40 protein-coding genes and 2 riboswitches (1 of these 42 cut by a window edge) are annotated in these 48,204 nt (G+C 52.9%); of the genes, 16 read left to right on the forward strand and 24 right to left on the reverse strand.

Translation table 11 applies throughout. The features are described 5' to 3' along the window. Window positions 1-308, reverse strand: the 5' portion of a protein-coding gene (locus KDM89_RS14665) for a haloacid dehalogenase type II (RefSeq protein ID WP_212688661.1). The gene continues 370 nt to the left of window position 1, outside the view; the window shows 308 of its 678 coding nt (coding positions 1-308); it begins with the start codon at window positions 306-308; the stop codon falls past the left edge of the window. A gap of 165 nt (window positions 309-473) precedes the next feature. Between KDM89_RS14665 and KDM89_RS14670 the strand changes: the two genes are divergently transcribed. After that, the gene (locus KDM89_RS14670) at window positions 474-1,376 is read left to right on the forward strand and encodes a LysR family transcriptional regulator (protein WP_212688662.1); all 903 of its coding nucleotides are present in this window, start codon (window positions 474-476) and stop codon (window positions 1,374-1,376) included. A 412-nt stretch (window positions 1,377-1,788) separates the two neighbouring features. Here KDM89_RS14670 and KDM89_RS22735 read toward each other — a convergent pair whose 3' ends face one another. From KDM89_RS22735 to KDM89_RS14690, 4 genes are all read right to left on the reverse strand, one after another. Beyond that, window positions 1,789-3,492, reverse strand: a complete 1,704-nt coding sequence (locus KDM89_RS22735; protein WP_268977874.1) for a methyl-accepting chemotaxis protein — start codon at window positions 3,490-3,492, stop codon at window positions 1,789-1,791. Window positions 3,493-3,732: 240 nt separating this feature from the next. Next, window positions 3,733-3,936, reverse strand: coding sequence for a cold-shock protein (locus KDM89_RS14680; RefSeq protein ID WP_189358254.1), 204 nt, complete (start codon window positions 3,934-3,936; stop codon window positions 3,733-3,735). Between the two features lie 227 nt (window positions 3,937-4,163). Beyond that, the gene (locus tag KDM89_RS14685; RefSeq protein WP_212688663.1) at window positions 4,164-4,952 is read right to left on the reverse strand and encodes an enoyl-CoA hydratase/isomerase family protein; all 789 of its coding nucleotides are present in this window, start codon (window positions 4,950-4,952) and stop codon (window positions 4,164-4,166) included. 106 nt (window positions 4,953-5,058) lie between these two features. Next, on the reverse strand, window positions 5,059-5,526 hold the full coding sequence (locus tag KDM89_RS14690; RefSeq protein ID WP_212688664.1) for a thioesterase family protein: 468 nt from the start codon (window positions 5,524-5,526) through the stop codon (window positions 5,059-5,061). A gap of 118 nt (window positions 5,527-5,644) precedes the next feature. Here KDM89_RS14690 and KDM89_RS14695 point away from each other — a divergent pair, with 118 nt between their 5' ends. Beyond that, a complete protein-coding gene (locus tag KDM89_RS14695) occupies window positions 5,645-6,109 on the forward strand; it encodes a hypothetical protein (RefSeq protein WP_230427883.1) in 465 nt (154 codons plus the stop codon). A gap of 109 nt (window positions 6,110-6,218) precedes the next feature. Next, window positions 6,219-7,310: a CapA family protein gene (locus KDM89_RS14700; RefSeq protein ID WP_212688665.1), complete on the forward strand. Its 1,092-nt coding sequence runs from the start codon at window positions 6,219-6,221 to the stop codon at window positions 7,308-7,310. Here KDM89_RS14700 and KDM89_RS14705 read toward each other — a convergent pair. Then, window positions 7,249-7,557: a 2Fe-2S iron-sulfur cluster-binding protein gene (locus KDM89_RS14705; RefSeq protein ID WP_212688666.1), complete on the reverse strand. Its 309-nt coding sequence runs from the start codon at window positions 7,555-7,557 to the stop codon at window positions 7,249-7,251. The two genes, KDM89_RS14700 and KDM89_RS14705, sit on opposite strands and share 62 nt — an antisense overlap. A 73-nt stretch (window positions 7,558-7,630) precedes the next feature. Between KDM89_RS14705 and KDM89_RS14710 the strand changes: the two genes are divergently transcribed. Further along, window positions 7,631-7,963, forward strand: a complete 333-nt coding sequence (locus KDM89_RS14710) for a hypothetical protein (protein ID WP_212688667.1) — start codon at window positions 7,631-7,633, stop codon at window positions 7,961-7,963. 376 nt (window positions 7,964-8,339) lie between these two features. Here the strand turns inward: KDM89_RS14710 and KDM89_RS14715 are convergent, their stop codons facing one another. Then, window positions 8,340-8,636: an SCP2 sterol-binding domain-containing protein gene (locus KDM89_RS14715; protein WP_212688668.1), complete on the reverse strand. Its 297-nt coding sequence runs from the start codon at window positions 8,634-8,636 to the stop codon at window positions 8,340-8,342. Window positions 8,637-8,765: 129 nt separating this feature from the next. Next, window positions 8,766-9,707, reverse strand: coding sequence for a CysB family HTH-type transcriptional regulator (locus KDM89_RS14720; protein WP_212688701.1), 942 nt, complete (start codon window positions 9,705-9,707; stop codon window positions 8,766-8,768). Window positions 9,708-9,859: 152 nt separating this feature from the next. Here KDM89_RS14720 and KDM89_RS14725 point away from each other — a divergent pair, with 152 nt between their 5' ends. Further along, on the forward strand, window positions 9,860-12,172 hold the full coding sequence (locus tag KDM89_RS14725; RefSeq protein WP_212688669.1) for a patatin-like phospholipase family protein: 2,313 nt from the start codon (window positions 9,860-9,862) through the stop codon (window positions 12,170-12,172). A gap of 108 nt (window positions 12,173-12,280) precedes the next feature. Here the strand turns inward: KDM89_RS14725 and KDM89_RS14730 are convergent, their stop codons facing one another. After that, window positions 12,281-13,243: a fumarylacetoacetate hydrolase family protein gene (locus tag KDM89_RS14730; protein WP_212688670.1), complete on the reverse strand. Its 963-nt coding sequence runs from the start codon at window positions 13,241-13,243 to the stop codon at window positions 12,281-12,283. A 267-nt stretch (window positions 13,244-13,510) separates the two neighbouring features. On the opposite strand from KDM89_RS14730, the gene KDM89_RS14735 reads away from it, so the two are divergent. Both KDM89_RS14735 and KDM89_RS14740 read left to right on the forward strand, forming a co-directional pair. Continuing rightward, window positions 13,511-15,331 (forward strand): DUF885 domain-containing protein, encoded by a 1,821-nt coding sequence (locus KDM89_RS14735; protein ID WP_230427884.1) that lies wholly within the window; start codon window positions 13,511-13,513, stop codon window positions 15,329-15,331. A 168-nt stretch (window positions 15,332-15,499) separates the two neighbouring features. Further along, window positions 15,500-16,402 (forward strand): HDOD domain-containing protein, encoded by a 903-nt coding sequence (locus tag KDM89_RS14740; RefSeq protein WP_212688671.1) that lies wholly within the window; start codon window positions 15,500-15,502, stop codon window positions 16,400-16,402. 291 nt (window positions 16,403-16,693) lie between these two features. Here KDM89_RS14740 and KDM89_RS14745 read toward each other — a convergent pair whose 3' ends face one another. From KDM89_RS14745 to prpB, 6 genes are all read right to left on the reverse strand, one after another. Further along, the gene (locus KDM89_RS14745) at window positions 16,694-17,686 is read right to left on the reverse strand and encodes a branched-chain amino acid aminotransferase (protein WP_212688672.1); all 993 of its coding nucleotides are present in this window, start codon (window positions 17,684-17,686) and stop codon (window positions 16,694-16,696) included. Window positions 17,687-18,177: 491 nt separating this feature from the next. Next, window positions 18,178-19,374, reverse strand: a complete 1,197-nt coding sequence (prpF, locus tag KDM89_RS14750) for a 2-methylaconitate cis-trans isomerase PrpF (RefSeq protein WP_212688673.1) — start codon at window positions 19,372-19,374, stop codon at window positions 18,178-18,180. 66 nt (window positions 19,375-19,440) lie between these two features. Then, the gene (gene acnD / locus KDM89_RS14755; RefSeq protein ID WP_212688674.1) at window positions 19,441-22,035 is read right to left on the reverse strand and encodes a Fe/S-dependent 2-methylisocitrate dehydratase AcnD; all 2,595 of its coding nucleotides are present in this window, start codon (window positions 22,033-22,035) and stop codon (window positions 19,441-19,443) included. A 50-nt stretch (window positions 22,036-22,085) separates the two neighbouring features. After that, window positions 22,086-22,568 (reverse strand): GNAT family N-acetyltransferase, encoded by a 483-nt coding sequence (locus KDM89_RS14760; protein ID WP_212688675.1) that lies wholly within the window; start codon window positions 22,566-22,568, stop codon window positions 22,086-22,088. A gap of 13 nt (window positions 22,569-22,581) precedes the next feature. Further along, a complete protein-coding gene (gene prpC / locus KDM89_RS14765; protein ID WP_212688676.1) occupies window positions 22,582-23,736 on the reverse strand; it encodes a bifunctional 2-methylcitrate synthase/citrate synthase in 1,155 nt (384 codons plus the stop codon). Between the two features lie 61 nt (window positions 23,737-23,797). Continuing rightward, complete coding sequence (gene prpB / locus KDM89_RS14770; RefSeq protein ID WP_212688677.1) at window positions 23,798-24,688, reverse strand: methylisocitrate lyase; 891 nt, start codon at window positions 24,686-24,688, stop codon at window positions 23,798-23,800. Between the two features lie 251 nt (window positions 24,689-24,939). On the opposite strand from prpB, the gene prpR reads away from it, so the two are divergent. The 4 genes from prpR (at window position 24,940) to KDM89_RS14790 (ending at window position 28,656) form a co-directional block, all read left to right on the forward strand. Beyond that, window positions 24,940-26,562, forward strand: a complete 1,623-nt coding sequence (gene prpR / locus KDM89_RS14775) for a propionate catabolism operon regulatory protein PrpR (protein ID WP_212688678.1) — start codon at window positions 24,940-24,942, stop codon at window positions 26,560-26,562. A gap of 121 nt (window positions 26,563-26,683) precedes the next feature. Further along, window positions 26,684-27,043, forward strand: a complete 360-nt coding sequence (locus KDM89_RS14780) for a response regulator (protein WP_212688679.1) — start codon at window positions 26,684-26,686, stop codon at window positions 27,041-27,043. Window positions 27,044-27,046: 3 nt separating this feature from the next. After that, entirely contained in the window at window positions 27,047-27,658 is a 612-nt protein-coding gene (locus KDM89_RS14785) for a chemotaxis protein CheC (RefSeq protein WP_212688680.1), read from the forward strand. Continuing rightward, complete coding sequence (locus tag KDM89_RS14790; RefSeq protein WP_212688681.1) at window positions 27,658-28,656, forward strand: GGDEF domain-containing protein; 999 nt, start codon at window positions 27,658-27,660, stop codon at window positions 28,654-28,656. Before KDM89_RS14785 ends, KDM89_RS14790 begins: the two co-directional genes overlap by 1 nt. 254 nt (window positions 28,657-28,910) lie before the next feature. On the opposite strand, the gene KDM89_RS14795 is transcribed toward KDM89_RS14790, so the two are convergent. Both KDM89_RS14795 and KDM89_RS14800 read right to left on the reverse strand, forming a co-directional pair. Beyond that, complete coding sequence (locus tag KDM89_RS14795) at window positions 28,911-30,161, reverse strand: hypothetical protein (protein ID WP_212688682.1); 1,251 nt, start codon at window positions 30,159-30,161, stop codon at window positions 28,911-28,913. A 31-nt stretch (window positions 30,162-30,192) separates the two neighbouring features. Continuing rightward, entirely contained in the window at window positions 30,193-31,077 is an 885-nt protein-coding gene (locus tag KDM89_RS14800) for a hypothetical protein (RefSeq protein ID WP_230427885.1), read from the reverse strand. A 370-nt stretch (window positions 31,078-31,447) separates the two neighbouring features. Here KDM89_RS14800 and KDM89_RS14805 point away from each other — a divergent pair, with 370 nt between their 5' ends. The 3 genes from KDM89_RS14805 to KDM89_RS14815 all read left to right on the forward strand — a co-directional run bounded on the left by KDM89_RS14805 (window position 31,448) and on the right by KDM89_RS14815 (window position 34,183). Beyond that, window positions 31,448-32,584 (forward strand): cyanophycinase, encoded by a 1,137-nt coding sequence (locus tag KDM89_RS14805; RefSeq protein ID WP_212688683.1) that lies wholly within the window; start codon window positions 31,448-31,450, stop codon window positions 32,582-32,584. Beyond that, on the forward strand, window positions 32,581-33,126 hold the full coding sequence (locus KDM89_RS14810; RefSeq protein ID WP_212688684.1) for a lipocalin family protein: 546 nt from the start codon (window positions 32,581-32,583) through the stop codon (window positions 33,124-33,126). Before KDM89_RS14805 ends, KDM89_RS14810 begins: the two co-directional genes overlap by 4 nt. 118 nt (window positions 33,127-33,244) lie before the next feature. Beyond that, entirely contained in the window at window positions 33,245-34,183 is a 939-nt protein-coding gene (locus KDM89_RS14815) for a DHH family phosphoesterase (protein ID WP_212688685.1), read from the forward strand. Window positions 34,184-34,301: 118 nt separating this feature from the next. Here KDM89_RS14815 and gcvP read toward each other — a convergent pair whose 3' ends face one another. The 4 genes from gcvP to KDM89_RS14835 form a co-directional block, all read right to left on the reverse strand. Next, window positions 34,302-37,181, reverse strand: coding sequence for an aminomethyl-transferring glycine dehydrogenase (gene gcvP / locus KDM89_RS14820; protein WP_212688686.1), 2,880 nt, complete (start codon window positions 37,179-37,181; stop codon window positions 34,302-34,304). Between the two features lie 135 nt (window positions 37,182-37,316). Beyond that, window positions 37,317-37,694: a glycine cleavage system protein GcvH gene (gcvH, locus tag KDM89_RS14825; protein WP_212688687.1), complete on the reverse strand. Its 378-nt coding sequence runs from the start codon at window positions 37,692-37,694 to the stop codon at window positions 37,317-37,319. Window positions 37,695-37,767: 73 nt separating this feature from the next. Beyond that, window positions 37,768-38,898, reverse strand: a complete 1,131-nt coding sequence (gene gcvT, locus KDM89_RS14830; RefSeq protein WP_212688688.1) for a glycine cleavage system aminomethyltransferase GcvT — start codon at window positions 38,896-38,898, stop codon at window positions 37,768-37,770. Window positions 38,899-38,957: 59 nt separating this feature from the next. Beyond that, window positions 38,958-39,070: riboswitch (glycine riboswitch) on the reverse strand. 12 nt (window positions 39,071-39,082) lie between these two features. Then, a riboswitch (glycine riboswitch) is annotated at window positions 39,083-39,170 on the reverse strand. A 136-nt stretch (window positions 39,171-39,306) separates the two neighbouring features. After that, window positions 39,307-40,722: a DUF2799 domain-containing protein gene (locus KDM89_RS14835; protein ID WP_212688689.1), complete on the reverse strand. Its 1,416-nt coding sequence runs from the start codon at window positions 40,720-40,722 to the stop codon at window positions 39,307-39,309. Between the two features lie 166 nt (window positions 40,723-40,888). Between KDM89_RS14835 and KDM89_RS14840 the strand changes: the two genes are divergently transcribed. Further along, window positions 40,889-42,733 (forward strand): ABC transporter transmembrane domain-containing protein, encoded by a 1,845-nt coding sequence (locus tag KDM89_RS14840; RefSeq protein ID WP_212688690.1) that lies wholly within the window; start codon window positions 40,889-40,891, stop codon window positions 42,731-42,733. Window positions 42,734-42,944: 211 nt separating this feature from the next. On the opposite strand, the gene KDM89_RS14845 is transcribed toward KDM89_RS14840, so the two are convergent. Beyond that, window positions 42,945-44,600, reverse strand: a complete 1,656-nt coding sequence (locus KDM89_RS14845) for an amidohydrolase (protein ID WP_230427886.1) — start codon at window positions 44,598-44,600, stop codon at window positions 42,945-42,947. Between the two features lie 327 nt (window positions 44,601-44,927). On the opposite strand from KDM89_RS14845, the gene KDM89_RS14850 reads away from it, so the two are divergent. Beyond that, the gene (locus KDM89_RS14850; RefSeq protein WP_212688691.1) at window positions 44,928-46,385 is read left to right on the forward strand and encodes a transglycosylase SLT domain-containing protein; all 1,458 of its coding nucleotides are present in this window, start codon (window positions 44,928-44,930) and stop codon (window positions 46,383-46,385) included. Window positions 46,386-46,630: 245 nt separating this feature from the next. Here KDM89_RS14850 and KDM89_RS14855 read toward each other — a convergent pair whose 3' ends face one another. Both KDM89_RS14855 and KDM89_RS14860 read right to left on the reverse strand, forming a co-directional pair. Further along, a complete protein-coding gene (locus KDM89_RS14855; protein ID WP_212688692.1) occupies window positions 46,631-47,878 on the reverse strand; it encodes a tetratricopeptide repeat protein in 1,248 nt (415 codons plus the stop codon). A gap of 153 nt (window positions 47,879-48,031) precedes the next feature. Further along, a partial coding sequence (locus KDM89_RS14860) for an ExbD/TolR family protein (RefSeq protein ID WP_212688705.1) occupies window positions 48,032-48,204 on the reverse strand: 173 nt, incomplete at its 5' end.

Genomic DNA, 48,204 nt, shown 5'->3' on the forward strand with positions numbered 1-48,204 from the left:
AATACCTGTTCGCATTCAGGAAACACCGGCAAACGGGCGTATTCCCCCATCAGCGCGTTCTGCGCTTCGATATTCAGCGCCAGCCCGAGTTTGCGGCAGCTGAATACCAGTGCATCCTGCGTGACTTCCCAAAATGGCTTATACATACAACACATCGTGCGCAACTGTGTGTACTCAATCTGCTTACTACGCCACAATTGTGCGAGTGCCGAACCGACACCGGGATAAAACCGCTCCGCCGTGGATGCCAGCGCATACACATCAAATAAGGTGCCATAAGCATCAAAAACCACTGCGCGAACCGGCATGAACGCCACCTTTATCCTGACTGTTGTTCTGTTCCACTACAGTATATTCAATCAAAACCAACATAAAGAGGGAGATTTATCACTTTATCTTTTACTTTTACGCAAAAATAATAAAAATACGTCGTTCATAACAAAAACAAAGAACACTTTGGGGGAATCCACGAGATGGATCAGTTCAAACAAATCAGCACGTTTGCTGAGGTTGCGTCACGAGGCAGCCTGTCAGCAGCGGCGCGGGCGGAAGGCGTGGCACCAGCCATGATCAGCCGCCGGCTGGATGCATTAGAAGAAAGACTCGGTGTCAAACTCTTACAACGCACCACCCGCAAAATTGCCCTGACGCATGAGGGCAGTTCATTTCTTGAAGATTGTCAGCGCATTCTGGCCGAACTGGAGGAGGCAGAAGCGCAGGTATCCGAACGCAGTGCCACCGCCAGCGGCGCACTGACAATTTCCGCACCGGCCGGATTCGGGCGTCAGCATGTGGCTCCGCTGATTCCGGCATTTCTGGATTTGCATCCGGGCTTAGAGCTGACCCTGAGCCTGAATGACCGCGTCGTCGATCTGATCGGCGAAGGCATCGATGTGGCGATTCGTATCGCCGCACTCAGTGACTCCAATCTGATTGGTGTAAAACTGGCTGATAACAAACGGGTGGTCGTCGCTTCACCGGATTATCTGAGCAAACACGGCAGGCCGCGTACGCTGGATGATCTGATGGCGCACAATTGTCTGGCCTTCAGTGCGGATGGTAGCCAGCGCGGCTGGACCTTCCGCCAGAATGGAAAAAATGTGACGATCAAAGTCGATGGCAACATGGTATGCAACGATGGCGAAGTGTTGCATGACTGGGCGCTGGCCGGACGTGGTCTCGCATGGCGCTCAATGTGGGAAGTCGGCACGGAAATCGAATCCGGCAAATTGGTGACGGTGCTCGATGAATTCACCGCACCGGGCAATGATATTTACGCGATTTTTGCGCAACGTCGCCACCTGCCATTCCGTATCCGCGCCTTCATTGACTTTCTGCGTCAGGCTTACGCCTTACCGGATTACTGGCGTAAGTAAGATTGCGAATACAGCGATCAGGTGACGGCTCTTTTAACCTGATAGACGTCCGGGCACGACCTCTTGTTATGCAAACTTCGTCATTTCGGAATAACGGAGGCCCGGACTTTCTGCTGACGATCGCCGGATCGCTGTGCCAAAGTCCGCATTTCGGGTTATTTCGGGTTATTCGGAACCGTTTCAGATCGTCACGGGCAGTAAGGTGTTCCGGTCAGCCGCGCCGTCCGAGGAAGCCTTACAACGAGATCCGGCAAGCATCTGATCTGCAAACATCACGCTTCCCGACAATTTCCATACGGGATCGCAAAAAAACGCCGTTTTCATGACAGAAAACGGCGCTTTTTGTGCTGCTTTGCTGCGCTGCCTCAGATATCAGTTCAGCGACGCTGACTGGCACTGACGAGCGGAAAAATCAGAACTCTTCCCAGTCACCATCGTCTTTCGGCTTCGATGCCGGAATCGATTTCACCGCCGCACGCGCCGCAGGCTTCGGTACAGGACGCGCTGCCGGTTTTGCAGCCGGAGTTGCTGCAATAACAGGTTCAGCAGCAGAGCGGTCGAAGTCATAACTCTGACCCTGATCCACTTTGAAAATACCGACAGCCTGATTCAGCATATTTGCCTGTTCACGCATACTGCCAGCCGCGGCCGCTGCTTCTTCCACCAGCGCCGCATTTTGCTGTGTCGATTCATCCATCTTGGTCACAGCCTGATTCACTTGCTGGATACCATCACGCTGTTCTGCGCTAGCGGCGGTGATTTCCGCCATGATGTCTGCCACACTTCTGATTGACGTGACAATTTCATCCATAGTTTTACCGGCGTTATCAACGAGACTGGCGCCCTCTTCAACTTTCTCTACCGAATTGCCGATCAGCTCTTTAATTTCTTTCGCGGCTCCCGCAGAGCGCTGCGCCAGACTGCGGACTTCACTCGCGACCACCGCGAAGCCACGGCCTTGCTCACCGGCACGTGCTGCTTCCACCGCAGCGTTCAGCGCCAGAATATTGGTCTGGAATGCAATGCCGTCAATCACGCCAATAATATCGACAATTTTCTGTGAGCTTTCCTTGATGGACGCCATCGTGTGCACCACATTACCCACCACCTGACCACCACGGGTAGCGACTTCCGAAGCGCGCACTGCCAGTGTATTTGCCTGACGTGCGTTATCCGCATTTTGCTGCACAGTAGAAGTCAGTTCTTCCATCGACGATGCAGTTTCTTCCAGGCTGGCAGCCTGTTGTTCCGTACGGGAAGACAAGTCCATATTGCCTTCGGCGATTTCTTGCGCCGACACCGCGATCGAACCACTGCTCTGACGTACCATCGTCACTGTCTGCACCAGCGACTGACGCATATTTTCCAGGCCAGAAATCAGTTCGCCCATTTCATCTTTGGATTCCGGACGGAGTTGCTGCGTCAGATCGCCGTCACCAATCGATTTAAACTGACGGATTGCCTGATGCAAAGGATGGGCAATTGCACGCAACAGGAAATGCGCGGAAATAAACACGGCAATCAGACCACCAAGTACGCCAAGCACATCCACCCAGACAAAGACATTAAAGAACTTACGTGAGTCGTCATACATGTCATGAACGACTTTCAATTGGTACTCATTCAACGCGGTTACTTTGTCCGCATAAGTTGAATAAGATTTAGCAGCAATTTCCATGTTGATGCTATCGGCTTCATCACGGTTACCTGCTTTCAGTGCGGTTACCATTTTGTCAAAATCTTTCAGATAGGCATCGCGCGCTGTGACGGCCTCGTCCGAGAGTTTCTTTTCTTCCGGAGTTTGCGGCAACTTCAGATAGCCGGTCATTGCCTCATCGGACTTTTCTTTAAACTTTACCGAGCGTTCCAGATTTTCTTTGAAATTAGGGTGTTCAGGATGAGCAATTGCACGATCAATCGCTGTACGCGAACGCAACAATGAAACACGCGAATTCGCCAGCATTTCCATTGATGGCATTTGATTCGTTAAGATTTCCTCAATAACGCCGTTGCTTTTACGCACGCCAGCCATCCCCATCAGTCCGCCGATGACCAGCATCACGGCCATGAAAGACATCGTGGCAATCAGCCGCATGCGAATTGTCAGATTAAACATATGCAGTTTCCCTGTAATGATTTTCTATAGAGCAACACGGAGGATACAAACTTCTTACCAAAAAGTCTTGATAATGAACAATAGCACTGAAATCAAATTATGCTCAATACGACATATTTTTTATTGTGTGTTTTGTCAGACGAAAGTCAGACAAAATCCTGAGCAACTATAAAGCAACAGGCGAAAAAAAATCCCCGCAAATGCGAGGATTTTTTTGAATCAGCGTATCGACTGTAAGAATTACAGTGGAACGATGTTAGAAGCTTGCTTGCCTTTAGGGCCAGTAGTTACTTCGAAAGAAACGCGTTGGTTTTCTTTCAGAGATTTGAAGCCGTTAGACTGGATCGCGGAGAAGTGCGCGAACAGGTCTTCGCCACCTTCATCAGGTGTAATGAAACCGAAACCTTTTGCATCGTTAAACCATTTAACAGTACCTTGTGCCATGATATTTCCAAAAAAATTGAGTTGAGGCAAATTGCCCAAAATCGTTTCAACCTCAGTAAGAAATGACAGACCGATACTGCAAAACCACTTTGAATTTCAACGACGAATCCGATTATACGCACATTTATTCCGGCTAAGTCAAATAAAACAGTTAAAGTTGATCCAAATGTCGCATTTCATAGCCAAAAGTTTAAATGCCAGATGCGGAAATGTTAATTTGATGACATTCAGCGCCCCTGCCCCTGATCAAATCTCGGCGCCCGTTTTTCAGCAAATGCGCGTACACCTTCCTGAAAATCCGGCGATCCGGCAAGCTCCGTCATCACACCGGTTTCCATTGCAATCTGCTGCTCAATGTTGTTCGTCTGTGATGCCAGTAACAGCTTTTTAACAGCAGCAACACATTGCGGCGGTGTGCGCAAAATACGTGCAGCCATTTTTTCCAGCACATCATGCAATTGCTCATCCGGCACAATCAGATTGATCAGCCCTGCTGTCTGCAATTCTTCCGGTGTCAGATTTTCCGCCAGCAATAACCATTGCAATGCCTGACGGTAACCGGCCAGAAGCGGCAACCACCAGCTCATTGCGCCATCCGGCCCGGACGCAAAACGCATGTAGCCTGTGTTAAAGCGGGTGAAGCGTGCTGCGATGACGATGTCTGCGAAATTCATCATGGCAAAACTGGAGCCGCCAACATAGCCATGTACACCAGCGATCATAATCGCCGGAAGTTGCTGCAAACGCAGCATGGACGCCGCAAAGACGGCTGTAGCTTCCGCCAGCCGCTGCGGACTGAGCGCGGCTTCCTGCGCCAGCCCGCGCATATCACCACCGGCACCGAATACCTCGCCTTCTGCTTTGAGCAGAATGACGCGCAAACCTTGCTGCGCAGCGAGTTCGCGGGATATCTGTTCCAGCTGACGGATTTGTGTTTCACCCAGCGCATTCATGCGCGCCGGATGCGAGATCAGGATTCTGGCAACCTGATCCTGTATTTCCAGACGGATACTCATATTGAACTCCTGCAATCAGATTTTTGCGCCGGTCAGCGCCTCACTTCATGCTAGGAGATCAACAGTGATTTAAATGTGAACTGATGTTAAACGGCGCTGCGCTGGCTCAGCCCTTGCCGTGCAGAATAAAGGCCGCTGCGCCGGTAGCAATGCGCACGCCATTCTGATCATGCATCTGCATCAGCACATTGGCGACACGGCGGCCAAGCCGCGTGACTTCGGCTGAGGCGACAAACACGTCGCCGCGTGCAGGCTTCAGGAAATCCACCCGCAAATCGATGGTGCTCATCTGGGCGAATTCTGCGACCTGTTCCATCGCGGTCTGGCGCGGTGTTTGCTGCGCCATTTTCAGCAATACGCCGACCGCGCCTATGCTGTCCAGCACAGAAGCGATTACGCCACCGTGCAGCATGCCCTGAGAGAAATTGCCGATCAGTTCCGGTTGTTTGCGGATCGTGAGCGTCGGATGATCCGCATTCAGATCCGTGAGCTTCATGCCCAGTAATTTACAAAAAGGGATTTTTTCTTCCAGCACATGATGAAGATACTGATGGAATTCTGCGTTGGTATGCATAGCCTGATATTGTCCTGATAGGTTCGTCTGAGTAGCGCAGACGGGCACAGAATAACGGTGTCCCGCAACAAATTGCGCGTTTTACTTTGCTTTGACTTTGCTTTTTCTTTGCATTCTGATGCTGTCCGCGCATAATCGTTCATCTGATCCGAATAACAACTTTCTGACTATGCGCCTGAAGAACGGATTTTTACTGCTGAGTTTTACACTCGCCAATACTGCACTGGCGCAAGACACCGGGCGACAACCGGAACTGCGCTGCAACGTCACCTATGCCAGTACCACAATCCAGTTGCGTACAACGCTGCAAACCGATCCGTATGCAGTGCCGGAAACTGATATTGAAGGACGTTTCCGTTTCAAGGCTGTGATGACCGGCAAGCCCGGCAAGATTGATTACATCAAGCTGTACGCCTATCTGCAAAAAGATCAGGGTGACATCCCGATTCATCAGGCAAGCTACACCGGGCCTTTTGCTGTCAGTCCGCAAGTATATAAGCTCACGCCGAATAATCAGTTATATGCGGGCGAATTAGAGCGCATCCTTCAGTACGAATGTGATTTGTACAATCCACCGCGATAGCATGACTGCATGCCGCCACATATAACGGCAGATAGTAAGCAGCTGCAGCACATCAACATCTTCATCGATCACGCTCTGTGACGACGTGCATTGTTTTCCGGACTGGCTTATGAAAAAAAACTTGTTAACACGTATCTGCAGTGCCCTGCTTCTTTTCACCGGTGTCAGCGCCGCATTGGCAGCGGATGCCACAGATTTGATGGCCAAGCAGGCATCGCCGGACAAAGGACTGACTCTGTTATTTGCCGGTGACATCGTGCCGGACGGTATTCCCGGCAATATGATGAAGAAAGGCCGTGATCCGCTGCGCGGCGTCAGCAACATCCTGACATCCACCGATATCCGTATCGGTAATCTGGAAAGTGTAGTGTCGCTGCGCGGCGAACGCGGTCACAAAATTTTCACCTTCCGCGCCCATCCTGTCACACTGAAATTACTGAAGCCTTATTTTGATGTGTTGTCGGTTGCCAATAATCATTCCGGCGACTTCGGTAAAACAGCGTTTATGGATACGCTGCAACACACCCGTCAGGCGGGCTTGATGACCGTGGGCGGCGGCAAAAACCTGCGCGAGGCACATCAGGCCGTGATCATCGAAAAACGGGGCTTACGGATCGCCATTCTGGCCTACAACGAATTTATGCCACGCAGCTTTGAAGCTGGCTCCGCAACACCCGGCGTGGCCTGGAGTGAAGATGAGCAAGTGCTTGCGGATATCCGCACTGCAATCGAACAGCAAAAAGCCGATATCGTGATTCCGTTCATGCACTGGGGCTGGGAAAACGAGCAGATTGCGAGCAAAAGGCAGCGGGAGCTGGCATACAAAATGATTGATGCCGGCGCGACCGCAGTGATCGGCGGACATCCGCATGTCACACAGGAAACTGAAATTTACCGCGGCAAACCGATTATCTACAGCCTCGGCAATTTTCTGATTGATTCGCTGGATAATGAACCGCAAACCCGTGGCTGGATTGCAAGGCTGGAAATTGACCGTCAGGGCGTGATCGCATTTGATACCAAACCAGTCAGACTGAATACGCGCGGTATTCCGGCGTTCAGCGCTGATCAGTCCAGCCCTTGCTGGTATCGCGGGCTGACAACACCGACTGCCTGCAAATCAGGATCTCCTGCATGGATCAGGCCGGGTTCTTCAGCTTTGCCAGCGGTATCTGTAACACCAGGTCGGACTCAGCCGTAGCCACACAGGGTAGCATCCAGCCCTCGGCTTTTTCATCCGGACTCAGGCCGGGCCATTCAATCAGATAGCGAATATCGCCGGATTGTTTATGGCACAGACAAGCACGGCAAGTGCCGTTGCGGCAAGAGCTGGGAATCAGAATCTGCTGACGCAATGCTGCCTGCAGCACGGTTTCATCCTGCCGTATCGTCATCTTCAGTCCGGACGGCAGCAAGCTCACTTGTCGCGTGTCATGATTTTCGTCCATTTGCATCTTTCACCTTGCCCTTTTGGCAGCCACGCACTAGAACGGGAACAGTTTCACTTTTCTTTGCGTTGCCATGAATCCTACGTCCTCCGCAACACTCCTCCCCGCCTACGATGGTCCTGAACGCAGAAAACAACGTGGTCCGGGTTTTATCCTGAAAGAACTTGACCCGCGCGACGTGATCGACGGTGAGGTGATTGATGGTCACTATGTCACACCGGATACGGAAGCTGCCGGTTATATGCGGGAACATTGTCCGTATTGCCCGGAATCATCCCTGCAATTGCAGCTGAAATACCGGCATGTACGGCGAACGCACTTATTTTGCGAGCATTGTACCCGCTGCTTTGATGCCTTACATCCGGATGGCAGCTCGGCACTGGCTGGCGCTGCACTGACGCTGTAGGTTGCTCACGCTCTGCACGCTGTGGATGGCGGCATGCAAACGGTGCGCAGGTTATGCAAATATCGTCATTTGTGATTTTGGGACGACCAGAGTTTCTGCCGACGACCGCCAGATCGCTATGCCAGAATCCGCATTTTGGCCTGAAACAGGCTTAAATCCGGCTTGAAACCGGCTTCCTGGCAAGCTTCCGGCTGCCGGAAACTCCCGGAAACTGGCGGACAGATGACGAACGAAAAATCATTTATCCGCGCCGGTATCACTACACTGCGTTTTCAGCAGACATAAAAAAACACCGCACCCTGTTTCAGGAAGCGGTGTTTTTATCTTTCGCAGCGCTACGGCAAGAGCCGCTGCGTTACGGTAAGTCCGGGTTTGCTTAAACCACAGATTGCAAACGCATTGCGATACCCATATCGCCGGCCACTTTCAGTTTGCCCATCATGAAGCCGTTCATCGGGTTCAGCTGACCAGTCAGCAGTGCGCCCAGATCTGCCAGTGCGATGGTGATAGTGCAGGCTGCATCGTTGTTATCGTTGCTGACTGTGTTAGGCACTGTTGTTGCGTCAACAAAAACCACACCGTCCGCGCCGCAATCAAATTTCAGGGTTGCGTTCAGGCCGCTGTCGTTACCAACTTTAGTGCGAATTGCTTCTGTACATGCTTGCAGATCCATTGTCGTCTCCTCAATCAGATTATTAACCGCGCGCAACTGTAGCATGTGGCTGACTGGAGGGACAATACTAGAACTTTTCTCCGCACTGACCATCCGTCAGAGGACACCTGTTACTGCAACACCGGCGCTTTACAGATCGTAACTGTCTTTCTGTCCCTGCATGACCTGATCCACCATTTTGCGGCTCAGCGTCGGATTCAGTAGTTCGATAAAGGTATACACATAGCTACGCAAATACGCGCCCTGCTTCAGCGCGACGCGGGAAACATTCATGCCGAACAAATGACCTGCCGGAATGGCGCGCAGATTTTTATCGCGTTCGTTATCAAACGCCATACCGGCGATAATGCCAACGCCCAGACCAAGTTCCACGTAGGTTTTGATGACGTCCGCATCAATCGCTTCGAGCAGAATATCCGGTTTCAGATTGCGCACCTGAAATGCATGATCCAGTCGCGTGCGTCCGGCGAATGCGGCGTCGTACGTCACCAGCGGATAATGTGCCAGATCTTCCAGCGTCAGGTGTTTCAGTTTCAGCAGCGGGTGATCAGGCGCGACCACAACCACATGCTCCCACTGATAATACGGCAGCGAAACCAGTCCGTCGTAACCGGCGATGGCTTCAGTGGCGATCACCAGATCCGCCTGATCGCGCATCACCATATCCGCAATCTGACGCGGATTTCCCTGCAACAGCGACAGCCTGACCTTCGGATACTTTTGCATGAAAGCATGAATCACCTTCGGCAGCGCATAGCGTGCCTGTGTGTGCGTGGTAGCAATGGTGAAGCTGCCACTATCCTGCGCCGCATATTCTTTACCGATGCGTTTTAAGCCGTCAATTTCCTGCATGATCAGCTCAACCGACTTCAGCACGGCACGACCCGGTTCGGTCAATCCGCGAATCCGCTTACCGTGGCGGGTAAAAATATCAATACCCAGTTCTTCTTCCAGCTCAATAATGGCTTTGGAAACCCCGGGCTGGGACGTAAACAGCGCTTTTGCCGCTTCGGTCAGATTAAAATTCTGACGTACCGCTTCGCGCACAAATCGTAACTGATGCAGGTTCATCGCAAACTTGCCTCCCTCATCTGCTTTAAATGCCAATTCAACATCCAAATCAGGCACAATGCCTGATATTGCACGCTTCATTATTCGCATTTCTGTTAGTTTTTTACATTCGATATAGCATATCAGCATATAGGCCACATGGCAGACATTTTATGAATCTCCGATCAGGCAAATTGCATTTTCTGCGCAACGTCGCACTTTTCTGCGCCACATTTCTGTTATCCGCCCAACCGCTCACAGCCAGCGCTGAAAGTCTGACCGTACAGCAAAATATCAAAAAACATCCGAAAGTCTGCCTGGCGTTATCAGGTGGCGGTGCACGCGGCTTTGCGCATATCGGCGTACTGAAAAAACTGGAAGAAATGCGCGTCCCGATCGATTGTATTGCCGGCACCAGCATGGGCGCTGTCATCGGTGGCCTGTATGCGTCCGGATTATCTGCCAGCGAAATTGAAAAACGCCTCGCGCAAACGAAACTGAATGATGTGGCGCTGGACCGCGTTGACCGCCGCACACAGCCGCAATCTGTCCGTGAAGAAGATGAACAGTATCCGCTGGGTGCTACGCTGGGTGTCAGTGCCAATGGCGTACGGTTACCGACCGGTGTTGTGCAAGCCAACCAGTTTCAGGAATTAATTCAGAACTGGACTTCCCATCTGGCACCGGATTTACCGTTCGACCGTTTACCAATTCCATTCCGCGCCGTCGCGACCGATCTGGAAACCGGGCAAATGGTGGTGTTCGATAAAGGCCCGCTGCACAAAGCGATTCGCGCCAGTATGGCAGCACCCGGTGTATTTGCACCGACGGAAATCGATGGCCGTTTGCTGGCTGATGGCGGTCTGGTCAGAAACCTGCCAGTCGACATTGCACGTGAAATGGGAGCAGATATTATTATCGCCGTTAACATTGGCACCCCGCTGCTACCGAGAGATAAACTGCAGACACTGTTCAGCGTCAGCCAGCAAATGATCAACATTCTGACCGAACAAAATGTCGAGGCACAAAAGAAACTGATTGTGAACGGTGACATTCTGATTGAGCCGGATCTCGGCGATATCGGCTTCATGGATTTCGGCCGCGCCCGCGACGCGATCAGCATCGGCGCCAATGCAGCCATCAGAAAACAAAGCAGCCTGACAGCGCTGGCCGTGCCGGAATATGTACACAATGTGAATGCTAAGGTGCGGGAAAACACGATGCTGCGTCCGGTGCAGATCAGTTTTGTCGAGATTGAAAATGATGCTGCCATTCCGGTGGATGATATCCGTCGTCAGCTGGGGATCAGTACCGGCGAGTTTTATGTGGCAGACGATATCAACCGCAAACTGACTGAACTCAACAGCCGCCGTGAATTCGACAGCGTCAGTCATGAACTGGTGCAAAAAGGTGATGAATATGGCGTAAAAATCAAAGCCAAAGGAAAAAACTGGGGGCCACATTTCCTGCGCTTTGGCCTCAGTTTATCCAGCGGATTTGACGGTGCCGGTGGCTATCGTCTGCAGGTCGGCCATCGCCGCCCGTGGCTGACGGAAGGCGGACTGGAGTGGCGCAACGATGCTGAGTTCGGCAATGTCCTGAAATTACGCAGCGAACTGCGCCAGCCGCTGTATGAGCGCGAAGGCATGTATCTGGCACCGTTCGCCGATTTCTCGGAAACTTCACTAAATTATTACCGGGATGACGTACGTCTGGCGGAATACAGTTTACGCACAGAAAGAGCAGGTATCGAACTGGCAATTCCTCTCGGTACGCGCAGCACACTGGGCGAAGCACGCATCGGTCTGAACTTCAATAGTTACCGCGTCTCGCCGAAACTGGGCGGCATTCTGATCGGTTCGCCGAATGATCCGACCGTCACCAGTATTTCAAACGCTCTGCCGCAAGCCACCTTGCAACAGTTCGGCCTGAAAACAGGCTTCGTGATAGATCAGCTCAGCGATCCGGCATTTCCGCGTGAGGGTTACAAAGTGGATTCCGCTCTGTTTCTCGGACTGGATGGTTCGCGCCAGAAATTTCAGGAACTTTCAGCCAGTGGCCTGTGGGCTGCCAGCCGTGGCAATCACAGTCTGAATCTGAAAATCAGTGCAGCTGGTTTATTCCAGTCAGATGACAGCCAGACCCGTGGCGTCGGTTCTTTCCTCGGCGGCTTCCAGAAGCTGACGGCTTATCAGCAGGATCAGTTCGTCGGTAACTATATGCTGTATGGCAGCGCCACTTATCTGCTGCGCGCGGTGAATTTTGAGATGGCGGGACAAAGCCTGTTCCTCGGTACATCGCTGGAAGCAGGTCAGGCATGGAATGAGCGCAAAGAATTTTCAGCAAAAAATATGCGCAAGAGCCTCAGCGTATTCACCGGCGTGAATAGTTTCCTCGGCCCCTTATACCTCGGTTTTGCAGTTGGTCAGAACGGTGCGAAGAATGTCTTCTTCCAGCTGGGCAAACAAACTGATCCGCTGCACTGACCACTCAGCTGATCACTTCATCAGCTCCCGGATATCGCTGCCTGCGATGTCCGGGAACTTGCCGGTAAATTTGTTTTTCAGACGATATCTGTCTGCACAAATAAAAATTTACAGCGACTCAACGATACCGGTATCAATCGCACCGAATACCGATTTCCCGGCCTTATCCAGAATTTCAATCTTCAGTAAATCACCGTGACGCAGATAACTGCTGCGGTATTCGCCGGTTGCTGCAAATTCCAGTGCACGCTTTTCCGTCAGGCAACCGACGCCGCGACTGGTTTGCTTATCCGTAATCACGCCACCACTGATCATCGTGCCATTCACTACCGGGCTATGCAAAGACAGGAAAGACATCAGTTGCGGAAACGAGAATGCCATACCACCGGCATCCGGCTGGCCGATCAGATTGCCATTCCATGCGATTCTGACCTGCAATCCCAGTTTGCCTTCGCGCCAGTATTCACCCAGTTCTTCCGGCGATACCAGCACCGGCGCCAGCGTCGTTCCGGCATCGGCCAGTGCTGAATGCGGCGTATCCCGCAATGCGGCGGCATGTAAGCGCCACTGACAGGACAAACCGATCAGCCGGATTTGCTCGAATGCCGCAGCATTGCTGCTGCCTTGCGGCAGATCGCCGGTCAGTACCAGAATTTCAGCGCTGAAATCCAGATCCGATTGTTCGGATAACAGCAAAACGTCTTCTGTCGGCGGACGCAAAAAATCAGCGCGTGACTCCGTCAGCACCGGCAAACCTTCTTTGCCGACACTGCCCTGCCCGCCGGATACACGTTCCGCGTAAGCCGGATAGGTTTGCGCTGTCACTTTACGGTAAGCACGCGGTATCGGCGACATGCAGGCATCAGCCTTAAAATCAAAACTGTGTGCGGCCTTTCCGCTATTAAGCTTCTGATACAGCGCTTCCAGTTGCGGGCTGATAAAACCCCAGTCATCCAGTGCTGCCTGCAGCGTCGGTGCAATATCGTGTGCAATACAGGCGGTTTTCAGATCGCGGGTCACCACAATCAGTTGTCCGTTGCGGGAACCATCTTTCAAAGTTGCCAGTTTCATTATCTACTCACTGAAAATTCTGCTTTATTCGGTCAGCCCGCATTGTCCTTGCTTACGAAGGCGAAATGCAAGTCACATTTATGCGGAACTAAACACCGCCAACGCTGACCAATGCAACACACTGATACGGCAGCGCGGACGATACTGCATCGCCACGTAATGCCAGACAACAGAACGATTCAAAATCCCGCATTTTTCACAATCAAAAATGCATAACGGCGACAGAATCCTTACAATCGCCAGCTATTCAAAATTCACTGCAAAACTATGATATTCCGACCTACCACTTTATCGCTTTTACTGATCAGCGCCGGACTGACATTCGCTCATGCACCGGCATTCGCCGAAAACGGTACGAAAGCAGTGACACAGGGGCCAAGCGCACAGCAAATCCGGCTGGCTGCACTGGCGGAAGACTATTATCAGAAGTCGCTGGAACTGAATCCGATCAGTGCAACTGAGCAAGGCGAACATCGCTATGACGATCGCTTGCCAATGACACTGACACCGGAAATCCGGGCGCAGGAACTGGCGTACTACAAAAAACTGCATGCAGATTTAAGCCGCATTCAGCGCGGGCATTTAAACGTTCAGGAAAAACAGACACTGGACATCATGCTGTTTGAAACCGAAGCAGCACTGAATCTGTCTGCGTTTCCGGATCATCTGATGCCGGTCAACCAGATGGACAGCATTCCGCTGACACTGGCCCACTTTGCCGGTGGCCAGAGTGCGCAGCCATTAAAAACGCCGCAGCAATACCGGACTTTCCTGAAGCGCTTACAACAATTACCTGCCTGGCTGCAGGCAGCCCGTGCCAATATGGAACAGGGGATACAGCGCAAAGTTGTCTTACCGAAAGCACTGGTGATTTCCATGTTGCCGCAATATGAGCAAATGGTGACTGCGCAGCCGGAAGATCATCCTTATTTTGCGCCGGTGAAACAGTTTCCGGAACAATTCAGCGCTCAGGATAAACAGCAACTGGCAAACGAGTACCGCGATGCACTGAAGCAACAGATTGTTCCGGCACTGGCGCAATTTCTGCAATTCCTGAAAAACGATTATCTGCCTGCTGCACGCACCAGCACCGGATGGGCTGATCTGCCGGACGGCAAGCGCTGGTATAACACCTGGGCGCAAGTGCAGACCACCACCAGCCTGACACCGGAAGCGATTCACCAGACTGGTCTGAAGGAAGTCGCCCGTATTCAGTCTGAATACGCGAAACTCGGCCCGCAACTGGGATACAAAGGTGACGCAAAGGCTTTCCCTGCGTGGATGGAAGCACAAACCACCTACAAACCGTTCAAGACCGAAAAAGAAGTGCTGGATGCCTACCTGCAAATTGATGCCTATGTTCGCAAAAAACTGCCGGACTATTTCGGCAAAATTCCAAAGGCACCATTAGAAATCCGCCCGGAGCCGGAAATCAGCCGCGCTACGGCATCGGATCATTACAGCTCTCCGGCACTGGATGGCTCCCGTCCCGGCGTATTCTGGGCGGTAATCAATAATCCGGCAGACTATGCCACCACCGGTATGAAAACCCTGTATCTGCATGAAGGTCAGCCGGGGCATCATTTCCACTTAGCTTTTCTGCAGGAACTGGATTTACCGAAATTCCGCCGCGTTGGTGGCAATACCGCTTACACCGAGGGCTGGGCGCTGTATTCGGAAACGCTGGGTAAAGAAATGGGCTTGTTCGACAATGATCCGGCTTCTTACTACGGCCATCTGAGTGATGAAATGCTGCGAGCAACACGTCTGGTCGTCGATACCGGCATGCACGCAAAAGGCTGGACCCGTGAGCAAGGCATTCAGTATCTGCAGGAAACGCTGGGCTACACGGAAGCAGCCTCACGTCAGGCAATTGAACGTTACATGGCATGGCCGGGTCAGGCACTTGGTTATAAAGTCGGTTCCCTGAAAATCATGGAATTGCGCAAGCGGGCAGAAAATGAACTGGGTGCAAAATTCAGCCTGAAAGCTTTCCACGACGAAGTGCTGAGCGACGGTACACTGCCACTGGCACTGCTGGAAAAGAAGATGTTGCTGTGGATTGCAACGCAAAAGGCGGCGCACTGAAGTTTCTTGTAACTTTTGTTACCGCCGGATTGACCAGAAATCTGAACTCTTGCAGAATGTAAAACGGCATACAATCAGGGATACAGTCACTGCCTCCATCCGACGGCAGTGACATTCTGGCCAGTTCAAGGAACCTCCGTTTTCCGAACCATTGAGCGAATTTCTGCAATGAACAGACAAAAAGCCCTCAAATGCATCGTCGCGCAAGCCAATCAGGGCGATCTGGTCTTTCCCGCCAACGTCGCCGCGTCGCTGAAACTGCAACAAACCATTGACGACCCTGATTGCTCGGTAGATACCGCGGCCAAACTGGTGCTGAATGAGCCGTTGCTGGCGGCAAAAGTCGTGGCGATTGCCAATTCGGCTGCATACAACCGTGGCAGCGACGTGACCAATGTCAAGGCAGCAATTTCCCGTCTGGGATTCCGAACGCTGCGTGCCATCGTTTCTTCGCTGGTCATCAGGCAGTTAGCCGGCACCAGTAAAAATCACGATATTCAGTTAATGACCAGCCGTCTGTGGCAACACACGGCAGAAGTAGCTGCATTGTCACAAGTGATTGCGCGCCGCATTACGCGACTGGATCCGGATACCGCCTTGTTTGCCGGTATCGTGCATGAAGTCGGCAATTTCTATCTGTTTTCACGCGCAGAGGAATTCCCCGCCCTGCTGCAACCGGACGAGCTGGCGCATCTGCACGATATTTCGGATGACACCGCCGAGAGCGATGAATTGCCGGACTTCGAAGATACGCTGGTTGATCTGGAATCGTCTGAAGCAATTATTGGCCGAGCAGTAGCAGCACGCTTATTCCTGCCGTCGCAAGTCAGCGAAGCGCTGGATGGCATGTGGTACGGCTTACGCGCCATGCCACCGGAAACGCTGGCAGATACCCTGTTGCTGGCAAACGAGCTGGCAATCCACAAATCGCCACTGGATTACAATTCCTATTCTGAATCCGAACGCTTTACCTCGGAAATTGATTTCACCGTGGGTGATGGCACGCTGGCCAGCATTCTTGAAGAATCCGACGAAGAGCTGAAAACTCTGACTTCCGCTCTGCTGGTGTAATGCTGTATCACTAACCAGCCCTGCGCAGGCTCCCTGCCTGCAACAAAGAAAAAGCACCGTTTCTGTTCAAAGAAAACGGTGCTTTTTTTATGCTTCGCGGCTTAGCCAGCTCACAGACCGCTGAAAACCGGATTTTCAGGCTGAAAATGCCTCAAATGCGGTGTTCTGCATAGCCATCCGGCGGTCGTCGGCAGAAAGTCCGGGCCTCAGAAAACATCAGATGACGAACTCTGCACAAGAACGATGCTGAACCAAGCGAAAAACCCAGCTGGTTCAGCACCGCCTGCAGCATTAAACGCGGGTGATCCAGCCGAAGCTGTCTTCTTCCAGACCTTGCTGCACATCGTTCAGGTATTTACGCAGACGCTTCGCATTTACAGGCTCGCCGCCTTGTTTTACGTGATGTGTTTCGCCTTCGTATACAACTTCACCGATCGGTGCAAGCACAGCTGCTGTACCGGACAAGGCCACTTCACCGGTTTTGATCCACTCGATCAGTTCAGTTGCCTGAATATTGCGCTCGGTCACTTTGTAACCCAGTTTCGCTGCCACTTGCAGCAGGGAATCACGGGTGATGCCCGGCAGGAATTCTGAGCTCAGTGGTTTGGTCAGCACTTCGTTGTCGTTGATCAGCAGGCAGTTGGCCGCACCGGTTTCCTGCACGTCGCCATCCGGTGCAAAGATCACCTGTGCTGTGTTGTATTTCTCTTTCGCCGCCAGAATCAGACCCAGCGCGCTGGCATAGTTACCACCGGATTTCACGCTACCGAAGTGCGGTGCGCAACGCTGGTGTTCGGTGTCCAGCAATACGCGCATTTTTGCGTCGGCAGGGAAATAATCGCCAACCGGAGAAATCAGCACGTACAGCATGGCGGTGCGGGTTGGTGCTGCTGCACGGCCAATCGACTGATCCGTACCGATCAGCGTAGGACGGATGTAGGCAGAGCCAGGGAAAGCCGGTACTTCGTCGCGGTGTTTGGCGAGGATATCGACAATCATCGCTTTCAGTTGCTCAGTGTCCGGCACTGGCAGATGCAGGCAGCGTGCGCTGTTCTGCATACGTTTAACGTGGTCATCCAGACGGAAGATATTGATTTTGCCATCGGCGGCACGGAAGGCTTTCATGCCTTCGAAACAGGTACTGGCGTAATGCAGTACGTGTGTGGCCGGATGCAGAGGCAGTTTGTCGCTAGGAACAAAACTGGTTTCAGACCATTTTTCGCCGTCATAGGTAGCGAAGGTCATTTCATCAAAAAATACGGTACCAAATTCTGCGTTTGCCATGATTTATATATCCCCAAAAATACTGCAACAATTTGTTGAATCCTCGGAGTCAGCAGCATGCTGTTACCGCTGGTGACCGGAATCTGGTGGCCCTGATCAGACCACGGCGCCGGCCGGGTTCGGCCGCACCGTTATCACTTGGCTGTGTCAGTACGTCGCTGCATGCGTACTGAGCAATCAGGCAAGGCTCTTCACGATCTTTCTATTCTATCGAATTCACGCTGAAAAAAACCGGTACAAGGCTGATAATTATCGCGATGCAGCTTCATACCATCTGCAGCATCTTCCCTGTGCAATGCTTGCAAGCCGGATTGCGGATGCTGCAAACGCACATAAAAAGTCAGCCGTACTGGCCCAGTCGCTATACCAGTACAGTCGTACTGGCCTGAAAAAATGAAAAAGAACGCGCCCTTTCCGGCTGCGTTCTTTTCTCTTTACAGGCACTGATGCTCTGATACGGAAACACAAATTCCCGCTCAGCGCTGCACATCTCAGATGCCGGTCAGCGTTTCCGCGGGAATTCTGACCCAGCCTTCCATCAGCACGCGCGCACTGCGGCTCATGATCGCGCGGGATACTTTCCACTGACCATTATCCTGCACCGCTTCCGCACCCACGCGCAGCGTGCCGGAAGGATGACCGAAACGCACAGCCTGTTTCGCGCCACCGGCCGCATTGCTGACCAGCGTACCCGGAATCGCCGCAGCCGTACCAATCGCCACAGCAGCTGTTCCCATCATGGCATGATGCAGCTTACCCATTGATAAAGCACGCACCAGCAAATCAATATCCGCTGCCTGCACGGTTTTATTGCTGGAAGACTGATAGCTGGCCGACGGAGCTACAAACGCGATTTTCGGTGTGTGCTGGCGGGTCGCGGCTTCTGCGATATCTTTGATCAGCCCCATTTTGACTGCGCCGTAAGCGCGAATGGTTTCAAAGCGTGCCAGCGCTGCCGTATCGCCATTGATTGCATCCTGCAATTCCGTACCCTGATAACCGATATCCGCTGCATTTACAAAAATCGTCGGAATACCGGCATTGATCATGGTGGCAGGAAAACTGCCGATGCCCGGCACATCCAGTGTGTCGATCAGATTCCCGGTCGGGAACATCGCACCACCGTCGCCATCTTCATCGGCAGCGGGGTCCATGAATTCCAGCTGCACTTCTGCTGCCGGAAATGTCACACCATCCAGTTCAAAATCACCGGATTCCTGTACCTGACCATTGCACACCGGAATATGCGCAATAATGGTTTTGCTGATATTGGCCTGCCAGATTCTGACTGTCGCCAGTCCGTTTTGCGGAATACGACTGGCATCGACCAGACCGCTGCTGATGGCAAACGCACCGACTGCTGCGGACAAATTGCCGCAGTTACCGCTCCAGTCGACAAAGGCTTTATCAATCGATACCTGACCGAACAGATAATCAACATCATGATCCGCGCGGGTGGATGGCGACAGAATCACGGTTTTACTGGTACTGGACGTCGCACCGCCCATACCATCAATTTGCTTACCGTAAGGATCGGGGCTGCCGATGACGCGCAGTAACACCGCGTCGCGCGCCGGACCAGGCTGCTGCGCTGCTTCCGGCAAATCCTGCAGACGGAAAAACACGCCTTTACTGGTGCCGCCGCGCATGTAGGTCGCGGGAATTCTGATTTGCGGGAGAAAACTCATAGCTCTCTTTCTTAAGAAAAATCAGGCTGCCGGAAACTTATGTCCCGTGCAGCCTGATGATCCGGATCAGGCCTGACGGCTGGATTCGAGGAAGTCCTGTGCAAAGCGCTGCAATACGCCACCGGCTTCGTAAATCGACACTTCTTCCGCTGTATCCAGACGGCAGGTCATCGCCACTTCCACACGCTCACCGTTTTTGCGATGGATTACCAGTGTCAGATCCGCACGCGGTTTGCGCTCGCCAATCACGTCATAGGTTTCCGTACCGTCCAGATTCAGAGTCAGGCGGTTCACACCCGGTTTGAATTCCAGCGGCAGTACGCCCATACCAATCAGATTGGTGCGGTGAATGCGCTCAAAACCTTCGGCTGCAATCACTTCCACGCCCGCCAGACGTACACCTTTGGCCGCCCAGTCACGCGAAGAACCCTGACCATAATCGGCACCGGCCACGATAATCAGTGGCTGTTTGCGTTCCATGTAGGTTTCAATCGCTTCCCACATACGGGTGACTTTACCTTCCGGCTCAATGCGTGCCAGCGAACCGGCGCGCACTTTACCTTCGGCATCACGCACCATTTCGTTTTTCAGCGTCGGATTCGCAAAGGTGGCGCGCTGTGCTGTCAGGTGATCGCCGCGGTGGGTTGCGTAAGAATTGAAATCTTCTTCCGGCAAACCCATTTTCGCCAGATATTCACCGGCAGCGGAATCCGGCAGAATCGCATTCGATGGCGACAAGTGATCAGTGGTGATGTTATCGCCGAGCACCGCCAGCGGACGCATGCCCTTCATGGTGCGCTCACCAGCCAGTGCGCCTTCCCAGTACGGCGGACGGCGGATGTAAGTCGATGGTGCACGCCAGTCATACAGTGGCGGAACACTGGCTGCTTGTTCAGTCTGGATAGCAAACATTGGCTCATACACCTGACGGAACATTTCCGGCTTCACGGCTTTACGTACCAGCGCATCAATTTCGGCATCATCCGGCCAGATATCTTTCAGGCGGATTTCCTTGCCGTCCACCACGGTCAGCACATCTTTTTCGATATCGAAACGGATAGTACCGGCGATAGCATACGCAACGACCAGTGGTGGCGATGCGAGGAAAGCTTGTTTTGCATACGGATGGATACGGCCGTCAAAGTTACGGTTACCCGATAACACGGCGGTTGCGTACAGATCACGGTCGATAATTTCCTGCTGGATCACCGGATCCAGCGCACCGGACATACCGTTACACGAAGTACATGCATAAGCCACGACGCCGAAGCCCAGTTTTTCGAGCTCTGGCAACAAACCGGCTTCCTGCAGATACAGGGTCACGGCCTTCGATCCAGGTGCCAGCGAGGTTTTCACCCAGGGCTGACGTACCAGACCGAGACGATTTGCGTTACGCGCCAGCAAGCCGGCGGCAATCACGTTACGCGGATTAGAGGTGTTGGTGCAGCTGGTAATCGCAGCAATAATCACTGCACCATCCGGCATTTTGCCCTCTTCTTTTTGCCACGCAGCAGCGATGCCACGGCTAGCCAGATCGGAGGTTGGCAGACGTGCATGCGGATTGGAAGGACCTGCCATATTACGCACCACCGTGGACAGATCAAACTGCAGTACGCGTTCGTATTCTGCATTCACCAGTGCGTCTGACCATAAACCAGCCGCTTTGGCATAGGTTTCCACCAGCGCGACCTGTTCGTCGCTGCGGCCGGTCAGTTTCAGGTAATCGATGGTTTGCTGATCGATGCTGAACATCGCTGCTGTCGCACCGTATTCCGGTGCCATGTTGGAAATCGTGGCACGGTCACCCAGTGTCAGTGCAGCAGCACCGGCGCCGTAAAATTCCAGATATGCGCCAACCACTTTGGATTTACGCAGGAACTCAGTTAGCGCCAGCACGATATCGGTGGCGGTGATGCCTGCTGCAGGTTTGCCCTGCAATTCAACGCCGACGATGTCCGGCAAACGCATCCATGAAGCGCGGCCCAGCATTACATTTTCTGCTTCCAGACCACCAACGCCGATCGCAATCACACCCAGCGCATCCACATGCGGCGTATGACTGTCGGTACCGACCAGCGTGTCGGGATAAGCGACGCCGTCCTGAGCATGAATCACCGGCGACATGCGTTCCAGATTAATCTGATGCATGATGCCGTTACCCGGCGGAATCACGTCCACGTTTTTAAACGCTTGTTTGGTCCAGTTAATAAAGTGGAAGCGGTCTTCGTTACGACGGTCTTCAATCGCACGGTTTTTTTCAAATGCCTGCGGATCAAAGCCACCGCATTCAACAGCCAGCGAGTGATCCACGATCAGTTGCACCGGCACGACCGGATTTACTTTTGCCGGATCACCACCCTGCTCTGCAATCGCATCACGCAAACCAGCGAGATCGACCAGCGCAGTTTGTCCGAGAATATCGTGGCAGACCACGCGGGCCGGAAACCACGGAAAGTCCAGATCGCGCTTGCGTTCAATCAGCTGACGTAAAGAATCGGTCAGCGTCGCCGGGTCACAGCGGCGTACCAGATTTTCAGCCAGTACACGTGAGGTGTATGGCAGCTTGTCGTAGGATCCTGCCTGTATCGCTTCCACTGCGGCGCGCGCATTGAAAAATTCCAGTGCGGTGCCCGGGAGCGCTTGACGGTATTGGGTATTCATCCTTCACCTGTTATGAAGAAGGCGGTATCGCGCACGATACCGCCGTAGTGTTAATGTTGCGTCAGATTCAGCTTGAAGCCGATATGAGAATCCGTAAAGCCCAGTGCGGTATAGAAACGGTGCGCCTGCTGGCGCTGGCGGTCGCTGGTCAGTTGCACCAGACTGCAACCACGTTCCTGCGCAATCCGTATTGCTTCACGGATCAGCTCACTGCCGTATCCTTTGCTGCGCAATGCTGATGCAATGCGTACGGCTTCAATCAGCGCACGGGTTGCACCACAGCGAGACAGCCCGGGAATGAAAGTCAGTTGCAGCATGCCAATCACTTCCTGCTGCAGTTCTGCCACCAGCAAGTACTGATTCGCATCGCTGGCGATGCGTTCAAATGCAGCACGATAAACCGGATCTTCTGAACCGACGCCTTCACGGTTTTTTCCTAGCGTGTCATCGGCCAGCAGCGCCAGCAGGCGCGGCAAATCTTCGGCACGCGCCTGCCGGAATGTCAGCACGGATGTTGACGTATTCTCTGTCATTACCGATGCTGGCTTATTTACGTTCCTGAATCGGCACAAATTTCAGATCTTCCGGGCCAACATAATTGGCGCTAGGACGAATGATCTTGTTGTCGATACGTTGTTCGATAATGTGAGCCGCCCAGCCGGAAGTACGGGCAATCACGAACAATGGTGTAAACATCGCGGTCGGCACACCCATCATGTGATATGAAACAGCAGAGAACCAGTCCAGGTTCGGGAACATTTTCTTAATATCCCACATTACAGTTTCCAGACGCTCCGCGATATCAAACATTTTTGTCGAACCTGCTTCTTCCGACAATTGACGCGCGACTTCTTTAATCACTTTGTTACGCGGATCAGAAATGGTGTACACAGGGTGACCAAAGCCAATCACCACTTCTTTATTTTCAACACGTTTGCGGATGTCTGCCTCTGCTTCGTCCGGGTTGTCGTAGCGTTTCTGAATCTCAAATGCCACTTCATTCGCGCCACCGTGTTTCGGGCCGCGCAAGGCACCAATCGCGCCGGTGATGGCAGAGTGCATGTCGGAACCGGTACCGGAAATCACACGGCCTGTGAAAGTGGATGCATTGAACTCATGCTCTGCATACAGAATCAGCGATGTATGCATCGCTTTCACCCAGGAATCAGAAGGTTTTACACCGTGCAGCAAGTGCAGGAAATGGCCGCCGATAGATTCATCATCAGTTTCCACTTCAATACGTTTGCCATTGTGGCTGTAGTGATACCAGTACAGCAGCATAGAACCGAGCGATGCCATCAGACGGTCAGCGATATCACGCGCACCCGGAGTGTTGTGATCATCTTTCTCCGGCAGTGCGCAACCCAGTGCGGAAACACCGGTACGCATCACGTCCATAGGGTGCGATGCTGCTGGCAGGCATTCCAGTACGGCTTTGACGCTGGCTGGCAAGCCGCGCAGGGATTTCAGTTTGCCTTTGTAGGCAGCCAGTTCTGCCTGTGTCGGCAGTTTGCCATGCACCAGTAAATGCGCGATTTCTTCGAATTCGCAAGCATCTGCCACGTCCAGAATGTCATAACCGCGATAGTGCAAATCATTACCGCTGCGTCCAACGGTACACAATGCGGTATTACCGGCCGTCACACCCGACAGGGCAACGGATTTCTTTGGTTTGAATGTGCTGGTTGTTTCGGTTGACATGATGTATCTCCTGAATATGAAGGTCAGCAAGCCGCTGCCCTGTTAAGCATTGTTATGATGATTATTTAGATTTTTGCTGAGCAAACAGCGCATCCAGATGCTGTTCAAACGCATGGTAGTTAATGCGCTCATACAGTTCTGCACGGGTTTGCATAGTGTCGACCACATTCTTTTGCGTACCATCACGGCGAATTGCGGTATAAACATTTTCTGCGGCTTTGTTCATGGCGCGGAATGCAGACAGCGGATACAGCACCAGACTGACATCAGCCGATTTCAGTTCTTCCGTGGTGAACAGCGGTGTGGAACCGAATTCGGTGATGTTCGCAAGCACTGGCACTTTGACTGCATTCGAAAACTGTTTGTACATAGACAGTTCTGTCATCGCTTCCGGGAAAATCATATCGGCACCGGCTTCAACGCAAGCCAGAGCGCGGTCAATCGCCGCATCCAGACCTTCGACTGCCAGCGCATCAGTACGTGCCATGATGACGAAATTGTCGTCAGTACGCGCATCCACTGCCGCTTTAATACGGTCAACCATTTCCTGCTTGCTGACGATTTCTTTACCCGGACGGTGGCCGCAGCGTTTTGCGCCGACCTGATCTTCAATGTGCATCGCCGCAGCGCCGAACTTGATCATAGATTTCACGGTACGTGCCACGTTAAAGGCGGACGAGCCGAAACCGGTGTCCACGTCCACCAGCAAAGGCAGATCGCACACGTCGGTGATACGGCGCACATCGGTCAGCACATCATCCAGACTGGAAATACCCAGATCCGGCAAACCCAGCGAACCGGCTGCCACACCGCCACCGGACAGATAAATTGCTTTAAAACCGGCACGTTTTGCCAGCAAAGCATGGTTTGCATTGATTGCGCCAACCACCTGTAACGGGGATTCTTCCTGTACTGCTTTACGGAAAGCAGCGCCTGCAGAATATTGAGCCATAGATCCTCTCTGAGCTTGAAGTGAATTCGGACCAGCCTGAAATGCAGCTGGCGTTGCTGTCGTATTGCAAAGCCTGTGCCAGTGTTGCTGCACGACTGCCAGTGCTCTCAGAGCTTAGGCAAAAATCCTGTTATTTCAATGTGTTAGCGCAAGCTTAGCGATCGTGCCTGCGAAATATCCGCTAGCAACGGATATAAAACCATGTTTCAATACGAAACAGACATTTCAACTGAAACAAAAGTGAAACATCAATGAAACATCAGGGCAATTTCACCGACACCGACAAGCCAGTCATCTGGACAGTATCGATTTCACGCCTGTTTGACATGTTCCGTGATCTGACGCCGGAATATGACGCGCTGGCCGATATCGAACCAATACAACTGGGCTTTGAAGAAGCGGTACAACATATCCGCGAGCGTTTGCAAACCGAGCGCTGTGATGCGGTGATTGCGGCCGGTTCCAACGGTGCGTATCTGAAAAGCCGCTTGCCGGTACCTGTGATACTCGCCAAGGCCAGCGGCTTCGATGTCATGCAAGCCTTATCCAGAGCGCGCCGTGTCAGTGAGCAGATCGGCCTGATCACTTATCAGGAAGCGATGCCGGAGCTATCCGATTTCAAGGAAACCTTCGGTTTGTCAGTAGAACAGCGCACCTATCTGACGCAGGAAGATGCGCGCGCCCAGATCAGCGAACTGAAGGCACGCGGTATTCGTGTGGTGGTCGGCGCGGGTCTGATCACGGATCTGACCGAAGAAGCCGGACTGACCGGTATTTTTGTGTATTCGTCCGCATCCATACGAAAAGCATTTGACGATGCGATTGAAATTGCCCGCCTGACGCGGCGCGACTGGGGGCCAGCGTCCACAACCCGTCGCGGCAGCCGCTCCGCACAACAACAAGGCTTGCAAGCGCTGCGCGGTGAATCAGACACCATGCAGCAAATCCGTCAGCAATTACGTTTATTTGCGCGTTCACCGGCCCCTGTTTTGTTACAAGGTGAAACAGGCACCGGCAAGGAACTGGCGGCCCGCGCTATCCATCAGGAAAGCCCGCGCAGACATGGCCCCTTCGTCGCGATCAATTGCGGTGCGATCGCAGAAAATCTGCTGGAATCCGAATTATTCGGCTATGAAGAAGGTGCATTTACCGGTTCCAAACGCGGCGGTCATGCCGGTTTGATTGAAGCGGCAAATAAAGGGACACTGTTTCTGGATGAAATCGGTGAAATGCCTTTGCATCTGCAAACGCGGTTGTTACGGGTGCTGGAAGAAAAGGAAGTGATACGGGTTGGTGGCGTGAAACCTTCACCGGTGGATCTGCGCATTATCAGCGCCACTCACTGCCATCTGGAACAGCAGATACAACAACATCAGTTCCGTTCTGACTTGTTTTACCGGCTGGCTGTGTTGCGCGCCACCATGCCTGCCCTGCGCGAACATGCTGACGATGTGCCGGCGCTCGCCACCTGGCATCTGAAGCATGCACTGGCGGCGCTCGGCGCCAGCCCGCACCGCAATCTGGAGGCAGAAATGCAGAGTTGCCGCAGCTTACTGATGCAGTATGCGTGGCCCGGTAATGCGCGCGAGTTAAGAAATTTTATGGAAAGACTGGCGCTGTATCTGACGGATGAGCCACTGCAAGCGATCAGCCCGGCATTCATGGCAAGAGTCATTCCTGAGTTCGGATTGCACAACGGTCAAGATGTGCAATTGATAAAGAATGTCAAAAAACCTGAGTTTTCATTTCCACATGGAAATGTTTCACATGATGTTGCAGACATCCTTACGATGTTCGGCAATAATCGGGATGCAGCAGCAGCTTTTCTCGGGATCAGCCGTACCACTTTATGGCGGAGGCTGAAGGGAAAATGAACACTTTTGTCACAAATCCGGATTGACTGTAAGGTACAATGCAAACGGGATAAAAATGCAGTGATAACAGCGGATTACGCAACTCTCTGCATAACGACTGATAACTACCAAGCATCGTTTCATGAAAAAAATTCTGATTGTTGACGACAGCAAAGTTTCCCGCATGGTGATTCGCGCCCACATTAAGGCGGTACACCCTGACTGGGAATTTATTGAGGCCGCTACCGGTGATGACGCGATTCGTATCGCTGCAGAATCCAAACCGGATTACTGCACGATGGACATCAATATGCCCGGCATGCTGGGCACTGATGCCGCTGAAATTATTCTGAAAGATAACCCGTCGATCCGGATCGCTATTTTTTCAGCGAATGTGCAGGACACCATGCAGGTACGCGCCAATTCGATAGGCACCACCTTTGTGGCCAAACCGGTTACGGAAAAATCCATCGCTGTTGTGCTTGATTACTTTGCGAGATAAAAGATGGTACTGCTGAGTGAACTGCATCTTGATGCACTTTCTGAAGTGTTTAACGTCGGCGCCGGTCGGGCGGCGGCCAGCCTGTCTGAAATCGTCGGCGACGAAGTCAAGTTGTCAGTGCCATCGGTAGAAATCCGGAAATCATCGGATATCGACTTATCGCAGATGGGCATGCACGGCGACCGTTTCGGCGCAGTGCACCAGACATTCAGCGGATCGTTTGAGGCAGAGGCGATCCTGTTGTTTACCGAAGATCACGCACTGGAAATCGTGCGCGATATGATGGGATCGCAGATCAGTATTGAAGATCTGGCAGAGTTTGAACAGGAAGCCATGTGTGAGCTTGGCAATATCATCCTGAATGCCTGCCTGTCTGCCATGGCTGACATGCTGAATATCCCGATGAATTGCTCTCTGCCGGATTACAACATCGCGACGACGGAAGAAATTTTCCGTCGCATCAGTGATGATTTTGACCAGCCGTATCTGTTGTTACTGCATATCGATCTGGCAATCGAGAAGCGACATACCGAGGGACATCTGATCTTCCTGCTCAGTTCGACCTCGCTGCAGGATCTGATACAGCAGCTGGAGCGATTTTTAGGGGAAATTTAATGGCGGCAGAAGTAACCCTGCCTTCAGCGGTAACGATGGCAGATATCCTGAACGCAGTCAGTGTTGGTCTGATTGTGGTCGATCAGGATCAGAACGTGGCTTTCTGGAATGGCTGGATTGAAAAACACAGCGGCGTTGCTGCGGCAGACGCGGTTGGCAAACGTATTGACGAAGCCTTCAGCGAAGCGCCGGGCAAAACTTTCCTGAATGCAATCAGCAACCTGCTGCAGTACCGCCTGCCGGTCGTGCTATCCAATGCGCTGCACCGCGCGCCCCTGCCCCTGTTCGCCAAGCCTGGCGATCCGGTCAGCAAAGAACGTCTGCATCAGTCAATTACGCTGTCTCCGCTGGTAATCAATGATCAGGGTTGCTGCCTGATTCAGGTGACTGATGCGACCACGTCGATCAAACGTGAAAAAATTCTGCGTTCGCATTCAGAACTGCTGCGCAAAGAAGCCACTACAGATGGTCTGACCGGCATTTATAACCGCCGTTTCTTTGACGAACATTTCAAAATTGCGCTGGGCAATTCTCACCGCCAGAACACATCGCTGTCCGTGTTTATGGTGGATATCGACTTCTTCAAGGAATACAACGATCACTACGGCCATGTTGCCGGTGACAAAACCCTGATTCAGGTTGCTGCGACGCTGCGCCGTCAGCTGATGCGTGCCAGCGATGTGGTGGCACGTTTCGGTGGCGAAGAATTTGTACTGATGCTGCCGAATATGGCGGAAGATGCCGCTTATCGTTTCGCAGAAAAACTGCGTCTGGCGATCTGGGAACTGAATATCCCGCATGAAAAATCCCGGCTTGATCAACGCATCAGTATCAGCGTGGGTTTCAGCCACTACCAGAAAATGGAAAACACCAACCCTAGTGAATTGCTGAACACCGCTGATCATGCGCTGTATGAAGCGAAACACCGTGGCCGCAATCAGACTTGCTTTATGGCGCTGCCGCCGCATCCTAACCGTACCAGTTACGCAGCATCCTGACATCGTTACCAGACACCTGATCTGCAAACATGCCCGCTTATGGCGGGCATGTTGCTTTCTGACGCTGTACTTCAGGAATGCTTACGTTCACCTTCATCTATTGCCTCAGAACTGCATTTTCAGGCCCAAATGCGGAGAATGGCATAGCGAAATGGCGGTCGTCGGCAGAAACTCCGGCTCTCCGAAAATCACAAATGCGGATTCCTGCACAACGACCAGCGATTTCCCCACGCCTTCTCAGCCAGTCAGCCGGTTCACGGCACCTGTGCGCTGACTTCGCGCTGACGGCTGCAATCGCTGCGCGGCATGGTCTGCGTGGTGACTTCCGGCCAGGCTTTTTGTAATGCCCCCTGCGCCAGCATCAGATCTTTCCGGAACTCGGTCAGATAGCGGGTACGCTCTTCCGACTGCCATTCCTGATCGGAAAATCCCTTCACCGCATAGGTGCGGGTTTGCAGGCGTTCTCCGTCCAGCCGTGGCAACAGCAAACGATCCGGATCAGCATCTTCTTTCAGCAAATAACCTTCTATGTCGCGCAGACGTAAAGGGAAAACCGGATTCAGGTCACGGATCAGATTGCCGGCCAGCGGCATTCTCACGTTGTTCATTCCCTGATTTAACAGATCATTGAATGTCAGCAGCGCCAGCGGTGTGCCACGGGCATCGTCCACCCTCGCCGTGATCACATAGCGTCCCGGCAGGTTGACCTGTAATTTCAGCGCGAACTGTAAAGCGCCTTCCTGCAGACTGTCGGCCGGATTGCCAACCCATTGCGCCGGTAATTGCGGCGAGTAAATGACATCCCAGAAAATCTGTCCGGCCTGACCATTGACGCGGTATTGCAATTCGGTGCGGATCGTCCCGTGAAAAGTCGCCAGACTGGTTTGCTGCGGTGTCAGGCGGATACGCAGCATGCCATCGCTGTTCTGCATGTCCGGCACAACATCCGCCACCGGACGGGTATTGCCGAACACCAGACCTTTACTGATGATTTTTTCCGCTTCCAGCGGCAGCTTCTGACCATTCTGACTGACAGCCGCCAGTACAAATTCTGCGCTTTCATTCTGTGCCAGATACACACGGTTCTGGCTCGATTGCATTTGTATCGTGTTATCGGTGCCGCCCCCTGCTTTGCGCATCGCATGCCGCTCCAGCACGGGTTGATTCGGATAGACCTGATCAGGATGCTCGCTGACCGGACGGGAAGTATTCGGATAACGGGTTTGATACTGGTACTGACAAAGCGTCTGATCTGCCATCACCACTTGTTGCTCCAGCATGGCTTTGGAACGACCGAGCGCAGCCTCGGCAGGCAATGCGGCAGTCGTTGCCTGCGGTGAAGCGGTGCCGGGTCGCACACCCGCAGCCGCGACCACCGGCGCAATCGCCTGTTCAGTGCGCAATTGCAGCACGACACCGGCAATCAGGGCGGCAATGACGATAGTCAGCGCTGCAATCTGCAAGCCACTCAGACGAAAACGCCCGGAATGCCCGTTAGCGGGCATGTCAGGCGTCTTCTTTTTTGGCTTTGAACGGTCAGATCGCATTACTGACCATCGCCGCTCGTACCACGGAGATAATGCCTTGCCAGTTTCCGTTGGCGTAATGGTTATACGCTTCCGCATCATCCCTGAAAGCGACTGAATGATAGGCCCACTTCACTGAGCCGCCTTCATTCGCAGCTGTCCCCAGCGTCAGATCATTACAGAACCAGTCACTCGGGTTACACAGAGATTGTCCCGCATTACCGGCAATACCACCGGTGCTGTGATAGGCAACTGCTTCATCATCCTGCCCGGGCAAAATGCCGGAATACACCGTGCCTTTTGCACCGGCATACATGTAGAACCAGATATTGCGGGTGTCATTGTGATTGAACATCGCGCGTGCTGTGGACGTTTTCAAATCCTTCACCAGCGGTTCTGACAGTGCCCACGAACCCGCATCGGACAGTTCCGAACCACCTGCAGCGCCAGATGCCGTACGCACCCATTTGATATTCCAGCCAGTCTGGGTTGTGCCATCAGAATTACTGCACTGACCACCACTGGCCGGACTGGCGTTCTTTTTGTAACGCGCAGAACCACCGTAATTTGCCAGCGTGTAAGCCATCATCAGATCGCCGGCACTGTGGGTTGCCACGTAACACCAGTTGTTACCGGTACAGAAGCAATCCAGTGCGTCGCGGATTTTGCCATTCTGACTGGAGATACTGTTATAGCCATCCCAGTTGACTGCTTTTTTATTGACACCAGCAGCCGTGGATGCCGGTCCCCAGTAAGTAAAACTGTTGTAGTCACCAACCACACCGCCACCACCACGGCCATTAACCCATAAGGTGTAATTCGCCGCCTGCGCTGCACCGGCAAACAATGCCATTGCCAGCACGAAAACCATACTGAACCAACGTGTCGACTTCATTACTTAGCTCCCGTAAAGAAATGAATGAGCGGCAGGATTGCCGCGCCTGTCAGTCCGGTTGTCTCCTCCACTGGTGCGGGATTCATTATTTTTCGTCCTGACAGCGAAGCAGTATCGAAACCGGCAGCGGTCAGCGTCAATTTGCAGTGCAATATAAAAATGCCGTCGTTTTACCCGACAAACCCTGAAATTCCCTGTTGTTAAGGGCAAAAGCTCAGGCAGACAAAAATTTAGAGAAAAAAGTCTAAACAAGGTTTGTGACTGCAATACGACATATTTCAAAGACCTTGCGCATGAAACAGGCATCACGAAACAGCACCAAAAACTCGCTACAATGCGGGCTTCTGTGAACTCACCGGCAGCATAGAAAATGACGTATTCCGGAACTCTGTTCATCCTTGGCGGCGCAATCCGGCCGGATCACGATGCGATCTGGCACTCCATGGTCGGTGCTGCCGGTGGTGCAGGCAGCCGCTTCGCTGTGATTGCCGCAGCGTCCGGACAAGCGGAAGTCAAAGCACAACGGGTTTGTGAGCGTCTGCATCATTACCGTGCTGCCCCCCTGACGGTTCCGCTGGCGGCTGAAGGTCAGCTTCCTTTTTCGCCTGCTATCGCGAGCGATACCAACTGGGCTGCGGCCGTTGCCACCTGCGATGCAGTCTATCTGAGCGGTGGCGATCAGGGGCGCTTGCGCCACTTACTGCTGCTATCTGATGGCAGCGACAGTCTGCTGCTGGCGGCGATACGGCAAGTATTCTTACGTGATGGCGTCATTGCCGGCAGCAGCGCAGGCGCGGCAGTACTCAGTCATCTTATGCTGGCTGATGCCGGTCGCTCTCTGCAGGCATTACAACGCGGATTAGCGATACCGCATGCGATTTGCGGAGGACTGGGTTTCGCACCACAAGACATGCTGATCGACCAGCACGCGATTGCACGCGGCCGTTACGGTCGTATGCTGGCAGCACAGATTGCGACGGGAATACCGTTCGCGGCGGGCATCGACGAAGATACTGCACTGATACTGCAAGATGGCATTGCACGGGTTTGCGGCAGCGGCGTGGTGCTGACGGATATCCGTATGGCACAGGTAAATCCCTTGCCTCCGCTACGGGCGAATAATGTCCAACTGAGTCTGCTCAGGCATGGTGACTGGCTGGCACTGAGCGACTGGGAAATCCATCCGGCTGAAGGAGCAAAAACCATCCCGCTCTGTAGCGCTGCGGAAAAATCACTGGACGGTGCATCTCTGCCGGATGCCTTCGATGGCATATCTCTGGAACAAATCACTGAAAGCCTGATACACAGCCCTGCTGCTGACTGCCGTGCAAAGGCAGGCAATGATGAGTATCCATCTTACGAAGTGCGCTTCCGGAAAACCGCAGCAACCCGCGCGTGGATAAAGGAAAATCAGGAATACCGGCAGCTTAGTTTTGCTGGTCTGCAGCTTTCTGCAGAGCCGGATACAATGCGCAGCAACAACGACTTTTCCATGGATATTCTATGAAAAACACGCATTTGTTTGCCCGTACTTCGGTACTGGCAGCACTGGTCAGCACTTGTTTACTGGCGGCATGTCAAAGCAATGATGACCGTGGCCAACCTATGCAAACCGTTGCCAGCGTTGATTTGCAACGCTGGCAGGGCACATGGCATGAGGTAGCAATGATCCCTAACCGGTTTCAGAGTCAGTGCGTTACCAATACGACGGCACGTTATACACAGCGCGATGGTTATATCGAAGTACTCAACAGTTGCAGCGCCAAAGAGGGCAAAACCCATCAGGCAACCGGCAAAGCCAGCGTCGTGGAAGGTAGTCAGAATACTAAACTGAAAGTCAGTTTTTTCTGGCCGTTTTCCGGCAATTACTGGGTACTGGCACTGGACCCGGATTATCGCTGGGCAGTAGTCGGTGAACCTTCCCGTCAGTATGGCTGGGTACTCGCGCGCGACAAACAATTATCCGAGCAGGACTGGCAAAAAATCTGGGCTGCCGTGACCTCTGCCGGTTATCAGACCAGTCAGTTCCGTAAAACTGAGCAGCGCTGATCTGCCCGGAAAGTAACAGTGCAAACCTGCGACAAACATTCATTAACAATGCGATAAATCACGGCATACCCTCGCCTTTCTGCTACAGTGAATACGCCTATTTTCAGGAGAAACCACTATGTCAGCAGAGACGCAAAAGTACCGCCTGATTACCCGCAGCGATTTTGATGGACTGGTTTGCGCTGTTTTACTACGCCATCTTGATCTGATTGATGATATTAAGTTTGTTCATCCCAAAGATATGCAGGATGGCAAAATCGAAGTCACCGGTCGCGACATCACAACCAACCTGCCTTACGTATCCTCCGCCTACCTTTCATTTGACCACCATTTATCGGAAACCCTGCGCAATCAGGGCAAGCACGATAATCAGGTCATCAATCCGGATGCTCCGTCCGCAGCGCGTGTCGTTTATGAATATTACGGCGGTATCAACCGCTTTCCGGCAGCGTGGACAGAAATGATGGAGGCAGTTGATAAAGGTGACTCCGCCCAGTTTTCCTGCGAAGAAATCCTGCATCCCGAATCTTGGAATTTACTGAACTTCCTGATGGATGCACGCACCGGCCTCGGACGCTTCCGCGATTTCCGCATTTCCAATTATCAGCTGATGATGGAACTGATCGAACACTGCCGCACCCTCGGTATCGATGAGATTCTGCAGCTACCGGATGTGGTGGAAAGGGTCAGCCTGTACCGCGATCATGAACGCGATGCGATTGAACAGATTCGCCGCTGCAGCAAAGTGTATGGCAATCTGGTCGTCCTTGATTTACGGGGTGAAGCACGGATTTTTGCATGTAACCGTTTCATGATTTATGCGCTGTTCCCGGAAACCAATATTTCTATCCACGTCCTGTGGGGCGTTCAGAATCAAAACACTGTATTTGCTACCGGCAAGTCCATCCTGAACCGCACATCCGGTACCAATGTTGGTGTCCTGATGCTCGAATACGGTGGTGGCGGTCATGCCAATGCGGGTACCTGCCAGATTGAGAATGAGCGTGCCGAGGAAGTCTTGCAGCAACTGATTACCCGCATCAATGCCGATGGCTGATCAGCATCCTCACGAAAATTCCCGACAGGGAATGTTATAAAAAAAGGGAGCCGAAGCTCCCTTTTTTATCGTCTGCTTATCTGACCGGAAAAATCAGGTCAGATAAGAACAGCCGGTATTACTGGTATTCGCTCAGCGGAATGCAGGAGCAGAACAGGTTACGGTCACCGTAGACATTGTCTGCACGGCCAACCGGTGCCCAGTACTTCTGCTTACGCAGAGATGCGACAGGGTACGCGCCGGTTTCGCGGCTGTATGGACGGTCCCAGGTTTCCGACACCAGTGTTTCGATGGTGTGCGGTGCATTTTTCAGCGGATTGTTTTTCGCATCAAATTCACCACTGGCCACTTTTGCGATTTCTTCACGGATAGCGATCATCGCGTCGATAAAGCGATCCAGTTCAACCAGCGATTCACTTTCGGTTGGCTCAATCATCAGCGTGCCAGGAACCGGGAAGCTCATGGTCGGAGCATGGAAACCAAAGTCGATGAGGCGTTTTGCCACGTCTTCGTTGGAAATACCGGTGGCATCTGCCAAAGGACGCAGATCGATAATGCACTCATGCGCAACCAGACCGTCATGGCCTGTGTACAGTACCGGATAGTGTGGTGCCAGACGTTTTGCAATGTAGTTAGCAGCCAGAATCGCTGTTTCTGTCGCAGTACGCAAACCAGCAGCACCCATCATCGCGATGTACATCCAGGAGATAGGCAGAATCGATGCGGAGCCGTAAGGCGCTGCACTGACTGCGCTGATACCATCTTCACTGCGGACATAACCAGTGGAGCGCTGATTCGGCAGGAATTTTGCCAGATGCGCACCGACTGCAACCGGGCCTACGCCTGGTCCGCCACCGCCGTGAGGGATACAGAAAGTTTTGTGCAGATTCAGATGGCTGACGTCGCCGCCGAATTTACCCGGTGCAGCAACACCAACCAGCGCATTCATGTTCGCGCCGTCAACGTACACCTGACCGCCGTGGCTGTGAACGATTTCGCACAATTGCTGGATACCTTCTTCAAACACACCGTGTGTCGAAGGATAGGTCACCATGATTGCTGCCAGATTGGCACTGTGTTTTTCTGCTTTTGCACGCAGATCGTCCAGATCAACGTTACCACGCTCATCACAAGCGACTACCACAACTTCCATACCCACCATCGCTGCGGATGCCGGATTTGTACCGTGTGCAGAAGATGGAATCAGACAGATATTACGGTGACCTTCGCCACGGGATTCATGGTATTTCTTGATGACCAGCAAACCGGCGTATTCACCTTGTGAACCGGCATTCGGTTGCAGAGAAACAGCATCGTAACCGGTTGCTGCGCACAGCATGGCTTCCAGCTGATCAATCATTTCACGATAGCCAACTGTCTGATCTTCGGGAACAAACGGGTGGATACTCGAGAATTCTGGCCAGGTCACCGGAATCATTTCGCTGGTCGCGTTCAGTTTCATGGTGCAGGAACCCAGCGGAATCATGCTGCGGTCCAGTGCCAGATCTTTGTCAGCCAGACTACGCAGGTAACGCAGCATTTCGTGTTCTGCGTGATAGCGGTTGAATGTCGGGTGAGTCAGGTATGCGCTGGTACGTGCCAGTTTTGCCGGGAACGCATCTGCTGCTGCAGCTTCAGTCTGATCAAAGTCAGGTACTTGTTTGCCTTGCGCCAGAATTTCCCAGACAGCAATCACGTCTTCGCGTGTAACGGTTTCATCGAAAGAAACACCAACCTGCGTTGCAGAGATCTGACGCAGGTTATAGCCTTTTGCCTGTGCCGCTGCGTGCACTGCTGCTGCATCAGCCACGTTGACTGTGATGGTGTCGAAGAAAGTTGCATTTGCCAGCGACAAACCAATAGTTTTCACACCGGCTGCCAGTGTGCTGGTGTAGCGGTGTACACGTTGCGCGATACGGCGCAGACCTTGCGGGCCGTGATAAACAGCGTACATCGATGCGATCACCGCCAGCAGTACCTGTGCGGTACAAATGTTGGATGTCGCTTTTTCGCGGCGGATATGCTGTTCGCGTGTTTGCAGTGCCAGACGGTAAGCAGGTTTGCCTTGCGCATCGACACTCACGCCTACCAGACGACCAGGCATGCTGCGTTTGAATGCATCACGGGTGGCCATGTAACCTGCGTGCGGACCACCGAAGCCCAGTGGTACACCGAAACGCTGGCTGTTACCAACCACAACGTCCGCGCCCCACTCACCCGGTGGCGTGATCAGTGTCAGTGCGAGCAAGTCAGCCGCAACGATGACCATTGCGCCTTTAGCATGGATTGCGTCTGCAAATTCTTTGTAGTCACGGATGTCGCCGTTTGCGCCCGGGAATTGCAGCAATACGCCAAAGCAATCATTTTCCAGCGCTTCTGTGCCTTTGCTGACACGGATTTCCACGCCCAGTGGTTCTGCGCGGGTACGCAATACTTCCAGTGTCTGCGGCAGTACATCTTCTGCAACGTAAAACACATTGGATTTAGATTTGCCGACACGCTGAATCAGTGTCATTGCTTCTGCCGCTGCCGTACCTTCGTCCAGCATGGAAGCATTCGCGATATCCATGCCTGTCAGGTCTGTCAGCATAGTCTGGAAATTCAGGATCGCTTCCAGACGGCCCTGAGAAATTTCCGGCTGATATGGCGTGTAAGCGGTGTACCAGGCAGGATTTTCGAAAATATTACGCAGAATAACGCCAGGAGTATGGGTATTGTAGTAACCCTGACCGATCAGCGATTTCAGTACTTTATTTTTCGAAGCAATGGATTTCAGCTGAGCCAGTGCGGACTGTTCAGACTGCGCTTCGGTAAACATGCCGAGTGGCAGTAAGTCTTTACGACGGATATTGGCAGGAACAACAGCATCGATCAGGGCTTCGCGGCTGGCGTAACCAACGGTTTCCAGCATTGTTGCCTGTTCTGCTTCGGAAGGACCAATGTGGCGAGCGATAAATGCGTCGCGTGCTTCCAGTTCAGAGAGAGAAATTCGGGTCATGATGATATGCGATACAAGGGGGAAGTCTTGAACCGCTGCCGGAAGGCTTCTGTGCTCAGAAACTGCTTCCGCGCACATCTTTGCACCCGGCAACGGAGGAAGGCTGATTACACTGAATCAGCCTGCGAACAGTAATTAGCCGATGTTTTTAGCGTAGTCGTCTGCGCTCATCAGGGCATCTACTTCAGCCATGTTAGCTGGCTTCAGTTTGAACAGCCATGCAGAGAATGCATCTGCATTGATGGATTCAGGTGCGTCTTTGACTTCGTCATTGATCGCAACAACTTCGCCGGAAACCGGTGCGTAAATGTCGCCTGCAGCTTTAACAGACTCAACCACTGCGCAGTCTTTGCCTGCGCTCAGTTCTGTACCAACGGCTGGCAGATCAACGAAAACGATATCGCCCAGTGCATCTTGTGCGTAAGCAGTAATACCCACTGCAACAGTACCGTCGGCTTCTACGCGTACCCATTCATGAGACTGGGTATATTTCAGTTCTGCTGGAACACTCATGTTTGACTCCAAAGATTTTTAAAATAAAACGGAAATAAATACGGGGTGCGCATCAGGCACCCCGTTCAGAAATTCAGGCAGCGAGTACTTTGCCGTTACGGACAAATGGCAGCTTCACAACCGTTGCCGCCAGTTGTTTGTCACGAATAACAACGTGGACTGTGTCGCCAACCACAACACCCATTGGCAAACGTGCCAGCGCAATCGCTTCCTGCATAGACGGGCTGAAAGTACCACTGGTGATTTCGCCTTCCCCTTGTGCGCAGATCACTTTCTGATGCGCACGCAGAATGCCACCTTTTTCACGCAAAATCAAACCGAGGAACTGAGCCTTCTGACCTTGTTCCAGCAGTGCTTGCTTACCGACGAAATCACGTTCGCTGACCAGATCGATGGTCCAGGCCAGACCTGCATCCAGCGGGTTGACGGTCTCATCCATGTCCTGACCGTACAGGTTCATACCTGCTTCCAGACGCAGCGTGTCACGCGCACCCAGACCAGCCGGTTTGACACCAGCAGCGGCCAGTGCATTCCACAGGTCAGCAGCGCGTTCTGCTGCCACACCGATTTCGAAGCCGTCTTCACCGGTATAGCCGGTACGTGCCACCATAACTTCACCGAATGCTGTGCCCGGAACGATAACCACGTTGAATGGCTTCATTTCAGCGCTGGCTTCTTTTGTTTCCGGCAAAACTTCCCATGCTTTAGCACGGGCATTCGGGCCTTGTACCGCGATCAGTGCATAAGCACCTTCACCGGAACGACGCTGTGTAATGGTCAGGCCAGCAGCAGTTTCTTCGTTACGTTTTTGCATCCAGACGATATCTTTTTCCGCTGTACCGGCATTCACCACCAGACGGAACCAGTTTTCACTGAAGAAGTAAATAATCAGATCGTCGATAACGGTGCCTTCAGGCTTCAGCATGCAGGAATACAGCGCTTTGCCCGGCACTTGCAGTTTATCGACATTGTTTGCTACCAGACCACGCAGGAAAGCGCGGACGTTGTCACCTTTCAGGTCAACAACGCACATATGAGATACGTCGAACATACCGGCGTCACGGCGCACAGCGTGATGTTCTTCAATTTGGGAACCGTAATTAACAGGCATATCCCAGCCGCCGAAATCGACCATTTTGGCGCCGGAAGCACGATGCGTTGCGTTGAGTGGAGTTACTTTGAGAGATGTCGCTGCTTGCGTCATGAAAGCCTCTTACCAGTTAGAAGGTTATAGCCGGTACAGTCAGCGCTGCACGGCTTCGCAATAACCCCTCTGTCCTGGTACCTGAGAGATTACGGCTCTGCAAGCAGATCCGTGCGCACCTTCGGTGGGTAGCCGGTGATTTTTGCCGCTACCGCTCTCCAGAGTCTGAGAAAACCAGCCGGTTTTCCGTTGATCGGTCCTTTTGCCTGAGAGTTTTTGGGTGTTCGCACCTTCGGCGGCAGCTCTGCGCTGCTCTCTCCCGATCAATTCCGTGGATTATATAAGGCTTATGTGAGGTTGGATATATCGGATTCCAAATATTTCATAAGGATGAACATCAGACTGGCAGAAGTTCACCGGAACCGTGATTCCGGTGAATAAAATCTGCACAATTCAGATCAGATGACTTCAGTGCAAGGCTTCAAAGCGCAGCTGATCCTGCTCACGGCGCAAGCGTGCCGCTTTTTCTTCTGCATCACGCTGCTGACGACGCAGACTGTCTATCTGGCTACGCAAGTCCGCACGACTACGTTCGTTACGGCGCAATTCGTCCGCATTGTTAGGCGACGGTTTACTGTCTTTGTTGTCTTTAATATCTTTAACTTCTGCCAGACGGTTTGCATCGCGCTCCAGCTGACGCACATTATTTTCCAGATCTGAGGCGCGCTGGGCAAATTCGCGGGCTTCGCGCTGCGCATGCCGGATACGATCCTCAAGATGCTCAAATTCACGCCCGTTTCTGACAGCGCGGTCTAAACGCCATTGCAGCTCAGGACGACAAACATTCACAGCCATCCAGTTGCCGCGACGCGCCCAGTCGAATGCATTGGCAGGCGTACAGTATTCATCATTCTTACGGTTCCAGGCTGCGGTATACACGTCACGGGTTTGCGCAATCACGAATACGCGGTCACGCTGCGCATTCGCCATGCGCTGCTCCAGCATGTACGGACGACCCCAGCCATCCTGTGCGCCGGCATCTTGCCAGTACTGCACCAGACGTGCCTGCCAGCTGTCCTGATATTGTGGCTCAGAGAATTTCAGTCCACGCGCCTGCGCATCGGCACGACGATTGTTCACATCGCGGCCATTAACTGCATCTTCCCACGCGAGACGACGCCAGTATTCGATGATTTCCTTATCCCAGCCTTGCTGATACGCATCAGCACGCACAAAGACTTCGCGTTGTTTTGCATTTTGTTCATGTTCTTTAAAACGGCTGTCCGGAATACCGTCATGCGCATCTGCCACGCCCAGCTGAAACCAGTAACCCTGATTACCCTGCGCCCAGCCGCTGCGGTACTGGTCACTACGGAAACCGATAGCAGCGCCTTCCTGCTGACGTTGCTGCTCCAGCTTCACCGGTGACCCGGCACGACCGTCAGCATCGCCGGTACGGAACCAGTATTCCCCGTTGCCCAGTGTCCAGCCATCAACGTAGAATCGCTCCTGCGGCGGCGTTTTATTCTCGACGATTTTTTCCGATTTCAGTTGCTGCGCAAACTGTGACACCGGCAGCGCACGGTTACCATCGTCCCGACCGAGGCGATACCAGAATTGCTGATTACCGGTGGTCCAGCCACCCAGATACAAAGTACCGGATTCCGCTGTCACTTTACTGTTATCGACTTTCGCACAGAAATCGCGCCTGTCATCAAACTGTGCAGTCAGCCCTGCTTCACCATCTTTGCGGCCTATCATTTGCCAGTCGCCGGACTTGCAATCATTCATGCGTGTAATGGTGCTCTGGCAGGCGCTGAGCATAGCGACACCGGCAAGCAGAGCAAACAAGCGCAGGTTTTGGGATGTCAGTCGGGATTTCATACATACTTTCTGAAAGTGAGTTGAAGCAAGAACGTGTGACAGTTTGTTACAGTTGACGGCAAGGCGGCATTTTTAAGCATTGAAATCACAGAAAGCGGCTACAGTTAGCGTTGCAGCAGTTGACGATACCCGACAGACTGCCTCCAGCCACCTTTTCTCGTCATTTATGTCCGAACTTTCTGCTGCTGCGTCAGCGTCCGACGCCAATACGGCAACGCCTGCCCGCAAACTGGGGCCACTGCGCGCCTTACTGCCATTTTTACTACCGTACCGAAAACAATTTGCGCTGGCGGGATTTGCCCTGCTTGCCGCCGCTGCCGCCACCCTGTCCGTGCCGATGGCATTTCGCGGCATGATAGACGGCGGCTGGCAAGGCGCTGCAAATGCACTGCCGAATGCCTTTTTATTGTTATTCGGTCTGGCCATGCTGCTGGCGATTTCCACCGCCGCCCGCTTTTACATGGTGTCCTGGCTGGGCGAGCGGGTAACTGCCGATTTGCGCAAGCAAGTGTACTCACACATTCTGCGGCAAAGCCCGCTGTTTTTTGAGACCACACGCACCGGCGAAGTGCTGTCGCGTTTAACCACCGATACGTCGCTGATACAAACCGTGGTCGGCACCAGTATTTCGATGGCGCTGCGCAACTGCCTGTTACTGGCTGGCGGTTTGCTGATGATGCTGATCACCAGCACATCGCTGACGCTGATGATACTGGTGTTACTGCTGGCCGTGATTTTGCCGATACTGCATTTCGGCAAGCGGGTACGCAGCCTTTCGCGCCAGAGTCAGGACAGCATCGCCGATTTTTCTGCACTGGCCGGTGAAATTCTGAATGCAATGCCGACGATACAGGCGTTCACCCGTGAATCCGCCGAGCGTGAACGCTTCGGCACACAGGCGGAAAAAGCTTTTGACAGCGGTATCCGCCGGGTGCGTGCCCGCGCCCTGCTGACCATGATTGCGATCACGCTGGTATTCGGTGCGATCATTCTGGTGTTGTGGCTGGGGGCGCAGCGCGTTGCCGCGGGTGAAATGAGCAGCGGACAACTGGCGCAGTTTATTTTGTACGCCTCAATTGTGGCCGGCGCATTCGGCGCTTTATCGGAAGTGCTTGGCGATGCCCAGCGCGCTGCCGGTGCAACCGAGCGTTTGCTGGCACTGATGGCTTACCCGCCTGACATTCAGGACCCGCCACATCCAAAGCTGCCGCCGGACACCGGCAATACGCAGGGAGCGACGCTATCGCTGTCAGCACTGCGTTTTTCCTACCCTTCCCGTCCGCAACAACTGGCGCTGGACAACATTCATTTGCAGATCGCGGCTGGCGAAACCGTCGCACTAGTCGGCAGTTCCGGCGCCGGGAAATCCACGCTGTTTCAACTGATACTGCGCTTTTATGAGAGTCAGCAAGGCGAGATTGCGCTGAACGGACAAGATATCCGCGAATACCGCTTGCAGGATTTGCGTCAGCGTATCGGCATCGTGCCGCAGGACACTGTGATTTTTTCCGACAATGCGCTGGAAAATATTCGCATCGCGCGGCCGGATGCCAGCGATGCAGAAGTAATGGAAGCAGCAAAACAGGCTGCAGCACACGACTTTCTGAGCGCTCTGCCCGAGGGCTATCACACCTTTCTCGGCGAACGCGGGGTACGCCTTTCGGGCGGGCAGCGTCAGCGCATTGCGATTGCTCGCGTGCTGCTGAAAAATCCGCCTTTGTTATTACTGGACGAAGCCACCAGCGCGCTGGATGCGGAATCTGAGCAGCGTGTACAGGCAGCACTGGAACGCGCGATGACCGGACGCACCACACTGATCATTGCGCACCGGCTGGCAACGATACAGAAAGCCGACCGCATCATCGTGATGGATCAGGGCAGGATCGTTGAAACCGGTACGCATCAGGACTTACTACAGCAGCAGGGTATTTACGCACGGCTGGCCAGCCTGCAATTCGGGTTGAACAGCGCGCCGGAAACACCTGCAGAGGAAGCCGTCAGTCCGTTGTAATCAGGCTCCGGCGACCTAGTATTGTGCAGAAGTCCGCATCTGTGATTTTCGGAGAGCCGGACTTTCTGCCGACGACCGCCGGATCGGTATGCTGAACTCCGCATTTTGGCCATTTTCAGGTGTTTTCGGGCAGTTTCTGACGCTCTGAGGCTGCCTGAGTTGTCTGAGCCGCCTCAGCGTCTGCGCCCGAAACACCCGTACTCTGAGCGACTCAGGGACGACTATAGACTTGCTTACCGGCGACCCAGGTCGATAACACCTGCGTTGTGGCGATCTCACTGACCGGCACTTTCAGAATGTCGCGATCAATCACCACAAAATCCGCCCACTTCCCTTTTTCCAGACTGCCGAGCCGGGTTTCCTGAAACGCCGCAAATGCAGCATCCAGTGTGAAGCAGCGCAGCGCCTGCTCACGGCTCATCGCCTGATCCGGATACCAGCCTCCTTGCGGTTGCCCCTGCAAATCGGTGCGGCTGACTGCCGCCAGCATGCCTTCAAACGGATTCGGCGATTCAATCGGAAAATCCGATCCGCAGGCAATCCGCGCACCGAGTTTAGTAAAACGTTGCCACGCATAAGCACCACGTATCCGCTGCGGGCCAACGCGCTGCTCCGCCATATTCATATCCGAAGTTGCATGGACTGGCTGCATCGATGGAATCAGACCCAGCTTCACAAAACGCGGAATATCTTCCAGCGCCACCACCTGCGCATGTTCAATACGGTGACGGCGGGCGGCGCGCCACTGCGGCGGTAATGCGGCAAATGCATCCAGCACTTCACGATTCGCCGCATCGCCGATGGCATGCACATTCACCTGATAACCGCGCGAAGCAGCAGTCCGTATCATGCCCTGCAATTCTGCCGGTGTATGAAACAGCAAACCTTTGGTGTGCGGCGCATCGCTGTACGGTGCCAGCAAAGCTGCACCGCGTGAACCGAGGGCGCCATCGGAAAACAGCTTCACAGCACGCAACACATAGCGATCCTGCGCTGCATCGTAGCGCGGCCCGTCTTTGGATAATTGCGTAAATTCTTCGCCGGTGCCGCGTATCATGCCGTACACCCGCAGCGGCAAGGCTTGCTCCGCCTGCAAACTGCGTATCGCCTGATCTGCCGCGACATTGATACCGGCATCATGCACGCTGGTGATACCGTTGGCGACCAGTGTATTCAGTGCGAGCTTCAGTGCCTCCTTATTCTGCGCTGCATCGGCGGCAGGAATATGACGGCTGACCAGTGTCATCGCACTATCGATAAGCACACCGGTCGGATTACCGGCCGCATCCCGTTCAATACGACCACCGGAGGGGTCAGGCGTGTTTTTGTCGATACCGGCAATGCGTAACGCAGCCTGATTCGCCCAGCCCGCATGACCATCCACACGGTCCAGCCAGACCGGACGCTGCGGCGCGAGATCGTCGATATCTGCTGCCTCAGGAAAGCGACCGAGCTGCCAGACGACCTGATTCCAGCCACCGCCCAATACCCAGCCATTGCCCGGATACTGGCGCAGATAAGTACGAATCGCTTCGCGCGCTTCCTGCAAATTGCGTGTCTCGCGCAGATTCAGACTCAGCATGCTGTAACCGAGGCTGAGTAAATGCCCGTGCGCATCGGTCAGGCCGGGTAAGACCGTTTTTCCGCCCATATCCAGCACTTTCGCAGCAGGCCAGCGCGGTGCGAGTTCTGCCTGTGCGCCGGTAGCCAGTACTTTACCCTGATCACTGATGACCAGCGTGTCAAACTGACGCAAACGTTCGTGCTCCCAGCTGTAGCCGTTTGCCTTAATCAACATCGTTTCTGCCTGTACCCAAGGCGCTGTCAGCAGTAACACTGCACTCAGCCAGAACTGTCGTCGCATCATGTCCCCCTTCTTTTTGTAATCCGCGCAGCTTAGGCAGAAAAACAAATTCTCACAAGGAAACCCGGCACAATGGATAAACAATGTCAGAAACTACCCACAAAAATACGGTGCGCCAGATCCCGCAACTGACGACGATGGGATTAGTCATCAATTTCAGATAAATCACCAATTTCATCTAAAATCATTTAATTTCGCGCTATTTCAATTCTTCGTTAACGCCGCCTGTCATCAGGCTGACATTTTTCTTGACGGCGAGCTATGATTTTCCGTACACTCTTCGGATCCTGAAGACACAGTCGACTCTGGTCGATATTTCTGATCTTGCCTATGAAAAGATTACGACCCGCACTCACTCCACGGATTGCCGCAACCATTGCGCTGATCGCGTTACCGCTGATCAGTCTGGCAGAAGGCAGCGTCCCTGCTGACTCACCTGCACCGGCTGAAAATTCCCCCGTCAATACACTTAGTCTCGATACATCTCTGTCCGGCACACCCGGTTCTCTGAACCTGTCCGAAACCCGTGAAATCGATTTGTGGGAACGCATACGCGGTGGCTTTGCGATACCTGATCTGGAAAACAAAACAGCCGCTGGCCAGACAACCTGGTACGCCAGCCGCTCCGATGCATTTCTGAAAACGCTGCAACGCGGCTCCCGCTATCTGTATCACGTTGTGGAGCAACTGGAAAAACGCGGCATGCCAACGGAACTGGCGCTGCTGCCATTCATTGAATCGGCATTTAATCCGCAAGCCATTTCCAGCGCCAAAGCCAGCGGTATGTGGCAGTTCATGGCAGCAACCGGCAAAGACTACAATCTGAAGCAAAACATGTTCACCGACGAACGCCGCGGTGTACTCGATTCCACCGAAGCAGCGCTGAACTATCTGGAACGGTTGTACGGCATGTTCGGTGACTGGCAATTAGCACTGGCGGCCTATAACTGGGGCGAAGGCTCGGTGCAGCGCGCGATCAAAAAACAGCAGGCAGCGGGCTTACCGATTGATTTTGACAGCCTGTCCGTTCACATGCCGGCAGAGACCCGCAACTATGTGCCGAAATTACAGGCAGTAAAAAACATCATTGCGCATCCTGAACAATTCAACATCAGCCTGCCGACAGTAGAAAATCAGCCTTACTTTGTACCGGTTGCAAAAACCCGCGACATGGATGTGAAGCTGGCAGCAGAACTGGCGGAATTGCCACTGACTGAATTCACTGCCCTGAATCCGCAATTCAACAAACCTGTGATCACCGGCACCACAACCAAGATTCTGCTGCCGACTGAAAATGCTGAAAAATTCAAAGAAAATCTGACCAAGTGGCAAGGTCCGTTGTCGAGCTGGGCAACTTACATTGTTCAGAAAACTGAAAAAATTGAAGCTCTGGCAGCAAAACTGGGGCACAGCGCAGATTTCTTAAGAAATGTGAATCTGATTCCGGCAAAAATGCTGGTGAAAGCAGGCTCAACACTTCTGGTGCCGAAATCTGAGAAACATACAGATCAGGATATCGCGCCGGAGATCGCTGAAAACGCCAAACTGATCGTTGAAAAAGCAATCACTACACGCCAGATCAGTCTAAAAGTCGGCAAGCGTGACAATTTAAATGCGATAGCGAGCCGCTACCATGTCAGCGTAGCCGACATCAAATCCTGGAATAAACTGAAAACAGAACAAATCAGTTATGGCCAGACGCTGAAACTGGAAGTCCCGGTCACAGCGCGCAGCCGCGATAACGGCAAACAAAAACTGGCCAGCCATCACGGTCACCGCCGCAGTTAAGCAAAGCGCTTGCCAAGATAATATCCCGGTAAAAACGAAAAGCCGCTGCCATCAATGCAGCGGCTTTTTCTTTTCACGCGACAATCATTCTGCAAAGCAAGCTCATTCATTTCCGAAAAATTAAGGCTACATAAATCGCTGGCAACTCATGAAGCAATATATTCACAAACCATTTTGAATCAGCGCCGGAATAAAAAAAGCGCTGCAATTGCAGCGCTTTTTCACATCAGAAACTGAACTATCGCTTATTTCTGATTCGCGAAAATCACCCAGTAACGAGCCAGTTCTGCAGTACCGTCTTTACCACCAACGGATTTCAGTGTTTTGATCGCAGCTGGCTTTTTACCGCTTTGCAGCTGTGCAATACCCAGATGCAGTTTCGCGTCTTCTGCTTGTGTCAGGCCACCTTTTTTGATGCCCTCTTCCATCAGCGCAATACCCTGATCTGCTTTACCGGCAGCAACCAGTGCAAAGCCCAGTGTCACCAGGCCGTTACCGTCTTTCGCTGCTTTAGCATTAGTTTCAGCAGCTGCGAAACCTGCATTCGCTTCGTCATTAGCTTTCGTTGCCATATCACGCAAACGCTTGTGACGGTCAACATCGTTGCCTGTGCCTAATGCACCTGCTTTGTAACCTGCATCAATGATTTTGCTGGCTTCTGCAGGATAACCTGCTTTAATCGACATCAGGGAAGCTTCCATGTAGTCGTTGCCTTTTGTTACCTGACCCAGCGCCAGTTTCAGACGCAGCAGATCCAGTTTCAGGCGTTCAGAATAACCTAGTTTACGTTCCAGAATATTCAGCAGATTCACCCAGTATTCTTTTTTGCCGTGGTACATCACCAGTTTTTCCAGCGCGCCGGCATATGCAGTCGTATCTTTTTGCTTAGATAAAGCATTCGCATAAAATTCCAGATTCGACAGGCTTGGTGTGCGACCGGCCTTCTCATCCGCTGCGATCTCAGCTTCTACTGCTTTCGCCGCTTTCGAGCTGTCACCACTCTGATTCATCGCCTGAATCAGGTATGGACGCATAGACTGATCTGTACCGCCGTCAGAATAATAGCGGTTATACCAGGTTACAGCCTTCGAATAGTTACCGGCTTTGTAGTACGCATTTGCCAGCACCTGAATCATTTGCAGCTGATCTTTAGAAGGCAGTTTGTTCGCAGCGATGATTGCTTCGGCAGCACGGATCGTTGCATCGTTATCGCCTGCAGCAGATGCAATCGACAAACGCATACGTTCAATTGTGAAACTTTCGTTGACGGATTTACCGCTGATGCCATCGGCCTCATGGATTTTCGCCAGCGCTTCTTTGTATTTTTTCGCTTTATAAAGGTCACCGGCAGTCTGCACAATACGGCCGACTTCAGGGCGCATCGCTTCCTGAGCAAATGCAGTATTTGCCGCAATATTTGTCAGTTCAGGCGCGGCAGAAAAGCCGATAGCTGCTACCAGCACAGCAATACGAGAAAAGCGAAATTGCATCATAAGTTATCTCACCATCAATGAATTGAATAAATGCCGGGCAGATCGCAATTTACCTGCCCTTCAATATGAAAATGGCAGGTAGATACCTGCCACTTCCTAATCATACAACAAGTCTGTTCTGAGCCTGGAGTAAATTCACAGTTAATCTGAATCTTATTTCAGGAACTGCTCATTACCCACCATACCGATCTTGGTCACGCCCAGACGCTGTGCCGAGGCCATCACCGCAGCAACCGATTTGTACTCCACGACCGCATTCGGGCGCAGATGCACTTCCGGCTGATTCGGCTGCGCTGCTACTTCACTCAGCTTCGCTTCCAGTTCAC

The organism is Cognatundibacterium luofuense (assembly GCF_018139685.1).
Classification (GTDB): domain Bacteria; phylum Pseudomonadota; class Gammaproteobacteria; order Burkholderiales; family Burkholderiaceae_D; genus Undibacterium; species Undibacterium luofuense.

What these genes read in the sequence shown, in the direction of transcription:
- KDM89_RS14805 (WP_212688683.1), top strand. Translation starts at nt 31,448, where the DNA reads ATGACGTATTCCGGAACTCTGTTCATCCTTGGCGGCGCAATCCGGCCG.
- prpF (WP_212688673.1), bottom strand. Translation starts at nt 19,374, where the DNA reads ATGAGTTTTCTCCCGCAAATCAGAATTCCCGCGACCTACATGCGCGGC.
- KDM89_RS14855 (WP_212688692.1), bottom strand. Translation starts at nt 47,878, where the DNA reads ATGATGCAATTTCGCTTTTCTCGTATTGCTGTGCTGGTAGCAGCTATC.
- KDM89_RS14740 (WP_212688671.1), top strand. Translation starts at nt 15,500, where the DNA reads ATGAACAGACAAAAAGCCCTCAAATGCATCGTCGCGCAAGCCAATCAG.
- KDM89_RS14810 (WP_212688684.1), top strand. Translation starts at nt 32,581, where the DNA reads ATGAAAAACACGCATTTGTTTGCCCGTACTTCGGTACTGGCAGCACTG.
- KDM89_RS14835 (WP_212688689.1), bottom strand. Translation starts at nt 40,722, where the DNA reads ATGAAATCCCGACTGACATCCCAAAACCTGCGCTTGTTTGCTCTGCTT.
- KDM89_RS14685 (WP_212688663.1), bottom strand. Translation starts at nt 4,952, where the DNA reads ATGAGTATCCGTCTGGAAATACAGGATCAGGTTGCCAGAATCCTGATC.
- KDM89_RS14695 (WP_230427883.1), top strand. Translation starts at nt 5,645, where the DNA reads ATGCTGTCCGCGCATAATCGTTCATCTGATCCGAATAACAACTTTCTG.
- KDM89_RS14690 (WP_212688664.1), bottom strand. Translation starts at nt 5,526, where the DNA reads ATGCATACCAACGCAGAATTCCATCAGTATCTTCATCATGTGCTGGAA.
- KDM89_RS14670 (WP_212688662.1), top strand. Translation starts at nt 474, where the DNA reads ATGGATCAGTTCAAACAAATCAGCACGTTTGCTGAGGTTGCGTCACGA.
- KDM89_RS14700 (WP_212688665.1), top strand. Translation starts at nt 6,219, where the DNA reads ATGAAAAAAAACTTGTTAACACGTATCTGCAGTGCCCTGCTTCTTTTC.
- KDM89_RS14840 (WP_212688690.1), top strand. Translation starts at nt 40,889, where the DNA reads ATGTCCGAACTTTCTGCTGCTGCGTCAGCGTCCGACGCCAATACGGCA.
- KDM89_RS14845 (WP_230427886.1), bottom strand. Translation starts at nt 44,600, where the DNA reads ATGATGCGACGACAGTTCTGGCTGAGTGCAGTGTTACTGCTGACAGCG.
- prpB (WP_212688677.1), bottom strand. Translation starts at nt 24,688, where the DNA reads ATGGCTCAATATTCTGCAGGCGCTGCTTTCCGTAAAGCAGTACAGGAA.
- KDM89_RS14735 (WP_230427884.1), top strand. Translation starts at nt 13,511, where the DNA reads ATGATATTCCGACCTACCACTTTATCGCTTTTACTGATCAGCGCCGGA.
- KDM89_RS22735 (WP_268977874.1), bottom strand. Translation starts at nt 3,492, where the DNA reads ATGTTTAATCTGACAATTCGCATGCGGCTGATTGCCACGATGTCTTTC.
- acnD (WP_212688674.1), bottom strand. Translation starts at nt 22,035, where the DNA reads ATGAATACCCAATACCGTCAAGCGCTCCCGGGCACCGCACTGGAATTT.
- KDM89_RS14785 (WP_212688680.1), top strand. Translation starts at nt 27,047, where the DNA reads ATGGTACTGCTGAGTGAACTGCATCTTGATGCACTTTCTGAAGTGTTT.
- KDM89_RS14780 (WP_212688679.1), top strand. Translation starts at nt 26,684, where the DNA reads ATGAAAAAAATTCTGATTGTTGACGACAGCAAAGTTTCCCGCATGGTG.
- gcvT (WP_212688688.1), bottom strand. Translation starts at nt 38,898, where the DNA reads ATGACGCAAGCAGCGACATCTCTCAAAGTAACTCCACTCAACGCAACG.
- KDM89_RS14795 (WP_212688682.1), bottom strand. Translation starts at nt 30,161, where the DNA reads ATGCCCGCTAACGGGCATTCCGGGCGTTTTCGTCTGAGTGGCTTGCAG.
- KDM89_RS14715 (WP_212688668.1), bottom strand. Translation starts at nt 8,636, where the DNA reads ATGGATCTGCAAGCATGTACAGAAGCAATTCGCACTAAAGTTGGTAAC.
- KDM89_RS14710 (WP_212688667.1), top strand. Translation starts at nt 7,631, where the DNA reads ATGAATCCTACGTCCTCCGCAACACTCCTCCCCGCCTACGATGGTCCT.
- gcvP (WP_212688686.1), bottom strand. Translation starts at nt 37,181, where the DNA reads ATGACCCGAATTTCTCTCTCTGAACTGGAAGCACGCGACGCATTTATC.
- KDM89_RS14760 (WP_212688675.1), bottom strand. Translation starts at nt 22,568, where the DNA reads ATGACAGAGAATACGTCAACATCCGTGCTGACATTCCGGCAGGCGCGT.
- KDM89_RS14725 (WP_212688669.1), top strand. Translation starts at nt 9,860, where the DNA reads ATGAATCTCCGATCAGGCAAATTGCATTTTCTGCGCAACGTCGCACTT.
- KDM89_RS14730 (WP_212688670.1), bottom strand. Translation starts at nt 13,243, where the DNA reads ATGAAACTGGCAACTTTGAAAGATGGTTCCCGCAACGGACAACTGATT.
- KDM89_RS14800 (WP_230427885.1), bottom strand. Translation starts at nt 31,077, where the DNA reads ATGAAGTCGACACGTTGGTTCAGTATGGTTTTCGTGCTGGCAATGGCA.
- KDM89_RS14790 (WP_212688681.1), top strand. Translation starts at nt 27,658, where the DNA reads ATGGCGGCAGAAGTAACCCTGCCTTCAGCGGTAACGATGGCAGATATC.
- KDM89_RS14815 (WP_212688685.1), top strand. Translation starts at nt 33,245, where the DNA reads ATGTCAGCAGAGACGCAAAAGTACCGCCTGATTACCCGCAGCGATTTT.
- prpR (WP_212688678.1), top strand. Translation starts at nt 24,940, where the DNA reads ATGAAACATCAGGGCAATTTCACCGACACCGACAAGCCAGTCATCTGG.
- KDM89_RS14745 (WP_212688672.1), bottom strand. Translation starts at nt 17,686, where the DNA reads ATGGCAAACGCAGAATTTGGTACCGTATTTTTTGATGAAATGACCTTC.
- KDM89_RS14720 (WP_212688701.1), bottom strand. Translation starts at nt 9,707, where the DNA reads ATGAACCTGCATCAGTTACGATTTGTGCGCGAAGCGGTACGTCAGAAT.
- prpC (WP_212688676.1), bottom strand. Translation starts at nt 23,736, where the DNA reads ATGTCAACCGAAACAACCAGCACATTCAAACCAAAGAAATCCGTTGCC.
- KDM89_RS14850 (WP_212688691.1), top strand. Translation starts at nt 44,928, where the DNA reads ATGAAAAGATTACGACCCGCACTCACTCCACGGATTGCCGCAACCATT.
- KDM89_RS14705 (WP_212688666.1), bottom strand. Translation starts at nt 7,557, where the DNA reads ATGGACGAAAATCATGACACGCGACAAGTGAGCTTGCTGCCGTCCGGA.
- KDM89_RS14680 (WP_189358254.1), bottom strand. Translation starts at nt 3,936, where the DNA reads ATGGCACAAGGTACTGTTAAATGGTTTAACGATGCAAAAGGTTTCGGT.
- gcvH (WP_212688687.1), bottom strand. Translation starts at nt 37,694, where the DNA reads ATGAGTGTTCCAGCAGAACTGAAATATACCCAGTCTCATGAATGGGTA.